Origin of the sequence: Microvirga pudoricolor (genome assembly GCF_016892705.1) — a bacterium.
In the GTDB taxonomy this organism is placed as follows: domain Bacteria; phylum Pseudomonadota; class Alphaproteobacteria; order Rhizobiales; family Beijerinckiaceae; genus Microvirga; species Microvirga pudoricolor.
Genome location: NZ_JAFEMB010000001.1, coordinates 1856301 through 1909229, shown reverse-complemented (window position 1 = coordinate 1909229; position 52929 = coordinate 1856301). Strand labels below are relative to the sequence as shown.

The 52929-nt window shown below is 66.1% G+C and carries 54 protein-coding genes and 1 pseudogene (1 of these 55 cut by a window edge); 25 read left to right on the top strand and 30 right to left on the bottom strand.

Going from position 1 to position 52929, the window contains the following annotated elements; all coding sequences use genetic code 11:
- Together ILT42_RS08975 and trxA are read left to right on the top strand one after the other, a co-directional pair.
- Positions 1-1003: PD-(D/E)XK nuclease family protein (locus tag ILT42_RS08975; RefSeq protein WP_204215092.1), on the top strand; the 1003-nt coding region annotated here is incomplete at its 5' end.
- Positions 1004-1137: 134 nt separating this feature from the next.
- A complete protein-coding gene (gene trxA / locus ILT42_RS08970) occupies positions 1138-1458 on the top strand; it encodes a thioredoxin (RefSeq protein ID WP_204215091.1) in 321 nt (106 codons plus the stop codon).
- Between the two features lie 69 nt (positions 1459-1527).
- Here the strand turns inward: trxA and ILT42_RS08965 are convergent, their stop codons facing one another.
- From ILT42_RS08965 to trpA, 3 genes are all read right to left on the bottom strand, one after another.
- Complete coding sequence (locus ILT42_RS08965) at positions 1528-2853, bottom strand: bifunctional folylpolyglutamate synthase/dihydrofolate synthase (RefSeq protein ID WP_204215090.1); 1326 nt, start codon at positions 2851-2853, stop codon at positions 1528-1530.
- 34 nt (positions 2854-2887) lie between these two features.
- A complete protein-coding gene (accD, locus tag ILT42_RS08960) occupies positions 2888-3757 on the bottom strand; it encodes an acetyl-CoA carboxylase, carboxyltransferase subunit beta (RefSeq protein WP_204215089.1) in 870 nt (289 codons plus the stop codon).
- A gap of 204 nt (positions 3758-3961) precedes the next feature.
- Positions 3962-4816, bottom strand: coding sequence for a tryptophan synthase subunit alpha (trpA, locus tag ILT42_RS08955; protein ID WP_204215088.1), 855 nt, complete (start codon positions 4814-4816; stop codon positions 3962-3964).
- 122 nt (positions 4817-4938) lie between these two features.
- Between trpA and ILT42_RS08950 the strand changes: the two genes are divergently transcribed.
- On the top strand, positions 4939-5709 hold the full coding sequence (locus tag ILT42_RS08950) for an AAA family ATPase (RefSeq protein WP_229428368.1): 771 nt from the start codon (positions 4939-4941) through the stop codon (positions 5707-5709).
- 19 nt (positions 5710-5728) lie between these two features.
- Here the strand turns inward: ILT42_RS08950 and trpB are convergent, their stop codons facing one another.
- The 10 genes from trpB to ILT42_RS08900 all read right to left on the bottom strand — a co-directional run bounded on the left by trpB (position 5729) and on the right by ILT42_RS08900 (position 16343).
- The gene (gene trpB / locus ILT42_RS08945; RefSeq protein ID WP_324617705.1) at positions 5729-6946 is read right to left on the bottom strand and encodes a tryptophan synthase subunit beta; all 1218 of its coding nucleotides are present in this window, start codon (positions 6944-6946) and stop codon (positions 5729-5731) included.
- On the bottom strand, positions 6943-7656 hold the full coding sequence (locus tag ILT42_RS08940) for a phosphoribosylanthranilate isomerase (RefSeq protein ID WP_204215086.1): 714 nt from the start codon (positions 7654-7656) through the stop codon (positions 6943-6945). Before ILT42_RS08940 ends, trpB begins: the two co-directional genes overlap by 4 nt.
- Before the next feature lie 18 nt (positions 7657-7674).
- Positions 7675-8613, bottom strand: coding sequence for a bifunctional Delta(1)-pyrroline-2-carboxylate/Delta(1)-piperideine-2-carboxylate reductase (lhpI, locus tag ILT42_RS08935; RefSeq protein ID WP_204215085.1), 939 nt, complete (start codon positions 8611-8613; stop codon positions 7675-7677).
- Between the two features lie 24 nt (positions 8614-8637).
- Positions 8638-9024: a lipopolysaccharide assembly protein LapA domain-containing protein gene (locus tag ILT42_RS08930; protein WP_204215084.1), complete on the bottom strand. Its 387-nt coding sequence runs from the start codon at positions 9022-9024 to the stop codon at positions 8638-8640.
- 149 nt (positions 9025-9173) lie between these two features.
- A complete protein-coding gene (gene ihfB, locus ILT42_RS08925) occupies positions 9174-9473 on the bottom strand; it encodes an integration host factor subunit beta (RefSeq protein ID WP_204215083.1) in 300 nt (99 codons plus the stop codon).
- Positions 9474-9499: 26 nt separating this feature from the next.
- Positions 9500-10468: a signal peptide peptidase SppA gene (gene sppA, locus ILT42_RS08920; RefSeq protein WP_407664524.1), complete on the bottom strand. Its 969-nt coding sequence runs from the start codon at positions 10466-10468 to the stop codon at positions 9500-9502.
- Positions 10469-10643: 175 nt separating this feature from the next.
- Positions 10644-11150, bottom strand: a complete 507-nt coding sequence (locus tag ILT42_RS08915; protein ID WP_204215081.1) for a GNAT family N-acetyltransferase — start codon at positions 11148-11150, stop codon at positions 10644-10646.
- Between the two features lie 123 nt (positions 11151-11273).
- A complete protein-coding gene (gene rpsA, locus ILT42_RS08910) occupies positions 11274-12974 on the bottom strand; it encodes a 30S ribosomal protein S1 (RefSeq protein WP_204215080.1) in 1701 nt (566 codons plus the stop codon).
- 719 nt (positions 12975-13693) lie between these two features.
- Complete coding sequence (locus ILT42_RS08905; RefSeq protein ID WP_204215079.1) at positions 13694-15604, bottom strand: acyltransferase family protein; 1911 nt, start codon at positions 15602-15604, stop codon at positions 13694-13696.
- Positions 15605-15716: 112 nt separating this feature from the next.
- Positions 15717-16343, bottom strand: a complete 627-nt coding sequence (locus tag ILT42_RS08900; protein WP_204215078.1) for a 2-hydroxychromene-2-carboxylate isomerase — start codon at positions 16341-16343, stop codon at positions 15717-15719.
- 210 nt (positions 16344-16553) lie between these two features.
- Here ILT42_RS08900 and ILT42_RS08895 point away from each other — a divergent pair, with 210 nt between their 5' ends.
- The 4 genes and pseudogenes from ILT42_RS08895 to ILT42_RS08880 all read left to right on the top strand — a co-directional run bounded on the left by ILT42_RS08895 (position 16554) and on the right by ILT42_RS08880 (position 19051).
- The gene (locus tag ILT42_RS08895) at positions 16554-17786 is read left to right on the top strand and encodes an argininosuccinate synthase (RefSeq protein WP_204215077.1); all 1233 of its coding nucleotides are present in this window, start codon (positions 16554-16556) and stop codon (positions 17784-17786) included.
- Positions 17787-17890: 104 nt separating this feature from the next.
- Positions 17891-18394, top strand: a pseudogene (locus ILT42_RS08890) (MOSC domain-containing protein); the annotation flags it as partial.
- A 66-nt stretch (positions 18395-18460) separates the two neighbouring features.
- The gene (locus tag ILT42_RS08885) at positions 18461-18658 is read left to right on the top strand and encodes a type II toxin-antitoxin system VapB family antitoxin (protein ID WP_204215075.1); all 198 of its coding nucleotides are present in this window, start codon (positions 18461-18463) and stop codon (positions 18656-18658) included.
- Positions 18659-18682: 24 nt separating this feature from the next.
- A complete protein-coding gene (locus tag ILT42_RS08880; RefSeq protein WP_204215074.1) occupies positions 18683-19051 on the top strand; it encodes a type II toxin-antitoxin system VapC family toxin in 369 nt (122 codons plus the stop codon).
- A gap of 16 nt (positions 19052-19067) precedes the next feature.
- Here ILT42_RS08880 and ILT42_RS23060 read toward each other — a convergent pair whose 3' ends face one another.
- Complete coding sequence (locus ILT42_RS23060; RefSeq protein WP_267874410.1) at positions 19068-19199, bottom strand: hypothetical protein; 132 nt, start codon at positions 19197-19199, stop codon at positions 19068-19070.
- Positions 19200-19211: 12 nt separating this feature from the next.
- Positions 19212-20588 (bottom strand): DUF4041 domain-containing protein, encoded by a 1377-nt coding sequence (locus ILT42_RS22815; RefSeq protein WP_229428367.1) that lies wholly within the window; start codon positions 20586-20588, stop codon positions 19212-19214.
- 1054 nt (positions 20589-21642) lie between these two features.
- On the opposite strand from ILT42_RS22815, the gene ILT42_RS08870 reads away from it, so the two are divergent.
- Both ILT42_RS08870 and typA read left to right on the top strand, forming a co-directional pair.
- Positions 21643-23358: a catalase gene (locus ILT42_RS08870; protein ID WP_204215073.1), complete on the top strand. Its 1716-nt coding sequence runs from the start codon at positions 21643-21645 to the stop codon at positions 23356-23358.
- Between the two features lie 211 nt (positions 23359-23569).
- Entirely contained in the window at positions 23570-25396 is a 1827-nt protein-coding gene (gene typA, locus ILT42_RS08865) for a translational GTPase TypA (RefSeq protein WP_204215072.1), read from the top strand.
- 71 nt (positions 25397-25467) lie between these two features.
- Here typA and ILT42_RS08860 read toward each other — a convergent pair whose 3' ends face one another.
- From ILT42_RS08860 to ubiE, 13 genes are all read right to left on the bottom strand, one after another.
- Positions 25468-25626, bottom strand: coding sequence for a hypothetical protein (locus tag ILT42_RS08860; protein ID WP_204215071.1), 159 nt, complete (start codon positions 25624-25626; stop codon positions 25468-25470).
- Positions 25627-25638: 12 nt separating this feature from the next.
- Positions 25639-25863, bottom strand: coding sequence for a hypothetical protein (locus ILT42_RS08855; RefSeq protein ID WP_204215070.1), 225 nt, complete (start codon positions 25861-25863; stop codon positions 25639-25641).
- Between the two features lie 25 nt (positions 25864-25888).
- Positions 25889-26203 carry a hypothetical protein gene (locus ILT42_RS08850; protein WP_204215069.1) on the bottom strand — a complete coding sequence of 105 codons (315 nt, stop codon included), beginning with the start codon at positions 26201-26203 and terminating at the stop codon, positions 25889-25891.
- Between the two features lie 4 nt (positions 26204-26207).
- On the bottom strand, positions 26208-26537 hold the full coding sequence (locus tag ILT42_RS08845; protein WP_204215068.1) for a hypothetical protein: 330 nt from the start codon (positions 26535-26537) through the stop codon (positions 26208-26210).
- Positions 26538-26652: 115 nt separating this feature from the next.
- The gene (gene cysK, locus ILT42_RS08840; protein ID WP_204215067.1) at positions 26653-27648 is read right to left on the bottom strand and encodes a cysteine synthase A; all 996 of its coding nucleotides are present in this window, start codon (positions 27646-27648) and stop codon (positions 26653-26655) included.
- 74 nt (positions 27649-27722) lie between these two features.
- A complete protein-coding gene (locus tag ILT42_RS08835) occupies positions 27723-28172 on the bottom strand; it encodes an RrF2 family transcriptional regulator (RefSeq protein WP_204215066.1) in 450 nt (149 codons plus the stop codon).
- Positions 28169-28636 (bottom strand): dUTP diphosphatase, encoded by a 468-nt coding sequence (gene dut, locus ILT42_RS08830; protein WP_204215065.1) that lies wholly within the window; start codon positions 28634-28636, stop codon positions 28169-28171. Before dut ends, ILT42_RS08835 begins: the two co-directional genes overlap by 4 nt.
- The gene (coaBC, locus tag ILT42_RS08825; protein WP_204215064.1) at positions 28633-29850 is read right to left on the bottom strand and encodes a bifunctional phosphopantothenoylcysteine decarboxylase/phosphopantothenate--cysteine ligase CoaBC; all 1218 of its coding nucleotides are present in this window, start codon (positions 29848-29850) and stop codon (positions 28633-28635) included. Before coaBC ends, dut begins: the two co-directional genes overlap by 4 nt.
- A complete protein-coding gene (locus ILT42_RS08820; RefSeq protein ID WP_204215063.1) occupies positions 29847-30293 on the bottom strand; it encodes a type II toxin-antitoxin system VapC family toxin in 447 nt (148 codons plus the stop codon). The genes coaBC and ILT42_RS08820 overlap by 4 nt, the downstream gene beginning before the upstream one ends.
- A 2-nt stretch (positions 30294-30295) precedes the next feature.
- Positions 30296-30589 (bottom strand): type II toxin-antitoxin system Phd/YefM family antitoxin, encoded by a 294-nt coding sequence (locus tag ILT42_RS08815; protein WP_204215062.1) that lies wholly within the window; start codon positions 30587-30589, stop codon positions 30296-30298.
- 43 nt (positions 30590-30632) lie between these two features.
- A complete protein-coding gene (locus tag ILT42_RS08810) occupies positions 30633-30974 on the bottom strand; it encodes a DUF4406 domain-containing protein (protein WP_204215061.1) in 342 nt (113 codons plus the stop codon).
- A 9-nt stretch (positions 30975-30983) separates the two neighbouring features.
- The gene (gene ubiB / locus ILT42_RS08805) at positions 30984-32549 is read right to left on the bottom strand and encodes a 2-polyprenylphenol 6-hydroxylase (RefSeq protein WP_204215060.1); all 1566 of its coding nucleotides are present in this window, start codon (positions 32547-32549) and stop codon (positions 30984-30986) included.
- A gap of 1 nt (position 32550) precedes the next feature.
- The gene (gene ubiE / locus ILT42_RS08800) at positions 32551-33300 is read right to left on the bottom strand and encodes a bifunctional demethylmenaquinone methyltransferase/2-methoxy-6-polyprenyl-1,4-benzoquinol methylase UbiE (protein ID WP_204215059.1); all 750 of its coding nucleotides are present in this window, start codon (positions 33298-33300) and stop codon (positions 32551-32553) included.
- 95 nt (positions 33301-33395) lie between these two features.
- Here ubiE and mutM point away from each other — a divergent pair, with 95 nt between their 5' ends.
- From mutM to gyrB, 10 genes are all read left to right on the top strand, one after another.
- Positions 33396-34277, top strand: coding sequence for a bifunctional DNA-formamidopyrimidine glycosylase/DNA-(apurinic or apyrimidinic site) lyase (mutM, locus tag ILT42_RS08795; RefSeq protein WP_204215058.1), 882 nt, complete (start codon positions 33396-33398; stop codon positions 34275-34277).
- A 324-nt stretch (positions 34278-34601) separates the two neighbouring features.
- Positions 34602-35396, top strand: a complete 795-nt coding sequence (locus ILT42_RS08790; protein WP_204215057.1) for a DUF2189 domain-containing protein — start codon at positions 34602-34604, stop codon at positions 35394-35396.
- 212 nt (positions 35397-35608) lie between these two features.
- The gene (locus tag ILT42_RS08785) at positions 35609-36382 is read left to right on the top strand and encodes an enoyl-CoA hydratase (RefSeq protein WP_204215056.1); all 774 of its coding nucleotides are present in this window, start codon (positions 35609-35611) and stop codon (positions 36380-36382) included.
- Between the two features lie 34 nt (positions 36383-36416).
- Complete coding sequence (locus ILT42_RS08780) at positions 36417-37220, top strand: TSUP family transporter (protein WP_204215055.1); 804 nt, start codon at positions 36417-36419, stop codon at positions 37218-37220.
- A gap of 176 nt (positions 37221-37396) precedes the next feature.
- Complete coding sequence (gene rpsT / locus ILT42_RS08775) at positions 37397-37663, top strand: 30S ribosomal protein S20 (protein WP_204215054.1); 267 nt, start codon at positions 37397-37399, stop codon at positions 37661-37663.
- A gap of 857 nt (positions 37664-38520) precedes the next feature.
- Positions 38521-39960 carry a chromosomal replication initiator protein DnaA gene (gene dnaA, locus ILT42_RS08770; protein WP_229428550.1) on the top strand — a complete coding sequence of 480 codons (1440 nt, stop codon included), beginning with the start codon at positions 38521-38523 and terminating at the stop codon, positions 39958-39960.
- A gap of 157 nt (positions 39961-40117) precedes the next feature.
- Positions 40118-41236: a DNA polymerase III subunit beta gene (gene dnaN / locus ILT42_RS08765; protein WP_204215052.1), complete on the top strand. Its 1119-nt coding sequence runs from the start codon at positions 40118-40120 to the stop codon at positions 41234-41236.
- Between the two features lie 221 nt (positions 41237-41457).
- On the top strand, positions 41458-42651 hold the full coding sequence (gene recF, locus ILT42_RS08760) for a DNA replication/repair protein RecF (RefSeq protein ID WP_204215051.1): 1194 nt from the start codon (positions 41458-41460) through the stop codon (positions 42649-42651).
- A 58-nt stretch (positions 42652-42709) separates the two neighbouring features.
- The gene (locus tag ILT42_RS08755) at positions 42710-43324 is read left to right on the top strand and encodes a LysE family translocator (protein WP_204215050.1); all 615 of its coding nucleotides are present in this window, start codon (positions 42710-42712) and stop codon (positions 43322-43324) included.
- A 172-nt stretch (positions 43325-43496) separates the two neighbouring features.
- Positions 43497-45923 (top strand): DNA topoisomerase (ATP-hydrolyzing) subunit B, encoded by a 2427-nt coding sequence (gene gyrB / locus ILT42_RS08750; RefSeq protein WP_204215049.1) that lies wholly within the window; start codon positions 43497-43499, stop codon positions 45921-45923.
- 38 nt (positions 45924-45961) lie between these two features.
- Here gyrB and ILT42_RS08745 read toward each other — a convergent pair whose 3' ends face one another.
- Entirely contained in the window at positions 45962-46861 is a 900-nt protein-coding gene (locus ILT42_RS08745; RefSeq protein ID WP_267874431.1) for an ATP-grasp fold amidoligase family protein, read from the bottom strand.
- Positions 46862-47238: 377 nt separating this feature from the next.
- Here ILT42_RS08745 and ILT42_RS08740 point away from each other — a divergent pair, with 377 nt between their 5' ends.
- The 6 genes from ILT42_RS08740 to ILT42_RS08715 all read left to right on the top strand — a co-directional run bounded on the left by ILT42_RS08740 (position 47239) and on the right by ILT42_RS08715 (position 51894).
- Positions 47239-47472, top strand: a complete 234-nt coding sequence (locus tag ILT42_RS08740; protein WP_204215047.1) for a hypothetical protein — start codon at positions 47239-47241, stop codon at positions 47470-47472.
- Between the two features lie 116 nt (positions 47473-47588).
- Positions 47589-47999 carry a hypothetical protein gene (locus ILT42_RS08735; protein WP_204215046.1) on the top strand — a complete coding sequence of 137 codons (411 nt, stop codon included), beginning with the start codon at positions 47589-47591 and terminating at the stop codon, positions 47997-47999.
- Between the two features lie 75 nt (positions 48000-48074).
- Positions 48075-48572, top strand: a complete 498-nt coding sequence (locus ILT42_RS08730) for a GFA family protein (protein WP_204215045.1) — start codon at positions 48075-48077, stop codon at positions 48570-48572.
- The gene (locus ILT42_RS08725; protein ID WP_204215044.1) at positions 48569-49093 is read left to right on the top strand and encodes an L-2-amino-thiazoline-4-carboxylic acid hydrolase; all 525 of its coding nucleotides are present in this window, start codon (positions 48569-48571) and stop codon (positions 49091-49093) included. Before ILT42_RS08730 ends, ILT42_RS08725 begins: the two co-directional genes overlap by 4 nt.
- A 121-nt stretch (positions 49094-49214) precedes the next feature.
- Positions 49215-50012 (top strand): SDR family oxidoreductase, encoded by a 798-nt coding sequence (locus tag ILT42_RS08720; RefSeq protein ID WP_204215043.1) that lies wholly within the window; start codon positions 49215-49217, stop codon positions 50010-50012.
- A gap of 40 nt (positions 50013-50052) precedes the next feature.
- A complete protein-coding gene (locus ILT42_RS08715; RefSeq protein ID WP_204215042.1) occupies positions 50053-51894 on the top strand; it encodes a glycoside hydrolase family 15 protein in 1842 nt (613 codons plus the stop codon).
- Here the strand turns inward: ILT42_RS08715 and ILT42_RS08710 are convergent.
- On the bottom strand, positions 51870-52929 hold the 3' portion of the coding sequence (locus ILT42_RS08710; RefSeq protein ID WP_204215041.1) for an adenylate/guanylate cyclase domain-containing protein. It continues 188 nt past the right edge of the window; only the last 1060 of its 1248 coding nucleotides appear in the window; its start codon lies beyond the right edge, outside the window; the stop codon is at positions 51870-51872. The two genes, ILT42_RS08715 and ILT42_RS08710, sit on opposite strands and share 25 nt — an antisense overlap.

Here is a 52929-nt window from a genome sequence, read left to right as displayed (position 1 = left end):
GCTCCTGAACGACGGGCCGGACCGCCTGCCGGTCTGGTCCCCCGGCGCCAAGCACGATTGCGCCGTCACGCACGAGGCCCGCGAGGAGCGGGACGAGAAAGGCCGACAGGAGCACAACCGCCTGCTCTACGTGGCCATGACCCGGGCCAAGGACCGGCTCGTGATCGCGCCCTATTGGATGGGCTCCAAGGAAGCACCGGAGAACGCCTGGTGCGAGATGATCCGGCGCGGCCTGGTGGCGAAGGTGGGCGGCCTCGTGCGCGATGTGGCGCCCTACGGCGAGATCGACGTCTGGCGCGACGGCAAGACCCGCGCCCGGCCGGCCGAACCGCCGGCGGCGCCATCGGAACCCGTCACGGTGCCCGAGTGGCTCACGCGGCCCGTGCCCCAGGAGCCCGAACCGCTTCCGCCCATCCGGCCCTCCGGCGCCCTTGGCGCCGCCGACCGGATCACCCGGCCCGGCGACGGTCCCTACGCGCCCGAGGCGCGCCTGCGCGGAACCCTCGTCCACGCCCTTCTGGAGCGCCTCCCCGCTTGGCCCGAGGCGCAATGGGTGGACCTGTCGCGGGCCTATGTGAAGGCTCGCGCCCCGCGCCTGCCCGCGGGAGTCGCCGAAGCCGTGGTGGCCAACGCCCTCAACGTGCTGGCCCACGAGGCCCTGAATCCACTCTTCGGCCCAGCCTCCCGGGCGGAAGCCCCCATCGCGGGCCAGGTGATGACCGCCTCCGGTCCCCTGATGGTCTCGGGCCAGATCGACCGGCTCGCGGTGCTGGACCGGGAGGTTCTGGTGGCGGATTTCAAGACCACCGCGCGTCCGCCTCGCCCCGGCGAGCCACCTCCGGCCGCCTATGTGGCCCAGCTCGCCCTCTACCGGCTCCTGCTGCAGGACATCTATCCGGACAAGACCGTTCGGACCTTCCTGGTCTGGACCTCCGGACCGGTGATCCAGGAGTTGCGGGCGCCGGACTTGGACCGCGCGCTCACCCGGATCGCAGCCGCGTGAGGACGCCGGCTCCGCGAGATCGATGGGCCTGTGAGAAACCTGGCCTTCCTTGATTCCAGGGGACCCGGTTCTTACGTTATGGCCATGACCGGCGGCTCCGATCGTTGAGTCGCGTCAAACGACAAAGGTGACGTATGGCGACCGTAAAGGTGACCGATTCGAGCTTCGCCCAGGATGTGCTGAACTCCGCCGAGCCCGTGGTGGTCGATTTCTGGGCCGAGTGGTGCGGTCCCTGCCGCATGATCGGCCCGGCCCTCGAGGAAATCTCGGACGAGATGGCCGGCAAGGTGAAGATCGCGAAGCTGAATGTGGATGAGAACCCTCAGATCTCGTCCCAGCTCGGCATTCGGTCGATTCCGGCCCTGATGATGTTCAAGGACGGCAAGGTCGTGGCCCAGAAGGTGGGCGCTGCCCCGAAGGGCGACCTGACCAAGTGGATTCAGGCTTCGGCCTGACCCTCTGCGACTGCATTTCGACGAAGGGGCCGGAAGGCCCCTTTTTCGTTGCGGGCTCTTCGATGCAGATTACTGCGGCAGGGTCCCGTTCGCGGCCAGCACCTCACCGGCGAGGTAGAGCGAGCCGCAGATCAGGACGCGGGGCGGGTGCGGCCAGACGTAGTCGTGCAGGGACGCGAGCGCCGATGCCACGCTGGGCTGCACCCTGGTAGTCAGGCCCACGCTCGCCGCGATGGCGGCCACCTCCTCCGCCGGGCGCGCCGCGATCTGGCCCGCGATGGGCACCGCGATGACCTCGCGGGCCAGGCCCGAGAAGTTCTTGAAGAAGGCTTCCGAATCCTTGGTGCCCAGCATGCCGGCGATGATGACGAGGGGTGCGTCGCTGCGCTCGCCGCGCTCGGCCATGGCGGCCGCGAGCACGCGTCCGCCGTCGGGGTTGTGGCCGCCGTCGAGCCACAGCTCGCAATCCTTGGGGGCGATCTCGGACAGGCGTCCCTTCACGATGCGCTGCAGGCGGCCCGGCCATTCGGCGGTGCGCAGGCCGTTCTCGAAAGCCGCCGCCTCGAATCCCTTGAAGCCCGCGGCCCTGAGCGCCGCCACGGCCGTGCCGGCGTTGATGAACTGGTGCCGGCCGACGAGCCGGGGCAGCGGCAGGTCGAGGAGCCCGTCCTCGTCCTGGTAGACCAGCCGGCCGCCTTCCTCGTGCACGGAGAAATCCTGCGCGCCCACGAGCACCGGAGAGGCGCCCACGCGCTCGGCCTCGGCGCGCAGCACCTCGTCGGCGGCCCGGTAATCCTGCGGCGCGATGACGGCCGGGCAGCCGCGCTTGAAGATGCCGGCCTTCTCGCGGGCGATGCCCTCCAGGGTCGTGCCGAGATACTCCGCGTGGTCGAGCCCGATGGACGCGATGACGGAGGCGGCCGGGTGGTCGATGACGTTGGTGGCGTCGAACCGTCCGCCGAGGCCCACTTCCAGGAGCAGCACGTCGGCAGGCTCCTCGGCGAAGATCAGCAGCGCGGCCGCCGTGGTGATCTCGAACACCGTGATGGGCGCGCCCGCGTTGACGGCCTCGCAGCGCCGGAACGCTTCGACGAGCCTGTCTTCCGTAACGTAATGGCCGCCGCCGATGCGTCCGAGGCGGATGCGCTCGTGAAAGCGCACCAGGTGAGGCGATGTGTAGACGTGTACCGCCAGCCCCGCGCTCTCCAGGATGGCGCGCATGAACGCGATGGTGGAGCCCTTGCCGTTGGTTCCCGCCACGTGCATCACCGGCGGCAGCCGGCGCTCCGGGTGGCCGAGCTGGCCGAGCAGCCGCTGGATGCGGCCCAGGGACAGGTCGATGGTCTTGGGATGCAGGGCGAGAAAGCGCGCGATCAGCGCATCTGAGGAATCCATCGCCCTGCCCCCGACCGTCTCGTTACGCCGCTCGTTACGCTGCTAGCTCTTCGGCCACGGGCGCCTTGGTGAAGAGGCGCGACAGGCGCGCAATCGTGGATTTCAGGTCGTGACGATGCACCACCATGTCCACCATGCCGTGGTCCTTCAGGTATTCCGAGCGCTGGAACCCGTCGGGCAGCTTCTCGCGGATCGTCTGCTCGATGACGCGAGCGCCCGCGAACCCGATGAGGGCGCCGGGCTCGGCCAGATGCACGTCGCCCAACATGGCGTAGGACGCCGTCACGCCACCCGTTGTCGGGTTGGTGAGCACCACGAGATAGGGCAGCTTGGCGTCGCGCAGGCGGCGGATCGCCACGGTGGTGCGGGGCATCTGCATGAGCGACAGGATGCCCTCCTGCATGCGCGCGCCCCCAGAGCCGGCGAACAGCACGTAGGGCGTGCGGTTCTCCAGGGCCGTCTCGGCACCCTTGATGAAGGCCTCGCCCGCCGCCATGCCGAGCGAGCCGCCCATGAAGCCGAAATCCTGCACCGCCACGGTCATCGGCACGCCCTCGACCGCGCCGGATCCCACCTTGAAGGCATCCACCTGGCCGGTCTTGGCGCGGTATTCCTTGAGGCGGTCCACGTAGCGCTTCTGGTCGCGGAACTTCAGGGGGTCGGCCGTGACCTCCGGCAGGGCGATGTCGGTCCACTGGCCGTCATCGAACATGAGCGCGAGGCGCTGGGTGGCCGAGAGGCGCATGTGGTGGTTGGAGCCCGGGATCACCCACTGGTTCGCCTCCACGTCCTTATGGAACACGACCTGTCCGGTATCCGGGCACTTGATCCAGAGATTGTCCGGCGTCTCCCGCTTGAACAGCGTCTTGATCTTGGGCCGAACGACTTCGGAGATCCAGTTCATGGTCTTTTCCTTCCTTTCAGGGTCGGCGCCATGTGGCACTTCCCTGAGCCTCATCCTGAGGGCCCGCGCAGCGGGCGTCTCGAAGGACGAGGCGTTTCCAGTGCTCTCTGGAACCTCCTTCGAGACGGCGCTTTGCGCCTCCTCAGGATGAGGGCAGAGAGGATCGGCTTCCCGGCGATGAAACCTGGTTGCCTGCGATCACACCTAAGCGGCCGCCTTCTTCGAGACCGAGCGCACGCCGGCGGCCAGATCCTTCACCAATGTGGTGACGGCCTCGACCGTGCGCGAGGTGGCGCGGTCGTTCTCATCAAGGGTGCCCTTGAGGGCGTCGATCAGAGCGGACCCCACCACGACCCCGTCCGCGCCTTGCGCGACCGATGCCGCATGAGCGCCGCTCTTGACGCCGAAACCCACCACCACGGGGAGCGGCGTGTGGCGCTTGATGCGCTCCACCGCCGTCGAGACCTTGCCGAAATCGGGCGTCGCCATGCCGGTGATGCCCGTGATCGACACGTAATAGACGAAGCCCGCCGTGTTTTCGAGAACCGCCGGCAGCCGCTTGTCGTCCGTGGTCGGGGTGGCGAGCCGAATGAAGGCGAGCCCGGCCTGCAGCGCCGGCAGGCACAATTCGTCGTCCTCCTCGGGCGGCAGGTCCACCACGATGAGGCCGTCCACGCCCGCCGCCTTGGCGTCCACCAGGAACCGCTCGACGCCGTAGATGAAGATCGGGTTGAAATAGCCCATGAGGATCACGGGCGTGCTCGCGTCCTCGTCCCGGAATCGGCGGATGAGGGCAAGCGTGCCCGCGAGGTCCTGGCCTTGCTTGAGCGCCCGCAGGCCCGCGGCCTGGATCGCCGGGCCGTCGGCCATGGGATCCGTGAAGGGGAGCCCGAATTCCACGATATCGGCCCCGGCCCCAGGCAGGCTCTTCAGGACGTCGAGGGAGGTCTCGGGATCGGGGTCGCCCGCCATGACATAGGTCACGAGGGCGGCGCGCCCTTCCTGGCGGCATTTCTGAAAACGGGCTTCGATGCGGTTCGTGTCGATGCGGTTCGTCATGGGCGCGGTCTTTAGCATAGGCCGTTTGATTGATAAAAGTTTTATCGCCCTACCCCGTGAAACCCCGTGCCGCATCCGGTCCGCACGGGGCAACGGGCCGCCAGCCGAAGGTCCGCCCTCGCATGTCCAAGCGAAATGCCCCGTTGACGAAGTTGACGGCTCCCTACCTGAGACGGGTGTGGCTCGACCCGGACAGGGTGCCCGACGGGGCCGCCTATCCGTTCTGCCTGCCGATCTTCGGGCAGGCCGGGTTTTCGCTCGCGTTCGACCGCGCCGTCACGATCATCGTCGGGGAGAACGGGGTCGGGAAGTCGACCATCCTCGAAGGCATCGCCGCTCTTGCGGGCTTCGACGAGGCGGGAGGCGGCAACGGATACCGGCCGGTCGATCATTCCGGCGCCGTGGAGGCGATGGGCGGGAGCCTGGCCCAGGCCCTGAAGGCCGGATGGCTGCCGAAGGTCACCCGCGGCTGGTTCTTTCGGGCCGAAAGCTTCTTCTCGGTGTCGCGCTATCTCGACACAGCGGCCTTGGACGCGGGCGAGAGGCCGCCGGATTTTCTGTCCCACTCCCATGGGGAGGGTTTCCTGCGCTTCTTCGAGGAGCGCTGCCAGCGCCAGGGCCTCTACATCTTCGACGAGCCGGAATCCGCCCTCTCGCCCTCGCGCCAGATCGAGTTCCTCAAGCTGCTGCGGCGGATGGACCGCTCAGGCGTGTGCCAGATCATCATGGCCACCCATTCGCCGCTCCTGATGGCCCTTCCTGGCGCCCGGCTGCTCGGCCTGACCCCCCACGGCCTCGGGCCCGTGACCCTCGAGGAGACCCGGCACTTCCGGCTCATGCGCGAGTTCTTCCAGGATCCGGGCCTGTTCGTCGAGATGATGATGGAGGACTGAGCGCGCGAAACGCGCCCGATCAGAGCCGCGTTCCCAGGATCTCGGCGATCTGCGGGATGTCCTTGTCGCCGCGCCCGCTGATATTGACCACCATCAGGTGGTCCTTGGGCTTGGCCGGCGCGAGTTCGGCCACCTTGGCGAGCGCATGGGCAGGCTCCAGGGCGGGCAGGATGCCCTCCAGGCGCGAGCAGAGCTGGAAGGCGTCGAGCGCCTCCTGGTCGGTGGCCGAAATGTAGGTCACCCGGCCCATCTCGTGCAGCCAGGAATGCTCGGGGCCGATGCCGGGATAGTCCAGGCCCGCCGAGATCGAATGCGCGTCCTCGATCTGGCCGTCATGGTTCATGAGCAGGTAGGTGCGGTTGCCGTGCAGCACGCCCGGACGCCCGCCCGTGAGGGAGGCCGCATGGAGCTTGTCGAGCCCGTGGCCCGCCGCCTCGACCCCGTAGATCTCCACATTCCGGTCGTCCAGGAAGGGGTGGAACAGTCCCATGGCGTTGGAGCCGCCGCCGATGCAGGCGACGAGCGAATCCGGCAGGCGGCCTTCCGCCTGCATCATCTGCTCACGGGTCTCCTCGCCGATGACGCATTGGAAGTCGCGCACCATGGCCGGATAGGGGTGCGGCCCCGCCACCGTGCCGATGCAGTAGAAGGTGTCGGCCACGTTGGTGACCCAGTCGCGCAGGGCCTCGTTCATGGCGTCCTTGAGGGTGCGGGTGCCCGATTCCACCGCGACGACCTTGGCGCCCAGCATGTTCATGCGGAACACGTTCGGCTTCTGCCGTTCCACGTCCACGGCGCCCATGTAGACGATGCATTCCAGGCCGTAGCGCGCGCAGAGGGTGGCGGTCGCGACCCCGTGCTGCCCCGCGCCGGTCTCGGCGATGATGCGCTTCTTGCCCATGCGGCGGGCGAGCAGGATCTGGCCCAGCACGTTGTTCACCTTGTGGGCGCCCGTGTGGTTCAGCTCCTCGCGCTTGAAGTAGATTTTCGCCCCCCCGAAATGCTCGGTCATCCGCTCGGCGAAATAGAGCGGGCTCGGGCGGCCGATGTAATGGGTCATCATGGACCGCATCTCGGCATGGAAGGCCGGGTCGGCCTTGGCGTCGTTATAGGCCTTCTCCAGCTCGAGGATCAGCGGCATCAGGGTCTCGGCCACGAAGCGTCCGCCGAAGGTGCCGAAATGGCCGCGCTCGTCCGGGCCGGTGCGGAAGGAGTTGGGGTGTGCCTGCGCTGTCACGACGGGATGCCTTGCTGTTGGGCCACGGGAGCCGGGGGAGCCGCCGCGAAGGCTGCCCGCGCGGCCTTCACGAAAGCCTCGATCCTGTCCGGGTCCTTGAGGCCCGGCCCGATTTCGACGCCGGACGAGACGTCGACGGCCTGCGGGCGGGTGAGCGCGATGGCCTCGGCGACGTTGCCGGGATGGAGTCCTCCTGACAGCATGAAGGGGCCGCCAGGGTCAAGTGCGTCTCCGGGCCGGAGTCCGGCCAGCAGGCGCCAGTCGAAGGGCAGCCCGTTGCCGCCCGGCAGGGCATCGGGCGACTTCGGGGGCTTGGCATCGAGGAGAACGTGGTCGGCCACGGCCCGGTAGAGCGTCACGGCCTCCAGGTCGGCGGTCTCGCCCACCCCCACGGCCTTCATGACGGGACGCCCGAACCGTGCCCGGATCGCCGTCACCCGCTCCGGCGTCTCGTGCCCATGGAGCTGGAGCAGGTCGGGATCGAGGGCCTCGAGAGCCTCCGCGATGGCCGCATCGTCCGCGTCCACCAGGAGCAGGACCCGCCGGGCCCGGCCCCTGGCCTGTGCCGACAGGACGCGGCCGGAATCCAGGCTCACGTGGCGCGGACTCCGGGGAAAGCGCACGAAACCGACCCAATCCGCCCCGGCTCCCAGGGCGGCGTCGAGGGTTTCAGGGGTCGAGAGCCCGCAGATCTTGATGATGTGATCCATGGGAGGCTTTTACGCCGATCACCGCTGGCTGCGCCAGACCAGCATCGCCGCAGCCAGGTCCTCCAGGGCTGTTCCCACGGACTTGAACAGCGTAATGGCGCCGGGGCTGCGGCGGACCGGGGCGCGGCAGAGGCTGAACAGGTCGCCCCTGACATGGCTCTCGGCGATGGCGCCGCTCTTCAGGGCCAGGGCGACGTCGCCGCCCTCGTGCCGGGCGGCCGGGGTGTCCACGTAAACCTCCGCCCGCCGCAGGGCCTCGTCGTCGGCCTCGCGCATGGAGAGGTTGAAGGCGCCCACGAGATCGAGATGGGTTCCCTCCTTGAGCCAGTCCCCCCGCACGAGCGGCTCCTTGGACAGGGTCGCGCAGGACACGAGGTCGGCCTCGCGCACGGCCGCTTCCAGATCCGCCACGGCCCGCACCGGCAGGCCCTCCCGGCGCAGCTCCTCGGCCAGGGTCTCGGCCTTGGCGACGTTGCGGTTCCATAGGGCCACGTCCCGGATCGGGCGTTGGCTCGCATGGGCGCGGATCAGGAACGGCGCGAGGGCTCCGGACCCGACCATCACCATCCGGGAGGCGTCCGGCCGCGCCAGGTGGCGGGCGGCCAGGGCCGATGCCGCGGCGGTGCGCCACACGGTGAGGCGGGTGCCGTCGAGCCCCGCGAGGGGCTGGCCGGTCTCGCCGTCCATGAGCAGGTAGGTGCCCAGCACGCTCGGCAGGCCCTTGGTCCCGTTCTCGGGAAAGACCGTCACGATCTTCACGCCCAGGTACCCGGCCCGGGCGCCGGGACCGGTCCAGGCCGGCATCAGCAGGAGCGTGCCGGGCCCTCCCGCCCGTTCGACCTCGTGATGATGCCGGACAGGCGTCTCCATGTCGCCCGCGAAGGCCTCGGCGAGGGCGTCGATCAGGGCCGGGAAGGTGAGAACCCGATCGATCTCGGCGGACGTGATGACGTGCATGGCGGCTTTCTGGAACAGGGGTCGCTAGAAGGACGACTGGGACGAGGACAGGGCGGGAAGATTGCCGGAGCCCCGAGACGCCGTGGCGGGCCCGTCAGCTGGCCCCTTGGCCGGCACCTGCGCGCGCAGGCGCTCGGTCTCGTGGCGTAGATGGTTGGCCTCGCGCCGGAACTGGCGGCGGGCGCGGCGATGCTTGCCCTGGGCGAGCCAGGCGGCCACGCCGCCGATCACGACGCCCAGCATGACGGCCGCGAAGATCACCGCGAAGAGAGGGAGCTGGAAGGCGATTTCGGGAACGTCGCCCGAGAACGGATCGAGCGACAGGGTGACGGGGTCGCGATTCGCCACCGCCAGCAGCACGACCACGATGGCGATGGGCAGCAGAATCAACGCCTTGAGAAAGCGGATCATGCGAGATCCCTCCGGGGGTTTGACATGGAAGCCCAGGGACAAGCCCCGAGGGCCGCTTTGGGTTGCGTCGGCCGGAGCGGGATCCGGCCCGTCCGCGCCCGGCGCAGGGACGTCCTCAGTGCTGGGACGCCGTCAGCGAAGGGATGCCTTTATCGAAGAGACGCCTTGGCGCCCGCGTTCAGCCGCAGGCGCATCTCCTTGCCGGTCTTGAAAACCGGCACGACCTTCTCCTCGACCGACACGGCCTCCCCCGTGCGGGGGTTGCGGCCGGTGCGGGCGTCGCGCTTCTTCACCGCGAAGGCTCCGAAGCCCCGCAATTCGACCCGGTCGCCGCGCGCGAGCGCGTCCGCGATGGTGTCGAGGATCGCGTTCACGATGTTCTCGACGTCGCGTTGGTACAAGTGCGGATTTTGCTCAGCGATCTTGAGCACGAGTTCAGATTTGATCATGAGGCGGCTAGATCTTTGATGAAGCTTTATTTTTCAGTAGGTTGCCAGAGGGCCAGGAGACCGTCAAGCCGAGCTTTGTCGGCGGCCGCGGAAGCCTGACGCAACGTCGCTCCAAGCCCTCCCAGACCGAAGAGATCGGCTCCCGAGGCCGCCATGGCGAAGAGGGAAAAGTCCCGGTCGCCCCGCGGCTCCCAGGTGCGGACGGGCAGGTCCTGGCGCACGCCCTTCTCACGCTCGAGCCAGGCCACGGCGTCGCGTTCGGTGCCCAGCGCGTCGACGAGCTTGAGGGGCACGCCCTGGTGGCCCGTGAAGACTTGGCCGGTGGACACCGTGGCGAGCTCGGCCTCGGTCATGCGCCGGCGCTCCTGCACGAGGCGCTTGAACCACGCATAGGTATCGTTCACCACCTCCTGGAGCGCCGCGCGGGCCTCGGGGCTCGTGGGCCGGAAACCGCTGGGCTCCGCCTTGAGAGGCGCGGATTTGATCGCCTCCACCTTGACGCCCACATGGTCGAGAAGGCCGGTCATGTCGGGGTACTGGAAGAGCACGCCGATGGAGCCGACGAGCGACGTATCCCGGGCCACGATATGGTCGGCCGCGATGGCCGTGATGTAGCCGCCGGAGGCCGCGGTTCCGTCCACGAAGGCCACGACGGGCTTCTTGGCGGCGAGCGCCCGGATGTTGCGGAACAGCTCCTCCGAGCCCGTGGTGGTACCGCCGGGGCTGGAAATGGAGATCACCACCCCGGACACGGCGCGGGATTCACCCACGTCCCGCATCAGGTCGGCCAGCCGCTGATTGCCCGTGATGACGCCGTTGACCAGAATCCGGGCCACGTGGGCCCGCCCGCGCTCGACTCCGGGCCGGCCGGCCGCGAAGAAGCCGGCCACGCCCACGGCGAGGATGAGCGCCAGGATCCCGGCCACCCGCCAGAAGGTCAGCTTGCGGCGCAGGCGGCGGCGGTCGGCGATGGCTTCGGCATCCAGCATGGGCATGTCTCTAGCAAGGGCGGCCGGCGCGGCCGGACATCTGTGGGGGCGCACCGTAGTGCGGAAACTGATTCTGCTGAACCAAATTCCGCAACGTCAGGATCGGATCCGATCCCCTGTGCCGGAAAAAGGCGCGCATCTCAAGGGAGATAGGGCGCCGGGCCGGGAGGCAAGGGAGCGCCTAGCCCCGGCCCGCATGGTCGTCGCAGGTGGCGGCATAGGCCTGCCCACCGGGCGCGGGCCTCAGCCCGATCTTCTCGGCCACGCGGATCGAGGCCGCGTTGCCCGGCGCGATGGCCGCCACGATTCGGGCCAGTCCCAGGGTCCGGAATCCGTGCGCCAGGACCGGACGGGCCGCCTCCGTCGCGTAGCCCCGGCCCCAGGCGCGCCGGCAGAAGCGCCAGCCGATCTCGACCTCCGGCCCGGTCCCGTCCTCGGGGATGAGCATGACCCAGCCCAGAAAGGTGTCCGGCGCGCCCTCCGTCGCCACGGTCCAATAGCCGAGGCCTGGCCCGAAATCCGCCCGGATCCGCTGCCGCAGGAAGCGCTCGTGCCGCTCCGGATCGCCCCAGGGGCCCGCGACGTGGCGCGTCACGTCCGGATCCCGGTCCATGGCGAGGCAATCCGCAAAGTCCCGCATCGTGCGCGGCCGCAGGAGAAGCCGTTTGGTTCGGAAGCGGGGCAGCATGAGCGTCCTTGGACCGGAAGGAGGCGCCGCGCGTCAACAAAAAACCCGCGCGATCGCTCGCGCGGGTTTCCTTGAGGGGTTCCCGGACCGGAATCCGGAGGAGCGGGCCGTGGCCCGCCCTGCTTACTTCTTGTCGGTGCGGGCCTTGAGGGCCGCGCCCAGGATGTCGCCGAGCGAAGCGCCGGAATCGGCCGAGCCGTACTGCGCCATGGCTTCCTTCTCCTCGGCGACCTCGAGGGCCTTGATGGAGAGGGTGACGCGGCGCGCCTTGCGGTCGAACTGCGTGACGCGGGCATCGACCTTCTCGCCGGCGGCGAAACGCTCGGGGCGCTGGTCGGCACGGTCACGGGCCAGTTCGTTGCGCTTGATGAAGGTGGTCAGGTCGGTGTCGACGATCTTCACGTCGATGCCGCCATCCTTCACCTCGATCACCTCGCAGGTGACGATCTGGCCCTTCTTGAACTCGCCGGCCTCCGCGAAGGGGTCGCCGCCGAGCTGCTTGATGCCCAGCGAGATGCGCTCCTTCTCGACGTCCACGTCGAGAACCTGGGCGCGCACCATGTCGCCCTTCTTGAAGTCGTCGATGACCTGCTCGCCCGGACGGTTCCAGTCCAGGTCCGACAGGTGCACCATGCCGTCGACGTCGTTCTCGAGGCCGATGAACAGGCCGAACTCGGTCTTGTTCTTGACCTCGCCCTCGACCTCGGACCCGACCGGATGCTTCTCGGCGAAGGCCTCCCACGGGTTCTGAAGCGTCTGCTTCAGGCCCAGCGAGATGCGGCGCTTCACCTGGTCGACCTCGAGGATCACGACCTCGACCTCTTGGCTGGTCGAGATGATCTTGCCGGGGTGGACGTTCTTCTTGGTCCAGGACATCTCGGAGACGTGGATCAGGCCTTCGATGCCCGGCTCCAGCTCCACGAACGCGCCGTAATCGGTGATGTTCGTCACGCGGCCCTTGAGCTTGGCGTTGACCGGGTAGCGGGCGGCGATGCCCTCCCACGGATCGGCCAGGAGCTGCTTGATGCCCAGCGAGATGCGGTGCGTGTCGTGGTTGATCTTGATGATCTTGACCTGCACCGTCTGGCCGATGTTCACCACCTCGGACGGATGGTTCACGCGGCGCCATGCCATGTCGGTGACGTGGAGCAGGCCGTCGATGCCGCCGAGATCAACGAACGCGCCGTACTCGGTGATGTTCTTGACCACGCCGTCGATGACCTGACCCTCTTCGAGATTGGCCACGAGCTCGGAGCGCTGCTCGGCGCGGCTCTCTTCGAGAACCGTGCGGCGGGACACCACGATGTTGCCGCGGCGGCGGTCCATCTTGAGGATCTGGAACGGCTGGGCGACGCCCATGAGCGGGGTGACGTCGCGCACCGGGCGGATGTCCACCTGGGAGCGCGGCAGGAACGCCACGGCGCCGTCGAGGTCGACCGTGTAGCCGCCCTTGACCTGGTTGAAGATCGTGCCGTTGACGCGCTCGCCGTTTTCGAACGCCTTCTCGAGCTTGACCCAGCTTTCCTCGCGGCGAGCCTTGTCGCGCGAGATGACGGCTTCGCCCAGCGCGTTCTCGATGCGCTCGACATAGACCTCGACCTCATCGCCGACGTTGATCGTCTGGTCGCGATTGGGGCCGGCGAATTCTTTCAGGGCGACGCGACCTTCGGTCTTGGCGCCGATATCGATGACCGCGACGTCTTTCTCGATCGCGACCACGGTACCCTTGACGACCGAGCCTTCGTTGATCTCGGACGTGCGGAAGGACTCTTCGAGCAGGGCCGCGAAATCCTCACGGCTCGGCTGTTGCAAAGCTGCAGACATATGTTCTCCTGAATGGCCCTCTTTTTAAGGGGCATCGCCGGCGGTTGGTGTGACAGGTGCGTTTTCAACCGCCGCTGCCAGGAACGCCCCTTCAGGGCCCTGTTCCGGGCATGCCGCTCGAAAGCGGGCCGGCGTAGCGTCGACGAATGAAAACGCGTGGTCCGCGAGCCTTCAGGCAACGCGTCAGGGGCGCGTAGCACGCACCCTCGACCCTCTGCAACCCGTCAGACTCGTGGATGGGGCCTCTCTTATCCTAAACGAGCGAAAAACTCAAGGCTTCCGAGCTCAAGCTTCTGGATTGGTGAGGTGTATTCTGTCAGATTACAATACGTTATAGCGATATTTTTGTTGCGGCAAACCTTATGTGTGGACGCTTCTACCCTGTTCCAGTGGAGAGGACGCACGGGTCGACGGGCATTTCTGCGCCTCGTTCTCAAGCCTGCCCTGATCCAACCGGTCTAGGCCGCCGGTGCGATCCTGGCGCTTGTGGCCTACGATATCTGGATGATCACCGAGATCTATTTCAGGCGCGGCACTTCCGGCCCGAACGCTTTCGGCGGCCCGCCAGCGGTTTGAGAGAGTCCTCGGGGCTTCGCGACAGCGACGCACGAAACGGCCACACACCGGCAGCCTTCAGCGCCTGTTCGAGGAAGGTGTCATCTGCGCATTCTGAAGGGCCCTCGACGCAGGAAGCCCGTTTGAACATGGGGTCCGGCGCCTTACGGCCTTGCCCCTGTCATCACTGTTGCCGATGACTGTAAAAGACCGGCAGGATCGCCGGCAGAGCGCATCTTGTTGATGAATTCATCGATAACGTAAGCGCTGCCATCAACTGAAAGATGTCCGGAGTCGATTGTTAATAAGCGTCCCTTCGAAATGAAGAGACATTCCTTGACTCGGCATGTTGTTTCGAGCGGATCAAAGAAATAATCTGCTTTAGCGGCCACTCTCCGGAAGGGATTATTGAAACTGGGAGTCATCGGACTTGATGCATAGTAATCAGCCGGGATCTGGTTTTCGATTCCCCTTGCTTTCAGCTCATGAAGGGGACTCAAGAAATTGTATACAGGCCCACGCGCAATAAAGACTACCTTGACGCCAAGCTTGTGCAATTGATCGATCGTGTAAGCGAGCTGTTTGTCGAAAAGCTTCCGATCGCCATACGTTCCCCAGCCGGCAGACATGATGACGGTTTTGATTCCATATTCGGCAATGATGCGCGGGACCGCATCATTGAAGGAATCGCACCTCAATTCCGCCGGCAGGGGAAAATTGAAGACGGGCTGGCACAAGGATTTCGTGTACTGCATGACACTGACGGCAAAAGCGCCTCGATGATGCATGAACCCAGGGACATAATGCGCCGCGTGCGAGTCTCCCCAAAGGAGAGCGCGGGTCGGGTGAACTCCCGTGATCGTACAGGTCTCGGGCTTCCACTCGTCTCCCGGGATGAGAAAGCAGGTGTTCGGGTTCCAATGCTCAGGCCCAGCAATCGTCTGCGGCAAAGCCGGAAATCGCTGCGGAAGCCCCCGCGTCGCGTCAAGAGATCCGCCGAGTCCAATCAAAAAGACACTGCACGCCGCGACGCCCGCGAAGATCTTCTTTTGCGATGCCAACCAGCGGCGCTCACGGAAGGGCCTCTCGATAAAGGCCCAAGAGGCTATGGCGGCCATAAAAGAAAGACCCAATGCTGCGGAGCCCTCCAGAGCCGTGAGATCCCGCGCCAGAGAATATTTGGCGAAAACGATGATCGGCCAGTGCCAGAGATAGAGCGAGTAAGAGATCTTGCCTATGAACACGACCGGAGCCCAACTCAAAACCGTGCCAACGCGGCTCCCTCCGTGGGTTCCTGCATGGATCATGAGAGCTGCGCCCAAGCAGGGCAGCAGGGCGTACAAGCCCGGAAAGGGCGTTTCCTTGGAGTACATGAATACGGCCACGAGGATAAACCCCAAGCCGAGAGTTGCGGCAGCTTCCCGAAAGCCTGGTCTTCGCACTTGAGGCACGATCTGGAGGGCGAGACAGGAGCCTATCAACAGCTCCCAAGCCCGGGACGGCAGCAGGTAGAATCCCGCGGTCGAGGCGTAGCGAACGCTCCAAATGCTGACCCCGAAAGACACAATGGCGAAGCCAAGAATCGCCCATGACACAGGCACGCGCTTGCGGGCGCAGAGGATCAAAAGAAACGGCAGGGCGATGTAAAACTGCTCCTCGACCGCCAGCGACCATGTATGGAGCAGCGGCTTGAGTTCTGCAGCACTGTCGAAATAGTTGGCTTCACTCCAAAAGAGGATGTTCGACGAGAACAATACGACCGCAATCAGGCTCCGCCCGAACGCCACCAAATCTCCGGGCACGAGCAAATAAAGCGCCGCGACGGCCGACGCCACAATCACAACAGTCAGTGCCGGGAGAATACGCCGCGCACGTCGCTCGTAGAAAGACAGTAGAGAAAAGCGCTTTTCTTGTATTTCCGTATAGACGATACTTGTGATCAAGTACCCTGAGATAACGAAGAAAATGTCGACGCCTACGAAACCGCCGCTAAAGACTGCGAATCCTGCATGATACAGAAGGACTGGCAATACAGCCACAGCGCGCAGGCCGTCGATATCGGGGCGGTACATCATGGAGAGGCAGTATCATGGCATCTTCTCCGATTCAACAATGTTATATATTTTACGATGCTGACATCGCCGCTGGCCCGCCCTTGAAGCCTGACTTCGACATTCGGGGCGCGCCTCACACCGGCAGCCCCGACCGTCGGGCCTGGGCCACCACCCAGTCGAGGGCCTGCTCCAGTCGGTCGTTGCCCCAGAACATCTCCCGGTCCTCCGCCACGAAGGCGGGCGCCCCGAAGATGCCGCGCGCCTGGGCCTCCTCCACCATCCGGCGCAGGCGCAGCTTGTTGGGCTCCGCTTGCGCCTGGGCCATCACGGCATCCGCATCGAGGCCCAGATCCTCCAGCACGTCGGCCAGGGTGGCCGGGTCGCCGATGTCCCGCCCCCCGCCGAACTGAGCCGCGAAGGCCCCCCGGGTGAAGGCCGGGGCCCAGCCCGGCTCGACTCCCACGAGGGCGATGCGGGCTGCCCCCACGCTGTTCTGGGGGAAGGTTTGCGGCCGGTAGAAGGGCAGCTTCAGCCGCGCGGCCTCCCGCTCCAGGTCCCGCCACATATACTGGCCCTTGCCCGGAAACTGGTTGAAGGGCGACGTGGTGAGGCCCTGGGCGGCGAAGATCGGCCCAAGCAGGAACGGCCGCCACAGCAGGGTCACGCCGGCCTCCTGGGCGAGCGTCTCCACCCGCATGGCGGACAGGTAGGAATAAGTGGAGGCGAAATCGTACCAGAATTCGAGGGTGGGACGGGGCATGGCCGGGTCTCTGGCTGGAGCGGATGGAAGGCGGGGGCGCCGTGACGCATCCCGGCGCGAATCGCCCTATCCCATCCCCTGAAGTCCTGGCAGGTCAACGGTCTCCGGTCAGGACTGCGGGAGAAGCATAGCGTCCTGCGATTGCCCGTTGCGCCGCCGGGGCTTCCCGTTTAATCCCCGCAGCGTCATTCATTTTCCGGAATCCTTGCCATGGCCGACAAGCGCGTCAACAAGGTCGTGCTCGCCTATTCGGGCGGCCTCGACACCTCGATCATCCTCAAGTGGCTCCAGACCACCTATGGCTGCGAGGTGGTGACCTTCACGGCCGATCTCGGCCAGGGCGAGGAGCTGGAGCCGGCCCGCAAGAAGGCGGAGCTTCTCGGCATCAAGCCCGAGAACATCTTCATCGAGGACCTGCGCGACGAGTTCGTGCGCGACTACGTGTTCCCGATGTTCCGGGCCAACGCCCAGTACGAGGGCCTGTATCTTCTGGGCACCTCCATTGCCCGCCCGCTCATCGCCAAGAAGCAGATCGAGATCGCCGAGAAGGTGGGGGCGGACGCCGTCTCCCACGGCGCCACCGGCAAGGGCAACGACCAGGTGCGCTTCGAGCTCGGCTACTACGCCCTCAAGCCCGACGTGACCGTGATCGCACCCTGGCGCGAGTGGGACCTGCGCTCCCGCGAGCAGCTCATCGCGTTCGCGGAGCAGCACCAGATCCCCATCGCCAAGGACAAGCGCGGCGAGGCGCCGTTCTCCGTCGACGCCAACCTCCTGCACGCCTCCTCGGAGGGCAAGGTGCTGGAGGATCCGGCCATGGAAGTGCCGGACTATGTCTATTCGCGCACGAACGACATGGAATCGGCCCCCGATACCCCGACCGTCATCTCGATCACCTTCGAGAAGGGCGATCCCGTCGCCATCGACGGCCAAAAGCTCGGCCCGGCGGACCTGCTGGCCAAGCTCAACGAACTCGGGCGCCTCAACGGCATCGGCCGCCTCGACCTCGTCGAAAACCGCTTCGTGGGCATGAAGAGCCGGGGCATGTACGAGACGCCCGGCGGCACGATCCTGCATCTGGCTCATCGCGGCATCGAGTCGATCACGCTCGATCGGGGTGCTGCTCACCTCAAGGACGAGCTGATGCCGAAATACGCCGAGCTGATCTATAACGGCTTCTGGTTCTCGCCGGAGCGCGAGATGCTCCAGTCCCTCATCGACAAGAGCCAGGAATTCGTCACCGGCGAGGTGAAGCTCAAGCTCTACAAGGGCGGTGTCCACCTGATTGGCCGTGAGAGCCCGTACTCGCTTTACGACCAGGACCTCGTGACCTTCGAGGAAGGCGCCGTCGCCTACGACCACCGCGACGCCGCAGGCTTCATCAAGCTCAACGCGCTCCGCCTGCGCACGCTCGCGCAGCGCAAGAAGAAGCTCGGGCTGTAAGCGTCCTTCACCGTCATCCCCGGGCTCGACCCGGGGATCCGCGGGCTACGCCGTAAGACAGGGATGGCCGGGTCAAGCCCGGCCATGACGACCGCCATCCAGCCCATTCCTTCAGCAAGCCCAACGCCAGCAGCATCCGCCTGCTCGCGGGGCTCGGCGTCGAGGGCGATGCCCATGCGGGCGAGACCGTGAAGCATCGCTCCCGCGTGGCCGTCGACCCGACGCAGCCGAACCTGCGCCAGGTGCACCTGATCCACGTCGAGCTGTTCGACGAGCTGGCCGCAAAGGGCTATTCCGTCGCGCCGGGCCAAATGGGCGAGAACGTCACCACGCGCGGCATCGACCTGCTCGGCCTGCCGGTCGGCGCGAGACTCCAGCTCGGCGCATCCGCTCTCGTGGAAATCACCGGCCTGCGCAACCCCTGCGCCCAGATCGACGCCTTCCAGCCCGGCCTCCTGAAGGCCGTGCTCGACCGGGACCCGGACGGCACCCTCGTGCGCAAGACGGGCATCATGGGCGTGATGCTAGAGGGCGGCGAAGTGCGGCCCGGAGACGCCATCGCGGTGACGCTCCCACCGGAGCCGCACCGGCGGCTAGAGCGGGTTTAGGGCTCGGGGCATTGTTTCGCGCATCGGTCGATGCCATATTCCATGCCTGAACGGAATTGGATCACGATGCGCACGACGATTGCCTTGGACGATGCCCTGGTGGTCAAGGCGCAGGCCATGACCGGCCTGCGCGAAAAATCCGCCCTCGTGCGGGAAGCGCTCGAAGCCTTGATCCAGCGGGAGAGCGCGCGACGCCTCGCCCGCCTCGGCGGCAGCGAACCGGATCTGAAGCCGGCTCCGCGACGCTCCTCCGATCCCGCCTGATCCTTCCAGAATGATCCGTCCGGCATGATCCTAGTCGACACCTCGGTCTGGATCGACCATTTGAGGTTGGGGGATGACGGACTGGTTCGCCAGCTCGAAGCGGGTCGGGTCGTCCTGCATCCCTTCATCCTGGGCGAGCTGGCCCTTGGCACCCTTCGCAACCGCCATACCGTTCTCGAACTCCTCGGCCTCCTGCCGCGCGCGGTGGTGGCCGCCGACGAGGAAGTCATGGGCCTGATCGAACGGGAAGGGCTTCACGGAATCGGCATCGGCTTCATCGACGCCCACCTTCTTGCGGCGACGCGACTGACGGTGGGCGCGAGGCTTTGGACACGCGACAAGCGGCTGGACCGCGCAGCCCTGCGGCTGAGCCTCTCGGCCGGCTTCGCATGAGGCCACGCCGCGTTCCTCACGCCTCAGCCCGGGTCCCGACCCGCGCGATGGCCTCGACGAGTTCCACCGCCTTGCGACGCAGGCCGGTGTCGCGGATAGCGTCGAAGGCGCGGATGAGACGGGCCCCGTGGGGCGTGTCGAGAAGCACGCCGAGTCTAGCTCAGATGGTCTCGGGTAGACACCTGACTTCGGGGACGATCGCTTGCTGCAACATGATCTGCCGCCGCGCCAACGTCTCTCGATACTCCTGCGCCTCAATGTCCTTGAAAAACGCTGCATCCGGAGCCAACCGTCTCACGGCTTCTTCAACCTTGTCGATTGAGGCTCGGAAAAACTCCTTGCGATTGTTCTGAGCGTTTACGCGCGTCTTCTCGAACTCGTTGTGCAAGGCCCGTTCGAGAGCTGGGGCATCTTCGCTGTAGATGATGGCATGGGTGTCGAACGTAAATGGGACGCTGGCATCCCCCAACTCGCGCACGCGGTCGGCAGGATCGAGCCGCCGCGTCAATCCGATCTTGATCACCTCTTCGCCGAACGATCCCATATTCGATATGATGTAAACATAACCGGAGCGGGTCTTTTCGGCCATGGCTTGTGCGCGTTCGAACTTCGCATGCGCTTCCGCGAGATCGCGCTCCAGAATCTTGATCTGGCTTGTGAATACCTCAAGCTGATGACCCGTCGTCGTTGCGGCCTCGGATCGCGCCTTGGCAAGCAGCTTTTCATAGTGAGCTTCTTCTTCCTCGGCCCTTTCCATGTCACGAAGAAGCTTCTGCTCTTCCTTGGCTAAGCGGGCCGCCTCCGCGCGTTCCTCCCGCTCCGCCTTGAGCTTTTCGCGGTATTCGTGGGTCAGATAAAGCTCTTTCAGCTTAAGGCCCAAGTACTCTTTCGTGATGGAGATGGAGTTCGACGCGTTGAGCTTGTCGACCTGCTCTTGCGCCCGAACAATCCTCTTCTCCATTGCATTCACGTTGTTCCAACGGGTATTGGCAATGGATGCTTCACATTCATTATTGAAGGCCCGGAGCGTGAGCTTGATGGCGCGATTGGTCATGGTCTTGCCTTTCGAGGCACTGCCATCGACCGTCCATTGCGTTTTACAGACGACAGCGGTTCCGAGAGTGACCATGATCTTTTGATTCTCACGGATGGTTTGTATGGCTTCTTTGTAAGCCTCACTGTCGGTGAAATCGAAGTGGGGCTCGTAGACTCCCATCTCGGCGAACGCAATTTTCTCATCGAAGATCGCGACCTCTTTCAGGAGCAGGTCATAGGATGATCGCTTGGTTTTGTAATCCGCCCGCAAAGTCTCAATATCAAACCGCAGGGACTTGGCCTCCCCTTCCAAGCGCTTCACTTCCATCTCGATGTCAGTCACGGGTTTGAAACGGACTTCCAACGCTTGGATCACAGCAGTCAACTGGGCTTCTTTTATTTTCCTCTCACGCCGCACCGCCCACCACTTGTAGATAGCGAAAATCAGCAGAAACGGCATGGCGAGCACGGCAAGCGCCAAAACAACAGTTAAAATTTCCATGATCAACTCAAATGGAAGTGGTTTATAGAACTCTATATCACTCACCCGAGAGTTGAGAAGATGCCTTTTTGTTCTGTGTTTGTTCTTGACATACGGCCATGCTTGATGTAACTGTCTTGCATCGGTTGGTCACAAGGGGCGCGCTCGCGAGGCGTCGCAAGCGGACCGGCCGAGCGGTCCTGGGTGAGGGTGTCGCAAACCCGCATGCCAGGGGGCCCGGTGACGGCACAGGGCTGACCTGAGACCGAGCCGCGGGCCGGCCGTCTTGCTGCTGGGGACACATGCTCCCTGGCAGAGAGACGCAAACCCCCGCCCCGGAAGTCTCGGCCCAGGGTGCCCCACCGTCCGCCTGAAAACTCCGTGCGCGAGGGGCCATCCGGCTCATCAACCACTTCACACCAGCCGAGCCGGACGTCTCTCGCGCGCCCCTCTCCTGGATCACACGCCTGGACGCAGCCTGCGCCCGGGATAGAGGTACTTGCTCTTTGACATCACAGGCACATGGCAAGCATCCCCTCTCCCGGGCGGGAGAGGGGCAGGGGTGAGGGCGCGACCGCTCAGAATGGAATGCGGAAGCGCAACGCGCGCGCCTCACAGATATCGGGCAGGCCAGACTTGCGGTGGTGAGAAGTCGGAAATGCGGGGCGGCGCCACGCTCTGGAGATGGTGGCGCTCACACCCCCCTCTCCATCTCTCCCCCACAAGGAGGGAGAGGGCCTGTCGCGCACCGGCTATGCCCTGCCTCGCGAGACCCCGCATTCCCTCACCCCGGCCCTCTCCCGGCCGGGAGAGGGAGAATGCGCGGCATAGCTTCCGGCGCGGGCGCGAGAGCCTGCGTCCTTTGCAATCATGTTGCTGAAAAATCAGGGCTTTGACGCCTCTCTGTCATTAGAAATGCTCTGATCTGGGTTCTATATAGGCTCCCACGCGGTTGCTCCGATCCGTTGCGGATCGGGCTCTCGCGGGTCTGGCGGCTCTTCCCCTACAGAGGGGCGGCCGGGCCTTGCGGGTTTCGCTCAAAGCCAAAGGGCCTCAAAGCCCAGGGAGATCGACCATGGACGACAACGCGAAGGCCCCCACGGGCACCCCGGACCAGATTCTCACGAACCGGCAGGGCCACCCGATCAGCAACAACCAGTCCCAGCGCACGGTGGGCAGCCGGGGCCCGGCCACGCTGGAGAACTACCAGTTCCTCGAAAAGATCACCCATTTCGACCGGGAGCGCATCCCCGAACGCGTCGTCCATGCGCGGGGCTTCGTGTGCTACGGCGACTTGGAGGTGACGGGCAAGATCGGCGACGAACCCGCCTCCAAGTACACCCGCGCCAAGCTGTTTCAGACGGCGGGCAAGAAGACCCCGCTCGCCATCCGGTTCTCCACGGTGATCGGCGGGCGCGATTCCTCCGAGACGGCGCGCGATCCGCGCGGCTTCGCGGTGAAGTTCTATACCGAGGACGGCAACTGGGACCTCGTGGGCAACAACCTGGCGGTGTTCTTCATCCGCGACGCCATCAAGTTCCCGGACGTGATCCATTCGCTCAAGCCCGATCCGGTCACGTTCCGCCAGGAGCCCAACCGCATCTTCGACTTCATGAGCCAGACGCCCGAATCCATGCACATGCTGACGCACCTGTTCAGCCCGCGCGGCATTCCGGCAAGCTACCGCCACATGGAAGGTTTTGGCGTCAACACCTACAAGATGGTGAACGAGGCGGGCGAGACCGTTCTGGTGAAGTACCATTTTCACCCCCGCTCCGGGCTGGCGAGCCTCACGGCCGACGAGGCCGCGAAGGTGCAGGGCCAGGATCTCGGCTCGGCCTCCAAGGACCTCTACGAGGCCATCGAGCGCGGGGATCATCCCCAATGGGACATGTTCGTGCAGATCATGGAGGACCACGACCATCCCGAGCTCGACTGGGATCCGCTGGACGACACCAAGATCTGGCCGGAAAAGGATTTCCCGCTGCGGCACGTGGGCGTGATGACCCTCAACCGCAACGTGGAGGACCATTTCAACGAGAACGAGCAGATCGCCATGGGCACGGGCGTGCTGGTCGACGGGCTCGACTTCTCCGACGACAAGATGCTGGTCGGCCGCACCTTCTCGTACTCGGACACGCAGCGCTACCGGGTGGGCACCAACTATCTCCAGTTGCCCGTGAACCAGGCCAAGAACGCCCACGTGTCCACCAACCTCAACGGCGGCCAGATGTCCTACCGGCGGGATCTCGCGCCGGGCCAGAACCCGCACGTGAACTTCGAGCCGTCGATCCATAACGGCCTGCATGAATCGCCCCGAACCTATCCCAACCGGTCGCCGGAGATCCGGGGCCAGCTCACCCGGTCCGTGATCGAGCGGCGCAACGACTACGTCCAGGCCCGGGGCCGCTACTGCACCATGATGGACTGGGAGCGCGACGACCTCGTCCTGAACATGGGCACCCTGCTGGGCCAGTGCGAGCGCGACGTGCAGGAGCGCATGGTGTGGCACCTGCTCCTGGTCCACGACGATTACGGCACCCGCGTCGGCGAGATGATCGGGGTCTCGGCGGACGACGTGCGCCACCTCGAGCCGCTTCCGAAGCAGGTGCTCACCGAGGAGGACCGGCGCCGCCTGGGCAACCTCGGCCGCAACGGCGACGCCATCGACCCGAGCGTCTGGGGCCAGTGGACCTCGTCCGTGACGAACCACCAGGCCTCGGCCGAGGAGGTGCTGGGCGGGATGAAGAACGTGCCGACCCGGCCCGCAACCCGGCAGGCGGCCGAGTAGCGTCCGATCCATGGCTGGGCCCTGGGGCGCAACGCCCCAGGGCCTTCCGAACTGGCCCTTTCTTGCCTTTGCGGCCCGCCTGCCCTATTGCCGCCGCACCCATATCACTATATTGCAGCGCATCAGAATTCCCGCCCGGTTCCGAAATCCCAGCTGTGCCGCAAAGGCGCGGCCCGGTTCGACCCGGGCTGTTTTGCTTTGAAAGACGCCCATGAAGCTTCGCAACATCGCCATCATCGCCCACGTCGACCACGGCAAGACGACCCTCGTCGACAAGCTCCTGCAGCAATCGGGCAGCTTCCGTGAGAACCAGCGCGTGGAAGAGCGCGCCATGGATTCGAACGACCTCGAGAAGGAGCGCGGCATCACCATCCTGGCCAAGGCCACATCGGTGGTCTGGAAGGATACCCGCATCAACATCGTCGATACCCCCGGCCACGCCGATTTCGGCGGCGAGGTGGAGCGCATCCTGAGCATGGTGGACGGCGCGATCGTGCTGGTGGACGCCGCCGAGGGCCCGATGCCCCAGACCAAGTTCGTGGTGTCCAAGGCCCTCAAGATCGGCCTGCGCCCCATCGTGGCGATCAACAAGATCGACCGGCCCGACGGCCGTCACCAGGAAGTGATCAACGAGGTGTTCGACCTCTTCGCGGCGCTGGACGCCACGGACGAGCAGCTCGACTTCCCGATCCTCTACGGGTCGGGCCGCAACGGCTGGATGGCCCAGTCCCCTGAAGGCCCGCAGGACCAGGGCCTCGCCCCCCTGTTCGACCTCGTGCTGGAGCACGTCCCCCCGGCCAAGACCGAGGAGGGCCCGTTCCGCATGCTCGGCACCCTGCTCGAGGCCAACCCGTTCCTGGGCCGCATCGTCACGGGCCGCATCGCGTCGGGCTCGGTGAAGCCGAACCAGTCCATTAAGGTGCTGGACCGCGACGGCAACGTGGTCGAAACCGGCCGCGTGTCGAAGATCCTGGCCTTCCGGGGCCTGGAGCGCCAGCCCATCGAGGTCGGTGAGGCAGGCGACATCGTGTCCATCGCAGGGTTGGTGAAAGGCTCCGTGGCCGATACGTTCTCGGCGCCCGAGAACGACATTCCGATCCAGGCCCAGCCCATCGATCCGCCGACCGTCACCATGTCGTTCATCGTGAACGATTCGCCGCTGGCCGGCACCGAGGGCGACAAGGTTACGAGCCGCATGATCCGCGACCGCCTGTTCAAGGAGGCCGAGGGCAACGTCACGCTCAAGATCGAGGAAGCCTCGGACAAGGATTCGTTCTACGTCTCGGGCCGCGGCGAGTTGCAGCTCGCCATCCTGATCGAGACCATGCGCCGCGAGGGCTTCGAGATCGCCGTGTCGCGTCCCCGCGTGGTGTTTGAGAAGGACGAGGCTGGCCAACTGCTCGAGCCCGTCGAGGAAGTGGTCATCGACGTGGACGAGGAGCATTCCGGCGTCGTCGTGCAGAAGATGTCCGAGCGCAAGGCCGAGATGGTCGAGATGAAGCCCTCCGGCGGCAATCGCCAGCGCCTCGTGTTCTACGCCCCCACCCGCGGCCTCATCGGCTACCAGGGCGAGCTGATGACCGACACCCGCGGCACCGCGATCATGAACCGCCTGTTCCACGCCTATCAGCCCTACAAGGGCGAGATCGCCGGGCGTCGCAACGGCGTGCTGATCTCCAACGACCAGGGCGAGGCCGTGGCCTACGCGCTCTGGAACCTGGAGGATCGCGGCCCGATGATGATCGAGCCGGGCTGGAAGGTCTATCAGGGCATGATCATCGGCGAGCATAACCGCGAGAACGATCTCGAGGTGAATGTGCTCAAGGGCAAGAAGCTCACCAACATCCGCACCACGTCGAAGGACGAGGCCGTGCGCCTGACGCCGCCCATGCGCATGACGCTGGAGCGCTCGCTCGCCTGGATTCAGGACGACGAGCTGGTGGAGGTGACGCCGAAGTCCATCCGCATCCGCAAGACGATCCTCGATCCGAACGACCGCAAGCGCGCCGAGCGTTCGAAGGAAGCTTTGAGCGCCTGAGGCAGGAACGCTTCAGGCCAGCACGCACACAGATAAAAAGGCCGCTCCCAGGAGCGGCCTTTTTCGTGAGGTCAGCCCTCGGCTTTGCTGGGCTGCCCGGTCTTGGCGCCGCCCTGAGGAGAAGTCGAATCCTCGCCGTCTCCGTCCGGGTCCGTGCGGCCCTGCGGGGTCAGGCGCGGCGCGCTGATGTCGTCTTCGGTGGCCTCGGTCTTCTTGCGGTCGTCGGTCATGGTGGGCCTCGCTCAGCTGCTGGTGGAATCGGTCCCGTCCTTGTCGCCCGCCTCCGGAAGGGTGCCGGCGCCGGGGGTCGCGTCCTCGTTGACCAGGTGCTCCTTGCCGTGCGGGCCTGCGGCCGGAAGGTCGGGAGCGGCCCGCCCAGCCGTTTTGGGCTCAGACTGCTTGGAATCGGCCGGTTTGGCGGAAGCGGTCGGGTCTTCGCTGTGGTTGCCGTAGCTTGCATGGGCCATGGGGTGATCCTTGTCGGGCTCTGCCTCAGGTCGGGCGGTGCCGGGGTTTGTTCTCGCTGACGCCCTGGCCTTGGGTCTGCTCCGTCTCGTAGAGACCTCCAGCCACCTTTCGTCCCTCCTCGGGCCCGTTGGCCGCGATCTGGTCCGAGTGACCGTTGGAGGAGCCGCCGATGGCCGGATCGTCCCGCCGCGACGGGCCCTCCAGGGTGTGGCGGCGCTCCCGGTCGGTGAGACCCCCGCCCTCTTGCTTGACGATCTCGGCCTGCTGCGGGGTCTGGTGTCCACCGTTCAGGATGGGGCCTTCGCTCTGACCGATGATGTTGTCGTTCTTCTTCGGCATGGCGCTATTCCTTGCCGTTGACTGCGGTCGCGCGCTCGATGGCCTCGCGGGTCGCGTCCGCCTCTCCTGGCTTGATGGTGGCATCGTTGAGGTGGCGGGTCGTCTCGGGCGTTTCGGCGGCTGTCAGGGCATCATGCCCCTCGCCGCGTCCACCCGTATCGCCCATCGCCTGCTGGTAGGCGTAGGCGTCGCCGCCGGGCTCATCCCAGGCTTCGCGGAGGGTTTCGTTGCCTTCGGGCCCGCCGGGCTTTTCGGCATTCGGCTTTGCGCGCTCGTTTAGGACGTCGTCGAGGTTGTGCCGGTGAGGTTGGGTCTTGTCCTCTTTCGCAGCCATGGGTGTCTCCTCTTGATGGGGAGGAAACACCGTCCGGGCGTGGAGGTTGCAGCCTCTGACGCACGAAAAAGGCGGCCAATGGCCGCCTTTCGTCGTCCGGCCGGGCCGCAAGCCCCTAGCCGATGCCTTCGAACAGTGCGCTCGAGATGTAGCGCTCGGCAAAGGACGGCGCCACGGTCACGATGCGTTTGCCCTTGAATTCGGGACGGGCCGCGATCTCCAGGGCCGCCGCCACGTTGGCTCCGGTGGAGATGCCGCCCGGGATGCCCTCGAGCTTGGCGAGCTTGCGCGAGGTCTCAAACGCCGTCTGGTTGCCGACGGTGACGACACCGTCGATCACCGAGCGGTCGAGCACCTCCGGCACGAAGCCCGCGCCGATGCCCTGGATCTTGTGCGGGCCGGGCTGACCGCCCGACAGGACCGGCGAATCCTCCGGCTCGACGGCGAAGATCTTCATGTTCGGCAAGCGCGGCTTCAGCACCTGGCCGACGCCCGTGATCGTGCCGCCCGTGCCCACGCCGGCCACGAAGGCGTCGATATGGCCGTCCGTGTCGTTCCAGAGTTCTTCCGCCGTGGTCAGGCGATGGATCTCCGGGTTGGCGGGATTGCGGAACTGCTGCGGAATGATCGCGTTGGGGATCGCATTGACGAGCTCCTCGGCCTTGGCGAGCGCGCCCTTCATGCCCAGGGGCCCTGGGGTGAGCTCCAGCTCGGCGCCCAGGAAGGCCAGCATCTTGCGACGCTCGAGGGACATGGTCTCGGGCATTACGAGGATGAGGCGATAGCCGCGGGAGGCGGCCACGAAAGCGAGTGCGATGCCCGTGTTGCCGGAGGTCGGCTCGATGAGAGTCGTGCCGGGCTTGATCACCCCGGAGGCTTCGAGCGCGTCGATCATGCTCACGCCGATCCGGTCCTTGACGGAGGAGATCGGGTTGAAGAATTCCAGCTTGAGCAGGATCTCGGCATCGACGCCATGCTCCTTGGGCAGGCGGTTCAGGCGCACCAGGGGCGTATTGCCGATGGTGTCCGTGATGGAGCCATAAATCTGGCCTCGGCCGGGCTTGGATCCGAGATGGGCAGCGGTTTCGAGCTTGCGGGCAGGCTCAGCCATGGGGTTCCTCCAGGTTTCTGGGAGGAGCTTAATGCTATTACCGCCGATTGTCGATATTCGTCTTAATATACAAATTAAATCGTGAAATCAGATGTCTCCCGGTTCTCGACCGCCCCAACCGTGTTGGCCTGATGGCACAGGTCGTCCACCGAGACCGCGTCGAGCTCCTGGAGAAAAGCCTTCGATCCCTTCCGGATCGCCGGATCGATCACCCGGTCGACGAGCCGGGATTGGGGAATGGGAGCGGCTCCGTCATCCTCCTCCATGGTCATGACGACGCGCACGATATCGCCCGCCGTGATGCGCCGGCGCTCCCGGGCCAGTTCGTAACCCCCGCGCGGGCCGCGCAGGCCTTTCAGGATTCCTTGCCGGACGAGAGCCTGGAGGATCGGCTCCAGGTGGCGCGGCGGCAATTCATGCCGGGCCGCGAGGGCCTTAGCGGAGACCGGCATGGTGCGCCCGTAGAGGGCGATGTCGGTTACGGCCGCGATGGCAAGGAGCGAACGCCGCGACAGGAGGTTCATGGGGCGCGCTCCGCCAGCCCCGTGGAGCCGAACCCGCCCGAGGCCCGGGGGGTCGCATCGGCCGCTTCGATCTCCACGACCGCGACGGCGGTGACCGGGGCCACCACCAGCTGCGCGACCCGCATGCCCCGCTCGACCGTGAACGGCTCCTGGCCCAGATTGACGAGCAAAACCTTCACCTCGCCGCGATAATCCGCGTCGATCGTGCCGGGCGCGTTGAGCACGGTCACGCCATGCTTCAGGGCGAGGCCGGAGCGGGGCCTCACCTGGGCCTCGAAACCGGGCTCCAGCTGCAGCACGAGGCCGGTGGGCACGAGGGATCGGCGTCCGGGGGCCAGGACCAGAGGCTCGTCCGCCGGAGGAGCGGCCAGGAGATCGAGCCCCGCCGCTCCCGCCGTCTCGTAGCGGGGCAGCCCGAGGCCGGCCCCGTGGGCGAGGCGTTGGACGCGAAGAACATGTCTCATCGGGGGGCGGCTCCCATCAGCGTGCCGAGATGCGCGATCAATTGTCGGGCGACGTCGGCTTTCGACAAGGTCGGCCAGGTGTCGACGCCGTCCCGCGTCACGAGATGCACCGTGTTGCTGTCGCCCCCCATCACGCCGGTTTCGGCAGAGACGTCATTGGCGACGATCAGGTCGCAGCCTTTCTTCTCGAGCTTGCGGCGCGCGTACTCGACGACGTTCCGGGTCTCGGCCGCGAAGCCCACCACGAGAGGCGGTCGTCCCTCGCGGCTTTGGGCGATCGTGGCGAGGATGTCGGGGTTCTCCACCAGCGCGAGGGGCGGCAGGGCGTTGCCGTCCTTCTTCATCTTGTGGGTTCCGGCCTCGGCCACCCGCCAATCGGCGACGGCCGCCGCGAAGATGCCGATATCGGCAGGCAGCGCGCCTTCCACGGCCTGGAGCATCTCGCGGGCGCTCTCCACATGCAGGGTGGTGACGCCCGGCGGATCGGGCAGCGCGACCGGACCCGAGACCAGCGTGACCCGGGCGCCCGCCGCGGCCGCGGCCGCCGCGATGGCGTGGCCCTGCTTGCCGGAGGACCGATTGGCGATGTAGCGCACGGGATCGATGGGCTCATGGGTCGGGCCCGACGTGACCACCACATGCTTGCCCAGAAGAGGACCGGAGGGTGCGAGGAGGCGCTCGACCGCCGCCGCGATCTCGAGCGGCTCGGCCATGCGGCCCGGCCCGAACTCGGCCTCCGCCATGGCGCCCTCATTGGGCCCGACACTATGCACGCCATCGCGCGTCAAAGCAGCGAGATTGCGGGCGGTGGCGGGGTGCAGCCACATGCGCACGTTCATGGCGGGCGCGATCAGAATCGGCAATGTGGTGGCGAGTAGCACCGTGGATGCGAGATCGTCCGCATGGCCGCCCGCCATCTTGGCCATGAGGTTCGCGGTGGCAGGCGCCACCACGATAAGGTCGGCGTCCCGCGCGAGCCGGATATGCCCGATATCGGCCTCGTCCTCCCGGTCGAACAGGTCCGTATGGCTGCGCTGGCCTGACAGGGCGGACGCGGCCAGCGGCGTGACGAATTCCCCCGCGCCCTTCGTCAGGATGCAGCGCACCGTGGCCCCGCGTTCGCGCAGGCGGCGGATCAGGTCGAGAGATTTGTAGGCCGCGATCCCGCCGCCGATGACGAGGAGGATGCGCTTGGCCTGGAGGGAGGGATTCATCGTGAAGAGCTTTCGGAGAGGGAGCCAGGCTGCACGTAGGCCACGTCGAAAGCCTTGAAGTGTCTGATGTTGAAGGTCGCGACCGTCATGTGGCGCGTATCGGCCGTTGCCGCGATGCAGGTATCCTCGAAGGTGGGATGATGACCACCGGCCTCGGCTCTCGCCAGCAGCTCGCCCGTTCTCCGGGCAGCGGCGAGATCGAAGTCGATGCATCGCTCGGCGAACAACTCAAGTACGCTCTCGAGCCAAGCCTGTAACGCTGCGGCCTTCTTCGTGGCGCCTCTCTCGATCAGGCGGGCGACACCGTACTCCATTTCACCGATCGTCACGACGCTGAGATAGCTGTCCTGGCCGTTGGCATCGAGCCAGTCGGATAAGCCTGGCGATCCGCCGATGGATATGGGTGAGGTTCGCGAAATGACATCCGTGTCGAGGAGATACACGGTTAGACCTCGGAGAACGGATTGTTGCGCCGATCGTGACGTCTCGGGGCGACCTCTTCCCATTCTTCTTGAGACAACGGGAAGGTTCCTAAGAATTCACGGAAATTCATCTTCGGTTTGTCCGGCTTGACGTGACGACGCCACTCCTCCTCCGACACGACCACGACCGCATCCTTGCCCCGGCGGCTGATGCGCTGCGGCTGGCCCCTCAGGGCGCCATCGATCACGTCACCGAAATGGGCGCGGGCATCCTGCACCGTCCAGGTCTTGTCCTGCCGGATCTTGTCATCGGCCATAGGCTTTCTCCTGTACAGAATGTACAGCTTGACCCGGCCTTGTTCAATGCGCGGCGGGTATCGCGTCGACGCTACGGTAACCAGGCAAGCCCCGCGCCTCGAACCGGGCGACTTCCTTGTCCGAGCCGGCCGATGCTCCACCAAGGCGCAGGCAGGCGTCGCAGCGTTCCAGCAACGCGAGCGACAGGGGCAGCCTGATCCCGTGCGAGGCATCGTCCAGGCCCGCGGCCTCGATCATCGGCAAGGCCATGTTGGCGCCGATCAAGGGCGTATGACCCATCGCGAAAACCTGAAGGGCCGCCTCGTTCAGGACGCGCAGGTTCGCGGCCCGCTGCCCGCGATCCGCGCCGTCCCCCGCGTAGGGTCCGCAAATCCAAATCCACACGGCGCGATCCTAGTGAAACGCCAGAACGGCCAAGAGCGCCGCGATCACCCACAGGGCGATGTTGCCCCAGCGGTGGCCGCGCGCCTCGGCCCGGCCGATGGCGTGAACGCTCGAAGGCCGGAGCTCGAATCCCTTGGAGGTCGAGTCTTCCAGCTGCCTGAGGATCCGCTCGGCCCGCAGCGCCAGGTCCGGCAGGTTGGCCAGCACACCGCCCAGCGTCCACAGGCCCCGTCCCGCCTCCTCGACCCGGCCGAGCGGCCCGAGATTGCGCTCGATCCAGGTGCGCACCACCGGCTCGGAGGTTCCCCACATGTCGAGTTTCGGGTCGAGGTTGCGGGCCACGCCCTCCACCACCACCATGGTCTTCTGGAGCATGACGAGCTCGATGCGGGTCGCCATGTCGAAGAGCGCCGTGATCTCGAAGAGAAGCGTCAGCAGCTTCGCCATGGAGATCTCGTCCGCGCGTCGGTCGTGGATCGGCTCGCCGATGGCCCGGATGGCCTGGGCGAAATCCTCCACGGAGTGATGCGGCGGCACGTAGCCGGCCTCGAAATGCACCTGCGCGACGCGCAGGTAATCCCGCCGGATGAAGCCCAGCAGGATTTCGGCGAGGAAGCGGCGCTCCTTCATGCCGAGGCGTCCCATGATGCCGAAATCCACCGCCACGAGGCGGCCGAGATCGTCCACGAACAGATTGCCGGGGTGCATGTCGGCGTGGAAATAGCCGTCGCGGATCGCGTGGCGCAGGAAGGACTGGATCACCGTGCGGGCGAGCGCCACCCGGTCGATGCCCGCCGCCTCGATGGCCGCGATGTCGTTGAGACGGATGCCGTCGATCCAGGTGGTGGTGAGCACGTCCCGGGCGGTCAGGTCCCATTCGGGCTTGGGCACACGGAAATCGGGATCGTCCCGGGTGTTCTCGGCGAGCTCCGAGACGGCGGCGGCTTCCAGGCGCAGGTCCATCTCGACCGCCACCGACCGCGCGAGCGCTTCCACGATCTCCTGCGGCTTCAGGCGCTTGGCATCGGGCACCACCCGCTCGAACAGGCGGGCGGCGGCTCGCATGGCCTGGAGGTCGCGGGCGAAGCCCTCGCGGACGCCGGGCCGCATGACCTTGACGGCCACAATCTCCTCGCCCTCGGGCGTGCGGACGCGGGCCTTGTGGACCTGGGCGATGGAGGCGGCCGCCACCGGTTCGCCGAAATCCAGGAACATCGCATCCAGCGGACGCCCCAGGGCCAGCTCCACCATGCGCACGGCCTCGGCGCGCGGGAACGGTGGCATGCGGTCCTGCAGCCGTTCCAGGTCGCGGGCCGCCGCGACGCCGACGATGTCCGGACGGGTGGCCAGGAACTGGCCGAACTTCACATAGGACGGGCCGAGCCGGGTCAGCGCCGTGGACAGCCGCGCCGCGCCGTCGCCGACGTCCCGCCGCTCGATGAGACGCGCGACCCGCAGGGCCACCCGCGCGGAGGGCGGAAGGGCGCTGGGATCCACCAGCGAGAGCGCGCCCTCCCGCGCAAGGACGAACCCGGCCCGGAGGTTGCGGGCGAGATGGACGGTGCTGCCGATCACGTCAGATCTTCCAGCCCGAATGGATCGCGACCACGCCCGCCGTCAGGGGCTTGTGGGTGACGCGCCGGAAGCCCGCCTCCTCGATCATCGCCGAGAAAGCGGCGGGCGTCGGGAAGCGGCGGATCGACTCGACCAGATACCGGTAGGATTCCGCATCGCCCGTGACCATCCCGCCGAGCTTGGGGATCACGTTGAACGAATACGCGTCGTAGATCTTATCGAGGAGCGGCACGTCCACCTTCGAGAATTCGAGGCACAGGAAGCGACCGCCGGGCTTGAGCACCCGATGGGCCTCCCGCAGGGCCGCATCGATGCGGGGCACGTTCCGGATGCCGAACGCGATGGTGTAGGCGTCGAACCGGTTCGCCTCGAGGGGCAGCTCCTCCGCATTGGCCTCGACGAAATCGATCCGGCCCTCGTAGCGCCCGCCCGCTCGCTCGCGGCCCACATTCAGCATCTCGCCGTTGATGTCGAGCACGGTCACGTGGGTCTGAGGCCCGCCGGCGTCGAGGATCTTGAAAGCCACGTCCCCGGTGCCGCCCGCCACGTCGAGATGGCGAAAGGGGCGGGTCTTCGGAGGGCGCAGGGTCGTGAGGAGCACATCCTTCCAGACCCGGTGCAGGCCCGCCGACATGAGGTCGTTCATGAGGTCGTAGCGCCCGGCCACCGAGTGGAACACCTCGTTGACGCGCTCCTGCTTCTCGTCGAGCCGCACGGACTGGAACCCGAAATGCGTGGTCTCGTCGGTCATGATCTCATGGTCCTCATACGCGTTTTGTCGCGATCCATAGCGGAAGCGGGCCCGGATGGCTATGTGAAGGGCTCTCCCGAACGACGAGATCGTTGATGCCTGAACTGCCCGAAGTCGAAACGGTTCGCCGGGGTCTCGAGCCCGCCCTGGTGGGTGCCCGTTTCCAGCGCGTGACCCAGCGCCGCCCGGACCTGCGGTTTCCCTTCCCGGATGATTTCGCGGCCCGGCTGGAGGGGCAGGAGGTCCGGAGCCTCGGGCGGCGGGCCAAGTATCTCCTGGCCGATCTCTCGTCCGGGGAGGTCCTGGTCATGCACCTGGGCATGTCGGGGCGCTTCCTGGTGAGCCAGGGGGGCGAGACCCGCATGCCGGGGGAGTTCCACCACGAGCACGGGGGCGTCGGCGCCCATGATCACGTGATCTTCGAGCTCTCGAACGGCGCCCGCGTGACCTACAACGACGCCCGCCGCTTCGGTTTCATGGATCTGGTGCCCCGGCCCGGGATCGAGACCTGCCGGCATTTCGCCGGAATGGGCATCGAGCCCCTGGGCAACGAGCTCTCGGGCGACACCATCGCGCGGCTGTTCGCGGGCAAGCGCACGCCCCTGAAGGCCGCTCTGCTGGACCAGCGGCTGATTGCGGGCCTCGGCAACATCTATGTGTGCGAGGCCCTGTTCCGCACGGGTCTCCACCCGGAAGCCGCCGCCGGAACGCTCGCCACAAAGGCGGGCGAGCCCACCGAGCAGGCCCACCGGCTCGCGGGCGTGATCCGCGACGTGCTGAACGAGGCCGTGCTGGCCGGGGGCTCGACCTTGCGCGATCATGCCCAGGTGGACGGGTCGCTGGGCTATTTCCAGCATTCGTTCAAGGTCTACGACCGGGAGGGCGAGCCTTGCGTGACGCCGGGCTGCGGCGGCACGGTCTCGCGCCTCGTGCAGTCGGGCCGCTCGACTTTCTACTGCCCCGTCTGCCAATCCTGAACCCCTTTGGCAGCACAGCGCGGCTCTCCTCCCCCTTGTGGGGAGGAGTTGGAGGTGGGGGTGTGAGCGCCACATCGAACCAGCGTGGCGCCCACACCCCCACCCCGGTCGCTTCGCGACTCGACCCTCCCCACAAGGGGGAGGGAATGTGGCCCTGCCAATCTCTCGCCCATCCCTCCCGAAACCGTGTTCCCGCCGAGGGGGCGACAAAACCGCCCCCTGCCCTATAGTCATGTGACGTGCAGGTTGCGACTCCTAGGACCGCCCACTGCCTCGCCTCAGGTCTCGCGACCCCTTGAACGATGTTCATGGAGTTTAAGACACATGGCCAAGTTTCACATCATCGCGGGCGCTCATGAGACCCCGGACCGGATCGCGGTCCGACGAATCGGCGTGGAGGACCTGAAGGATTCCCTGCGGCGGGGCTTCCAGGATTTCTGGGCCATGCCGTCCCACCTGGCGTTCCTCTGCCTGCTCTATCCGATCATCGGGATCTTTTTCGCGGGCCTCGCCTTCGGCAACAACCTCCTGCCGCTGCTCTTCCCCCTGGCCTCGGGCTTCGCCCTGGTCGGTCCCCTGGCGGCAGTCGGCCTCTATGAACTCAGCCGGCGCCGGGAACGGGGCGAGACCGTGCGCTGGCAGGACATGACGGAGGTGCTGCGCTCGCCCTCTATCGGGTCGATCGCGGCGCTGGGCGTGCTGCTCGCCGTCATCTTCCTGTTCTGGCTCGTGATCGCGCAGGCGCTCTATCAATCCCTCTTCGGCTGGCACGCGCCTCAATCCATGAGCCTGTTCCTGCAGGAGGTGTTGACCACGCGGAACGGCTGGACCCTGATCGTGCTGGGCAACCTCATCGGCGCGGCGTTCAGCGTGGCGGTCTTCGCCATGAGCGTGATCGCCTTCCCGCTTCTCCTCGACCGGGACGTGGGCGCCGTGGTGGCGATCCAGACCTCCGTGAAGGCGGTGCTGGCCAATCCCGGCACCATGGCGCTCTGGGGCCTGATCGTCGCGGGCGCCTTGGTGATCGGCTTCATCCCGCTCTTCATCGGGCTGGCCATCGTGCTCCCGGTTCTGGGCCACGCCACCTGGCATCTCTATCGCAAGGTCGTGCCGTCCTAAGGCCTCCCCAAGGGGTCTGCAGGCCCGCGCGACGTTATCCTCACAGGGGCTCCGATTTTTTCGTCCGGGGCCACCTCTTTCTCGTGCAAGTCACTTCTTTCTCGTGCAGGTCACCTCTTTCTTGTGCAGGTCACCTCTTTCTTGTGCAGGTCACTTGCCGAGCTTGGCCGCCTCCCCTAACCCATACGGGAATCAGAATGGAGGCGGCGCCCATGGCTTTTGAAACGATCCTCGTCGAGACCCGCGGCAAGGTAGGCTTGATCACCCTCAACCGGCCCCAGGCCCTGAATGCCTTGAACTCAGCCCTGCTCGGCGAAGTGATCCAGTCCCTCGACGCCTTCGAGGCCGACGACAATGTGGGCTGCATCGTCGTGACCGGGTCCGAGCGCGCGTTTGCCGCGGGCGCCGACATCAAGGAGATGGCGGACCTGGTCTATCCGCACAATTATTCCACCAACCAGTTCTCGGGCTGGGACCGGGTGGCGGCCCAGCGCAAGCCCATGATCGCCGCGGTGGCGGGCTTTGCCCTCGGGGGCGGCTGCGAGTTCGCCATGATGTGCGACTTCATCATCGCGGCCGACACGGCCAAGTTCGGCCAGCCCGAGATCAAGCTCGGCGTCATGCCCGGCATGGGCGGCTCCCAGCGCCTCACCCGCCTCATCGGCAAGGCCAAGGCCATGGAGATGTGCCTTACGGGCCGCATGATGGGCGCGGAGGAAGCCGAGCGCTCCGGCCTCGTGGCCCGCGTGGTCCCGGCCGCCGACCTCATGACGGAGGTCATGAAGACCGCCGACACCATCGCGTCGATGTCGCTCCCCATCGCCATCATGACGAAGGAAACCATCAACCGGGCCGACGAGGTGAGCCTATCCGAGGGCATCCGCTTCGAGCGGCGCCTGTTCCAGGCCATGTTCGCCACCGCCGACCAGAAGGAAGGCATGAAGGCCTTCGTCGAGAAGCGGGCCCCCGGGTTCAAGAACCAGTAAAAGAGCGGACAGGCCCGGCCGGGAAGAATTCGTCATGCTCGATCTGGGCTTCGACACCCTCATGCTCCTGGGCGGTGCCGCTTTCCTGGCGGGCTTCGTCGATTCCATCGCGGGCGGCGGCGGTCTCATCACCGTGCCGGTCCTCCTGCTCTGCGGGCTCGACCCCGCCCAGGCCATCGCCACCAACAAGGTGCAGGGGGTCTGCTCGGCCGCCTCCGCCACCTACGCGTTCGGGCGCCGGGGCCTGATCGTCTGGCGCCAGGCCGTTCCCTTCGCGCTCGTGGCCTTCGCCAGCGGCATCATCGGGGCCCTGTGCGTGAGCGTCCTGCCCCGCGCCGTCCTGGATCTGGTGATCCCGGTCCTGCTCGTGGCGATCGCGGTCTATTTCGCCCTGTCCCGCCGCCTGAAGGACGAGGATGCCCATGCGCGGATGACGGCCGTCACCTTCGGGGCGACGCTGCCCGTGGCGGTCGGCTTCTATGACGGGATCTTCGGACCCGGCGCGGGCTCCTTCTATATGCTGGGCTTCGTCACGCTCCTGGGCTACGGGGTCGTGCGGGCCACGGCCCACACCAAGCTCGTCAACCTGGGCAGCAATTTCGGCAGCCTCCTGCTGTTTTCCGCCACGGGAGCGGTGATGTGGCCGGCAGGGCTCGTGATGGCCGGAACGGCGCTTCTCGGCGCCCAGATCGGGTCCCGGCTCGCCATAAGGCTGGGTTCCCGCCTGATCCGCCCCCTGCTCGTCGCGATTTCGGCCCTCATGGCGCTCAGGCTTCTTCTCGACCCGGCCAATCCCTGGCGTCAGGGGCTGTCGGGGCTGGCGACGTCGCTTTTTTGACGCGAAGAGCCGGTTGTTGTTGACGTTTCCCGGACCCGAGTCTATAAGCCGCCTCACATGAGCCCGCGCGATCCGCGGGCTCTTCGGTTTCCATTGCAATCCGCCGGTCGCCGCCAAGGCTCACAGACGAGCCGCAAGGCTCGTCGCATCGGTGCTTACCTACGAGGACTTTGGCCATGGCCAACACTGTCTCGGCCAAGAAGATGACCCGCAAGATCGTCAAGCGCACGGCGATCAACCGCTCGCGTCGCAGCCGCGTTCGCACGTTCATCCGCAAGGTCGAGGAGGCGATCGCCTCCGGCAACCAGAACGACGCCGTCGCGGCTCTCCGCGCCGCCGAGCCCGAGTTGATGCGCGCCGCCCAGAAGGGCATCGTGCACAAGAACACCGCCTCGCGGAAGGTCTCGCGCCTCTCGGCCCGCATCAAGACCCTGAGCGCCTGATCGTTCTCGTTCAGGTTGCGTTGACCCAGCATTCGAACCCGGCCCGCAAGGCCGGGTTTTTTCATGCGCCTGCCCTTGATTTTCGGGCCCGGAGACCAAGAGACCTGTGGGATTTTTTATCCACACGAAGCCTTGACTTGGCGGGCCATTCCGGGGGTGCGTGTGATAACGGCACAGCTTGCGAATGCGCATAAAACGCGGAGCGTCTTCAGGGGCTTAGCAGGCAAGCTTCCGCGAGGCATTGGAATCGACCCCGAATCCGGCTCGAATCATCCCCGATTCAACATTGCGAGAAAACCTTTTTTGCGGACGGTGGACAGCCTGTGGTCAGACCCTGAATCAGTTGAAGAGTCAGGGTTTTATAGAGCCGGCTGAAAACCTGTGGACGAATTTGCGGTGCGTCAAACCGGCCTTTGGGCGGCGCAACATCGATTCATTCTGTTGCCACCCCCAGACCCCCTGTGTAAGGTCAATTCACTTCACGGGGGTCGCCGTGAAGTCATTCACTCAAATCTCAAGTTTAGAAGCTCGGATATGGGGACGGAGCGTTGTTTCAACAAATCAAGAAGCAAACAGAAGTTCTCGGCCCAGGCAGGAGTAGACTTGAAACTGCATGAGTGCTGCTCGTGAAGTGTCCATAACGAGGCACTTCATCTTTACCATCAAAAGATAATCTTCAGTACAGTTTGGGGGCGCCAGACCTGAACTCCATGAGGCACGAACGCCTCTGGATTTCAGCATTGGTAGTGGCGTGGGGATCCTGGGCCCAGTCGGCACGGGATCTCGTGGAGGGATATTGAATGTATCGCAGCGAGGATCATCGCACCCATTCCGCCCCGAACGAGAGCGGGGTCGACATGTCGGGAGCGCAGATGGCATCGGAGAACTGGGCGAGGGTCAAACGCCGCCTTCGGGCCGAGCTGGGCGAGGATGTGTTCGCCAGCTGGTTCGCCCGTCTCGAGCTCGACGCCGTCGTCGACGGCTGCGCCTTCCTGACGGTGCCGACCCGTTTCCTGAAGAGCTGGATCGAGTCCCATTATGCCGACCGGGTCCTGACCCTCTACCGGGCCGAGGCCACGGACGTGGAGCGCGTCACCATCGGGGTGCGCTCGTCCGGCAGCTCGCCGAGCCGCGATCCCGCCCTCGCCCGCAGGCCCAGCGAGACGCCCCGCGCTCCGGCCGCCTCCCTGGCGGCCGTACCTCCCGGCGACATCAAGGCGCCCGCCCTCGCGCTGCCGGAAGAGAAGGCGGAGGCCGGCGAGTTCGGCGGCGCCCCTCTCGATGCGCGCCTCACCTTCGAGAGCTTCATCATCGGGCGCTCCAACGCCCTCGCCCACGCGGCCGCCGACCGGGTCGCCCAGAACGGCCAGGCCATCTACAACCCGCTCTACCTCCACGCGGGCGTCGGCCTCGGCAAGACCCATCTCCTCCACGCCATCGGGCATGCGGCCAAAACCCAAGGCCGCCGGGTCATCTACCTGACCGCCGACCGGTTCATGTACGGCTTCGTGGCCTCCCTGAAGGCCCAGACCTCGCTCGCCTTCAAGGAGCGGCTGCGCGCCATCGATCTTCTCATCCTGGACGACGTGCAGTTCATCCAGGGCAAGCAGATCCAGCAGGAATTCGGCCACACCCTGAACGCCCTCATCGATGCGGGCCGCCAGATCGTGGTGGCGTCGGACCGCCCCCCGGCGGATCTCGAAGCCCTGGACGAGCGGGTGCGCTCGCGCCTCGCGGGCGGCCTCGTGGTGGAGGTCGGCGCCCTCGACGAGGCCTTGCGTGCCTCGATCCTGACCACCCGGTTCGAAGCCCTGAAGACCATCCATCCCACCTTCGAGGTGAGCCCCAACGTGGTGTCCTACGTCGCCCGCTCCATCACGGCCAACGGCCGCGACCTGGAAGGCGCCGTGAACCGCCTGCTCGCCCACGCGACCCTCACCAACTCGTCCATCACCATCGAGACCGCCGAGACGGCGATCCGCGACCTCGTGCGCAACCGCGAGCCGAAGCGGGTGAAGATCGAGGACATCCAGAAGCTGGTGGCCTCCCGCTACAACGTCTCGCGCTCGGACATCCTGTCCGAGCGACGCACTGCCGCCGTCGTGCGCCCGCGGCAGATCGCCATGTACCTGTCCAAGGTGCTTACCCTCAGGTCCCTGCCGGAGATCGGCCGCCGCTTCGGCGGACGCGACCACACCACGGTGCTCCACGCGGTGCGCAAGATCGAGAAGCAGATCGGCGAGGACAACGCCCTCAACGACGAGGTCGAGCTCCTCAAGCGCATGCTGCAGGAATAGGCCGGCGCCTCGATCGGAAGGGCTTAAGTGTCTGGTGGGAAAGCAGGGCTCAGCGCCTTGCTTTCTGGCCCAACCTTCGCCAATCTTGCTGCCCCGCTGATCCCCGGCTTGTAGCGCCGGGCGACCCAATAATTCCAACGACAACAGGTGTTGGGCTATGAGAGTAACCGTTGAGCGCGCCGCCCTTTTGAAGGCGCTCGGGCATGTGCACCGCGTCGTCGAGCGCCGCAACACCATTCCGATCCTGTCGAACGTCCTGCTGCGCGCCGATGGCGAGACCCTGCGCCTCAAGGCGACGGATCTCGACATCGAGGTGACGGAAACCATCCCGGCCGACATCGCGCAGGCCGGCTCCACCACGGTTCCGGCCTACGTGATCTACGACATCGTGCGCAAGCTCTCCGACGGCGCCCAGGTCTCCCTGGAGATGGCCGGCGACGGGGGCCAGATGCAGATCCGTTCCGGGCGCTCGCGCTTCATGCTCCAGGCCCTGCCGGAGAGCGACTTCCCGGACCTCGCCGCGGGCGACCTGCCTCACAGCTTCGAACTGCCCGCCGCCGACCTCAAGCGCCTGATCGAGAAGACCCAGTTCGCGATCTCGACGGAGGAGACGCGCTACTACCTCAACGGCATCTTCCTGCACGCCATCGAGGTGTCGGGCCAGCCCATGCTGCGCGCGGTCGCCACCGACGGCCACCGCCTCGCCCGCGTGGAGCTGCCCGCCCCCAAGGGCTCGGAGGGCATGCCGGGGGTCATCATCCCGCGCAAGGCCGTGGCCGAGATCGTCAAGCTCGTGGAGGACGGCAGCGAGACCATCCGCATCGAACTGTCCTCCGCCAAGGTGCGCATGACCTTCGACGGCGTGGTGCTGACCTCCAAGCTCATCGACGGCACCTTCCCGGACTACCAGCGCGTGATCCCGACCGGGAACGACAAGCTTCTGACCGTGGAGCGGGCCGAGTTCGCCAAGGCGGTCGACCGGGTCTCCACCATCTCGTCCGAGCGCGGCCGGGCCGTGAAGCTGGCCCTCGGCGACGGGAGGCTGACCCTGTCCGTGAACAACCCGGATTCCGGCAGCGCCACCGAGGAGATCGAGGTCGATTACGAGGCCGGATCCATCGATATCGGCTTCAACGCCCGCTATCTCCTCGACATCACCGCCCAGCTCGACGGCGACACCGCACTGTTCAAGCTGGCCGATCCCGGCTCGCCCACAGTGATCCAGGACCGCGACGGCGCGAACGCGCTCTACGTCCTGATGCCGATGCGGGTCTGACCCTCCGTCATTCCGGACGGAGCGGAGCGACGATCCGGGACCGTTTTCAGGATGGGGCGCAGAGCCGGATTCCCTTTCCCTCCGCCACACTCCGGCCGGGAATGACAAGGGAAGCTCCCGCGCTCACCCGTCCGGCGATCCCGGTTCGGCTGCGCCGTCCGGGATGACACCCTCCCCTTGCGCGACCCTAACGCGCTTGATCTCCGGCACCCGATCCGGGCATGAAGGCCGCAGGAACCCGCATGCCGCCCGAAACGCCCCCCGCCTCCCGCATCACCCGCCTGATCCTCCAGGATTTTCGCACCTACGAGAGCCTCGACCTCGCCGTCTCGCAGGGTCTCGTGGCCCTGGTGGGCGAGAACGGCGCGGGCAAGACCAACGTGCTGGAGGCGATCTCGCTCTTCATGCCGGGGCGAGGCCTGCGCCGGGCGGACCTGGCCGAGATGGCGCGCCAGGGGGCGCCTGGAGGCGGCCGGGGCTCGTTCGCGGTATCCATCGGCCTCGATGCGCCCTTCGGCGAGCACCGGCTCGGCACCGGCCTGGAGGCCGCCCACCCGGAGGCGCGCGCCGCCCGGATCTGCCGCATCGACGGTTCGTCCGCCTCCTCCCCGTCCGCGTTCTCAGAATACCTGCGCGTCGTCTGGCTGACCCCGGACCTCGATGCCCTGTTCCGCGGCTCGGCGGGCGACAGGCGCCGGTTTCTCGACCGGTTCGTGCTGGCGGTGGACGCGGAGCACGGCGCCCGCGTCAACGCTCTCGAGCGCGCCCTGCGCTCCCGCAACCGGGTGCTGGAGGACAATGCCAGTGACAGTCTCTGGCTCGACGCCCTGGAGCGCGAGGTGGCGGAGCTCGCGGTCGCGGTGGCGTCCGCCCGGCGCGAGACCGTGGAGCGCCTGGCCGCCCTGATCCTGGCCACCCGCGACGACACCTCGCCCTTCCCTTTCGCGACCCTGAGCCTGGAGGGCGAGATCGACGCGCTCATCGCCTCCCTGCCCGCCGTGGACGCGGAGGACCGCTACCGGGCGATCCTCCGCGATTACCGCGCCCGGGATCGGGCGGCCGGGCGCACCCTCGTGGGGCCTCAAGCCACCGACCTGCTGGTGCGCCACGGTCCGAAGGACATTCCCGCCGCCACCGCCTCGACGGGGGAGCAGAAGGCCCTGCTCATCGGCCTCGTGCTGGCCCATGCGAGACTCGTCGCCGCCATGAGCGGACTTGCGCCCTTCATTCTGCTGGACGAGGTCGCGGCTCATCTCGACCCCAAGCGCCGGGCGGGCCTGTTCGCGGAGCTGGAGAAGCTCGGCGGCCAAGTCTGGATGACGGGCGCCGATCCGGCGCTCTTCGCGGAGCTTCAGGGCCGGGCGGACGTGCTGCAGGTGAGGCCTGGCGTGATCGAACCCATCACCAATCGTTGATGGTTCTTTCCGGGGCTTCGGCTATGATGCCCGACATGGTATTTCAAGCAGGGTCGCCATGGATCTCGCAGGCCTTCTCGTCTTCGCCACCGCGCTTTTCATCGCGGCCGCCGCGCCCGGACCCGGCATCGCCGCCATCGTGGCGCGGGTGCTGGGGCGGGGTCCGCGCGGCGCCGTGGCCTTCAGCATCGGCATCGCGCTCGGCGATGTCGTCTGGCTGACCTTCGCCATCGTGGGCCTGGCGGCCCTCGCCCAGACCTTCCACGGGGTCTTCCTGGCGGTGAAATACGCCGGCGTCGCGTATCTGCTCTTCATCGCCTACAAGCTCTGGACCGCTCCGGCCGAGGCCCTCGACACCCGGGGCGATACGGCCGGCGAGAGCCCGGCCAAGCTCCTGCTGGGGGGCGTGGCCCTGACCCTGGGCAATCCGAAGACCATCATGTTCTACATGGCCCTCCTGCCCACGCTGCTGGATCTCGATCGCATTACGGCATTGGGCTATGCGGAACTCGTCGCGGCCACGCTCGTGGTGCTGGGCGTCGTGTTCGCGGGCTACATCGTGCTGGCCGCGCGAGTGCGCCGGATCTTCACCTCGGCCCGCTCGATCCGCAGGCTCAACAAGGGCACGGGAGCCATCATGGTGGGGGCCGCCGCGGCAATTGCGGCCCGTTAGCGGGAATTCCGGTGAAAAGTGAGGAATCGGGTGCGTCTTTTCACGCGCGCGTAGGCGCGTGGGGGTGAAATTTCAAGCAATCGTCCCTAAATAATTGATCTGACGAATCAAACACCCCGGCGCGCAACCCTGATACCTGCCGCGCCACGAGACCCCGATTGAAGGACCCCTTATGGCCGAACCCGCAGCGAACGTGAATGCCGATGCCTATGGCGCCGAATCCATCAAGGTCCTCAAAGGCCTCGATGCCGTCCGCAAGCGGCCCGGCATGTATATCGGCGACACCGATGACGGCTCGGGCCTGCATCACATGGTCTACGAGGTTGTGGACAATGCCATCGACGAGGCGCTCGCCGGTCACGCCACCGAGGTGACCGTGACGCTCAACGCCGACGGCTCCGTGACGGTCACGGATAACGGCCGCGGCATTCCGACCGACATCCACGCCGGCGAGGGCATCTCGGCCGCCGAGGTGATCATGACCCAGCTCCACGCGGGGGGTAAGTTCGACCAGAACTCCTACAAGGTGTCGGGCGGTCTTCACGGCGTCGGCGTCTCCGTGGTGAACGCCCTGTCGAGCTGGCTCAAGCTGCGCATCTACCGCAACGGCAAGGCCCACGAGATCGAGTTCCGGCACGGCGATTCCGTGGCGCCCCTCGCGGTGGTGGGCGACGCGGAGGGCAAGCGCGGCACGGAAGTGACCTTCCTGGCCTCGACCGACACCTTCACCATGGTCGAGTACGATTACGGAACCCTGGAGCACCGCCTGCGCGAGCTCGCCTTCCTGAACTCGGGCGTGCGCATCGTGCTCACCGACAAGCGCCATGCGGAGCATAAGCGCGAGGAGCTCATGTACGAGGGCGGCGTCGAGGCCTTCGTGCGGTATCTCGACCGCGCCAAGAGCCCGCTCATCGGCGCCCCCATCGTGATCCGGTCCGAGAAGGACGGCATCGGCGTCGAGGCGGCCCTGTGGTGGAACGACAGCTACCACGAGAGCGTGCTGTGCTTCACCAACAACATCCCGCAGCGGGACGGCGGCACGCACCTTGCGGGCTTCCGGGCCGCGCTGACCCGTCAGGTCACGGGCTATGCGGACAGCACCGGCATGACCAAGAAGGAGAAGGTCTCGCTCACCGGCGACGATTGCCGCGAGGGCCTGACCGCCATCGTGTCCGTGAAGGTGCCCGATCCGAAATTTTCGTCCCAGACCAAGGACAAGCTCGTCTCGTCCGAGGTGCGTCCCGCCGTTGAGAACGTGCTCAACGAGGCCCTGAACAACTGGCTCGAGGAGCATCCCGCCGAGGCCCGCGCCGTGGTGGGCAAGGTGGTAGAAGCGTCCGCCGCTCGCGAGGCCGCCCGCAAGGCGCGCGAGCTCACCCGCCGGAAAGGCGCGCTCGATATCGCGTCGCTCCCCGGCAAGCTCGCAGACTGCCAGGAGCGCGACCCGTCCAAGTGCGAGATCCTGCTCGTGGAGGGCGATTCCGCCGGCGGCTCCGCTAAGCAGGGCCGCGACCGCGCCTTCCAGGCGGTGCTCCCCTTGCGCGGAAAGATCCTGAACGTGGAGCGCGCCCGCTTCGACAAGATGCTGTCGAGCCAGGAGATCGGCACGCTGATCACGGCGCTCGGCACCGGCATCGGTCGCGAGGAGTTCAACCCCGACAAGCTGCGCTACCACCGCATCATCATCATGACCGACGCGGACGTGGACGGCTCGCACATCCGCACCCTGCTCCTCACCTTCTTCTTCCGGCAGATGCCGGAGCTGATCGAGCGCGGGCACATCTACATCGCGCAGCCGCCGCTCTATAAGGCCACGCGCGGCAAGACCGGTATCTATCTCAAGGACGAGCGCGCGCTGGAGGACTTCCTCATCGACGCGGGCATCGACAACGCGGCTTTGCGCCTGTCCTCCGGCCTCGAATTCGGCGGCGATCAGCTGAAAGGCCTGATCGACGAGGCACGCCTCGTGCGCCAGGTTCTGGCGAGCCTGCATTCGCGCTACGACCGCAAGGCCGTGGAGCAGGCCGCCATCGCGGGCGCCCTGCGCCCCGAGGTGGTGGACGATCCCGAGAAAGGCCCCAAAGCCGCCGCCTATATCGCGACCCGCCTCGATGCCATCTCGGAGGAGCTGGAGCGCGGCTGGAGCGGCGAGGTGCGCGACGGTGGCTATGTCTTCTCGCGCACGGTGCGCGGCGTGAAACAGGTCTCGACCCTGGACGCGGCGCTCATCGCCAGCCAGGAGGCCAAGAAGCTCGACGAGCGCGCCAGCTCGCTGCAGGACGTGTACGGCACCCCGGCCGTGCTCGCCCGCAAGGCCGACGAGACCGCCATCGACGGGCCGTTGACGCTCTTCAACGCCGTGCTGGGCGCGGGCCGCAAGGGCCTGCAGCTGCAGCGCTACAAGGGTCTGGGCGAGATGACCGCCCAGCAGCTCTGGGAAACGACGCTGGACCGGGATGTGCGCTCGCTCCTGCAGGTGCGCGTGAAGGACACCACGGATGCCGACGACCTGTTCGTGAAACTCATGGGCGACGTGGTGGAGCCCCGCCGCGAGTTCATCCAGGAAAACGCCCTGTCGGTCGCCAATCTCGACGTCTGATCCGCCTGGAACCCGCCCAGGCGTCGGCTCGGACGCTCTCACCCGAACGAAAACGCCGTCTGCTCCCGTGCAGGCGGCGCTTTCGCGTCGATGTGCCAATGCCGTCCGAGCTCCGCGTCGAACCCGTCGGGACGATACCGGGCATAGCCCGAAGCCGGGTAGAAGGTCGTCTCGCCGAAATAGACCCGGCCGGCCACCACGTACAGGTCGACGCGCACGAAGTCGAAGGGCGACCCGATGGCCTCCGCCACGCGCTTCATCTCGGCCAGCAATTCAGGCCGGTGGACCTCATGCCGGGTGTCCGGGTAGGTGGACTGCACCGCAAGCCGCCGCCACTCCGCGTCGTAGATCGCCCGCTCCTGCCCGTCCCCGAAGCGCTGGATGTCGACCTGGATGAGCTGGGTCCGGCCGTGGAACACGAAGAACTTGTAGTCGGCCGGGGGCGTTTGCCCGTCTCCGATCATGGACTCGATCATGACCGCCGGTTCGATGTGCCCGTAGAGCCATTCCCGGGTCCTGGATCCGTAGAGGCTGTCCATCCAGGCGTGGCAGCGGGCGCGGACTTCGTTCCAATCCATCACGTCGGTCTCGCGCACGAAAATGGCCTGACCGCAGGAGTGGGTCGGCTTGATCACGAACGGGCGCGCCAGCGCGTCGAAATCGACCGTCTCGACATCGCGCCCCGTCCAGAGGGTCGGAATGACGTAGCGCGAGCCGACCATGGCGGAGATCAAGTCCTTGACCTTCGCCTTATCGGCGAAGAGCGGCATCCGGGCGTCGCGGTCATAGAGCTTCCGAAACTGGACCTTCTCCGTGAACGTGGCCGGCCGCCGGAGATCCGGGAACCGGCCATGGGCTCTGCGATATTGGATCCCAACGGCCCATGCGTCCGGCAGCGTGGCCCATATGGCTTGTTTAACGGATGATAATCCGAGCATAGACATGGAGCCTCAAATGTTATTCGCGTCTCTGTCGGGGTCGACGATCAGTAAAACGCTCTCGATCCGGCCTCATGAGCTAGCGCGGCGGCCTTGCTAAACAATCCCTTTCTCGAACTGAACCAGCTTTATTCAATCCTCAATCGAATACTCAAGCGATCCATGGGTCGTCTTTTTTGAAGAGGCAACGATTATACTGTAAGTCCCACAGATTCCGGCACTCTGCCTCATGACCTCTTTTTTGGCTCGCGGGCTGTGGAAACCGGTGGAAATCCCGGGTCCGTTGTTGCCTTAGCGTCAACTTGAACTAGAACAAAATAAGAACATCGAGGTGTGATTCCATGCGGCATGATCACTCGAGACGGTCCAGGCGTCTCATGAACCGGCAGGTCGCCGACAGGCTCCTGGAAGCCTTGCGGCCGGCTCGCCACCTGCTGGCGCGGAGCCTGGCCGACCTGCCGACCGGCGGACCCGAATATCACCAGATCGACCGGACCGTGCGCGAAATCGACGACCTCGCCGAAATCCTCATCGGCGATGTCGCATGCTATTATCGCGACAGCCATCGCACCTTCATGCCCCCCATGAAGCGCTGGGAGGAAATCGGATAGGGCTCCTACTTCGAAAGAGCGATTGTGCTCCGGCGCACCGCGGCAAATAGTTTGCGCCTCGACAATCGACAGATGGGCCGTCCCTGAGCCCCGATCAAAGCCGCGGAGGCCCCGTCATGAAGGCATCGACCCTCAGCTTTCGGCTCGCAATCCTTTTCATCATCACCGGCATCGGCATGGGGATCGGCATGGCGGCGTCCCAGGACCATTCGCTGATGCCGGTTCACGCGCATGTCAACCTGCTGGGCTGGGTCTCGATGTTCCTGTTCGGGCTCTACTACGAGCGACGCCCCGCCCTGGACGTGAAACGCCTCGCCCTGGTTCAGGTCGGCGTCTGGGCGTTCGGAACGGTCACGTTGAACGCGGCCGTCGCGGCGCTTCATCTCGGACATGCGGGCGCCGAACCCATCGCGGGCCTGTCGTCTCTGGTCGTGATGGCAGGCGCCTTGCTGTTCGCCTATTTCGTGTTCCGTCCCGAGCGGGTCTCAGCACCCGAGCAGACCTTGCGCATGACCCCCGCCGAATAAGCATCCCCGACGATCAGGTGTTCACCGCCCGGACTCGCCCTATCTCCCGGACGGAGGCTATGGGAGGGCTCGGCGATGGCCGATTGGAAGCTGCCCCGTGACGGAGGATGCCGGTGCGGCCAGGTTCGGATCCGCGTGGACGCGCCGCCGCTTCTGACCATGGCGTGTCACTGCGACGGGTGCCGCCGCATGAGCTCCAGCGCCTTCTCGCTGAGCGCCGCGATCCCGAGCGAGGGTTTTCACGTCACCCAGGGCGAGCTCGTCATCGGCGGATTGCACGGCGCGACCCGGCATTACTTCTGCGGCCGCTGCCTGACCTGGATGTTCACGCGGCCCGAGGGCATGGACATGTTCGTCAACCTGCGCCCAACCATGCTGGACGATGCGGAGGGCTTCGCCGCGCCGTTCATCGAGACCTACACGAGCACGAAACTGCCCTGGGCCTCCACGGCGGCGATCCATTCCTTCGAGACCTTTCCGCCCTTCGAGGCCTATGAGGGATTGGTTCGGGACTTCGCGACGCGGACGGCATTATCATCCGGCGGGAATCATCAACCGGGGAGCCAGACTTGACCCATACACCCGAGGCGCGGGCGGAAACGCTCGCACGCGAATTGGAATCTGCCTTCCGCAACCGGGCCGACCTCTACCGCCTGTTCTATGACGAACTCGTTGGGCGCTTCGGCGAGGAGGCCGCCGAGGACGTGATGATTCAGGCCGTGGAGAAACGCGGCCAGGAGGTGGCGGCGCTGGCGTTTAAAGGCTTCGGCCCCACGGACGCGCGTGCCATCGGGGAGGCCTTCCTGGCCGTGAGCCCGGACGGCGGCCGCATGTACCCCACGCATGTGAGCCGCAGGGCGGATGGGATCAGCTTCGAGGTGCAGCGCTGTCCGCTCAAGGACGCGTGGGTGGAAGCGGGCGTGAGCGAGGATCGCCTCGCCACCCTGTGCCGCATCGCCGGCGCCTTCGATCGCGGGCTCTTCGAGGCCACGGGCATCCGGTTCGAGAACAGGACGTGGACCCCGGGACATGGCAGCGGCTGCTGCCACATCCACCTGTCGGACGACCCGGCGAAAACGGCTCCCACCGTTTGATCATCCGGTCTCCGGCCCTACCTCTCGTGTCGGCGGACCGCATCGAGACGCCGGCAGCCCGTGGAACGGAACGCGTGACCCGTCGCTTCACGGCCGATCCAACGAACCGCAGGGAGGCTCCATGACGTTGAAGGGACAGACCGCACTCGTGACCGGCGGATCGTCGGGAATCGGAGCCGGGATCGCGCAAGCCCTGGGCGCGGCCGGGGTCCGGGTGGCGATCAATTACCGCTCCGGAGGCGATGCGGCGAAGACGCTGGCCGACGAGATCACGCAGGCGGGCGGCGAGGCGTTCGCGGTGGGTGCGGACGTGTCCGACGAGGCCGCCGTGGACGCCATGGTAGCCCAGACCGTCGAGCGGTTCGGCCGTCTCGACATCCTGGTGGCGAATTCGGGCCTGCAGAAGGATGCGGCCTTCAAGGACATGTCCCTGGACGACTGGCGCAAGGTGATCGACGTCAATCTGACGGGCCAGTTCCTGAGCTGCCGGGCCGCCGTGCGGCAATTCCTGCGTCAACCCGAGACCCCGAACGTGTCGCGGGCGCGCGGCAAGATCATCTGCATGAGTTCCGTCCACGAGGTCATTCCCTGGGCGGGCCACGTGAATTACGCAGCCTCCAAGGGCGGCGTCATGCTGATGATGAAAAGCCTCGCCCAGGAAGTGGCGCATGAGCACATTCGCGTGAACGCCATCGCGCCGGGCGCCATTCGGACCCCGATCAACAAGGAGGCCTGGGGAACGGAGGAGGCGCTCCGGCGTCTTCTCAAACTGATCCCCTACGGCCGCATCGGCGAACCGGAAGACGTCGCCAAGGCGGCCCTTTGGCTGGCCTCGGACGACAGCGATTATGTCACCGGCACGACGCTGTTCGTGGACGGCGGCATGACGCTCTATCCCGGCTTCGAGGATAACGGCTGACCGCGCCGCATGGCGTCACATACCCCGACAGGAGATGGGCATGACCGAATCCGACCGCGATCTGCCCATCGAGCATTACGGCGTGATCGGCGACATGCGATCCCTGGCGCTGGTGGGCACGAACGGCTCCATCGACTTCCTCTGCTGGCCGCACTTCGACAGCCCGACGGTCTTCGGCGCCCTGCTCGACCGCAAGAAAGGTGGGCGCTTCAAGATCAGTCCCGCCCTCGACGACGCCCATCCGCGCCAGCTCTATCTGTCGGACACCAACATTCTCCTGACCCGCTTTCTCGAAGAGGACGGCGTGGCGGAGATCTCGGACTTCATGTGGGTCCGCTCGGACGGTTCGCCCGGCAAGAAACTGGTCCGGCGCGCCAAATCCGTCCAGGGCGAACTCGGCTTTCGCATGACCTTCGATCCGCGCTTCGGCTATGCCCGTGTGGGCCACAAGGTCGAGGAGACCTCGGAAGGCCTGGTGTTCGTGCCGGACACCGATGCGCAGCCCATCCTTCGTCTCCGGTCGCCCGACGCGAAGATGCAGGTGCAGGATGGCGCGGCCGTCGCCGAATTCAAACTGCGAGGCGGGGCTTCGGCCGCCTTCGTTCTGGAAGAGGTGGAGCCCGGCCAGGACTCGCCGGCCGCCGCGCCGGATTTTGTGACGAGCGCCTTCAAGGAAACCGCCAATTACTGGACGAACTGGATCGGCCGCTCGACCTATCAGGGACGTTGGCGCGAGATGGTGCACCGGTCCGCCCTCGTGCTGAAACTCCTGACGAGCCACAAGTACGGCTCCATGGTGGCGGCGCCGACTTTCGGGCTGCCGGAAACGCTGGGCGGCACGCGCAACTGGGATTATCGCTACACCTGGATCCGCGACGCATCTTTCACGGTCTACGCCTTCATCCGGCTCGGTTTCATGGACGAGGCGCGCGCCTACATGGCCTGGATCCACGAACGCGCCTGCGAGCCCTGCGGCCAGGGCCCGCTCCAGCTGATGTACGCCATCGACGGCCATCATGAACTTCCCGAGGAAGAGTTGGAGCACCTGTCCGGCTATGCGGATTCGCAGCCCGTGCGGATCGGCAACGCGGCTTACTCTCAGCTCCAGATCGACATCTACGGCGAGCTGATGGACTCGGTCTATCTCAGCAACAAATACGGCATCCCGATTTCCTATGAAGGCTGGCGCAACGTCCAGCACATGGTCGATTGGCTTGGCGACAACTGGCGCCGGCCCGACGAGGGGATCTGGGAATTCCGGGGCGGCCGTAAGGAGTTCCTGCATTCCCGCGTCATGAGCTGGGTCGCGGTCGACCGCGCCCTGCGTCTGGCGGACAAACGGTCACTCCCGGCCCCGATGACCGATTGGGCCACCTTGCGGGACGACATTTTCCGGAGCGTGCACGAGGAGTTCTGGGACGAGAAGGAACGTTCCTTCGTGCAGTATAAAGGCGGCACCTCCGTCGACGCCTCAGCTCTGATGATGCCCCTCGTGCGCTTCATCTCGCCCACCGATCCGCGCTGGCTCTCGACGCTCGATGCGATCACCCGACGCCTGGCCCGCGACAGCCTCGTGCACCGCTACGATGCCAGCGAGAGCACCTTCGATGCGCTTGAAGGCACGGAGGGCTCGTTCACCATGTGCTCGTTCTGGTACGTGGAGGCCCTGGCCCGCTCGGGTGACCTGCGCCAGGCGCGGTTCCTGTTCGAGAAGATGCTGGGCTACGCCAACCATGTCGGCCTCTATGCGGAGGAGCTTGGGCCGAAAGGCGAGCATCTGGGCAACTACCCGCAGGCCTTCACGCATCTGTCGCTGATCAGCGCGGCCTATTACATCGACCGGGAATTGTCGAACGGTCACCCGCGCGCCTGGACGATCTGAAGGCTTGCTTCGTCTTCGGGCTCGAGGGTAAACAATTCGCGCGGACGCTTGATGCCCTTCAGGGCGAAACGGCCCACGGAGACGATGCGCTGCCGCTCCGCCTCGGCGGCGGCGGCCGCGAAAGCCGAGGAGATCAGCACGTCCTTTTCGACAGAGCGGCACAGCGCCGCGATGCGCGTGGCCTCGTTGACGGCGGGCCCCACCACGGTGAAGTCGAGCCGCTCGTGGCTGCCGATATTGCCGTAGAACACCTCGCCGATGTGAAGCCCGAGATAGGCTTCCGTCACGGGCAGGCCTTCGGCGGTTCGCTCGGCGTTCAGGTCCGCGACGCGGGCCCGCATGAGTTTTTCCGCATGCAGGGCGCAGCGGCAGGCGTCCTGGGAGCGGTCGGCGTTGAAGATCGCCAGCGTGCCGTCGCCGATGAGCTTCAGGACGTCGCCGCCGGCCTCGTGGACCGACGAGATGATCGCCTCCGCGTAGTCGTTGAGGAACGGGATGATCTGCTCAGGCTCGGCCGTCTCGGTGATATGCGTGAAGCTTCGCAGATCGCTGAACCATAGGACCGCCTCAATGCGGTCCGTGACGCCCCGCTCGATGCGGCCGCTGAGCACCCGGCGCCCGGCGTCGCGGCCGAGATAGGTTTCGACCAGGGTCTCGGCGATCCGCGCCAGGGAGGTGCATTTGGCGGCCAAGGCCAGGGACGGCACCAGGCGGCACAGGGCGTCCACCTGGGCGTCCGAGAAGCCGTCGGGATGGTCCGTCGCCCAGGAGGAATAGACGCAATCCATCTCGCCGATCACGCCGTCGGCCGCGAAGCGGTGGATCATGGCCACGAAATCGGTCTGGCCCTCCGCCTTCAGGTCGTCGAGGATCGGGAAGTCGAACGCGCCGTCTCCCTTCAGGCTGCGGCGGATCAGGTTCTCGCCGGATTGCACCAGCGCGTAGAACGGGCTGCGCTGCCAGCTCTGCGCCACCTGTCCGCCCTGCGTGGAGCGGCCGTACTCCACCATGGGGGCCTGATCGCTCTCGTCGCAG

Coding starts and splice junctions, on each gene's coding strand:
- ILT42_RS08735 (WP_204215046.1), top strand. CDS start 47,589: ATGAAGGCATCGACCCTCAGCTTTCGGCTCGCAATCCTTTTCATCATC.
- ILT42_RS08930 (WP_204215084.1), bottom strand. CDS start 9,024: ATGATCCGCTTTCTCAAGGCGTTGATTCTGCTGCCCATCGCCATCGTG.
- ILT42_RS08905 (WP_204215079.1), bottom strand. CDS start 15,604: ATGATGTACCGCCCCGATATCGACGGCCTGCGCGCTGTGGCTGTATTG.
- ILT42_RS08780 (WP_204215055.1), top strand. CDS start 36,417: ATGCTCGATCTGGGCTTCGACACCCTCATGCTCCTGGGCGGTGCCGCT.
- ILT42_RS08900 (WP_204215078.1), bottom strand. CDS start 16,343: ATGCCCCGTCCCACCCTCGAATTCTGGTACGATTTCGCCTCCACTTAT.
- typA (WP_204215072.1), top strand. CDS start 23,570: ATGAAGCTTCGCAACATCGCCATCATCGCCCACGTCGACCACGGCAAG.
- sppA (WP_407664524.1), bottom strand. CDS start 10,468: ATGCCCATGCTGGATGCCGAAGCCATCGCCGACCGCCGCCGCCTGCGC.
- dnaN (WP_204215052.1), top strand. CDS start 40,118: ATGAGAGTAACCGTTGAGCGCGCCGCCCTTTTGAAGGCGCTCGGGCAT.
- lhpI (WP_204215085.1), bottom strand. CDS start 8,613: ATGCACGTCATCACGTCCGCCGAGATCGATCGGGTTCTCACCTTCCCG.
- ILT42_RS08915 (WP_204215081.1), bottom strand. CDS start 11,150: ATGCTGCCCCGCTTCCGAACCAAACGGCTTCTCCTGCGGCCGCGCACG.
- ILT42_RS08845 (WP_204215068.1), bottom strand. CDS start 26,537: ATGGCTGCGAAAGAGGACAAGACCCAACCTCACCGGCACAACCTCGAC.
- cysK (WP_204215067.1), bottom strand. CDS start 27,648: ATGGCTGAGCCTGCCCGCAAGCTCGAAACCGCTGCCCATCTCGGATCC.
- ILT42_RS08785 (WP_204215056.1), top strand. CDS start 35,609: ATGGCTTTTGAAACGATCCTCGTCGAGACCCGCGGCAAGGTAGGCTTG.
- trpA (WP_204215088.1), bottom strand. CDS start 4,816: ATGACGAACCGCATCGACACGAACCGCATCGAAGCCCGTTTTCAGAAA.
- ILT42_RS08965 (WP_204215090.1), bottom strand. CDS start 2,853: ATGGATTCCTCAGATGCGCTGATCGCGCGCTTTCTCGCCCTGCATCCC.
- ILT42_RS08730 (WP_204215045.1), top strand. CDS start 48,075: ATGGCCGATTGGAAGCTGCCCCGTGACGGAGGATGCCGGTGCGGCCAG.
- ILT42_RS08950 (WP_229428368.1), top strand. CDS start 4,939: ATGTCCAAGCGAAATGCCCCGTTGACGAAGTTGACGGCTCCCTACCTG.
- ILT42_RS08835 (WP_204215066.1), bottom strand. CDS start 28,172: ATGAACCTCCTGTCGCGGCGTTCGCTCCTTGCCATCGCGGCCGTAACC.
- ILT42_RS08855 (WP_204215070.1), bottom strand. CDS start 25,863: ATGGCCCATGCAAGCTACGGCAACCACAGCGAAGACCCGACCGCTTCC.
- ILT42_RS08870 (WP_204215073.1), top strand. CDS start 21,643: ATGGACGACAACGCGAAGGCCCCCACGGGCACCCCGGACCAGATTCTC.
- rpsT (WP_204215054.1), top strand. CDS start 37,397: ATGGCCAACACTGTCTCGGCCAAGAAGATGACCCGCAAGATCGTCAAG.
- accD (WP_204215089.1), bottom strand. CDS start 3,757: ATGAACTGGATCTCCGAAGTCGTTCGGCCCAAGATCAAGACGCTGTTC.
- recF (WP_204215051.1), top strand. CDS start 41,458: ATGAAGGCCGCAGGAACCCGCATGCCGCCCGAAACGCCCCCCGCCTCC.
- ILT42_RS08940 (WP_204215086.1), bottom strand. CDS start 7,656: ATGGATCACATCATCAAGATCTGCGGGCTCTCGACCCCTGAAACCCTC.
- ILT42_RS08740 (WP_204215047.1), top strand. CDS start 47,239: ATGAACCGGCAGGTCGCCGACAGGCTCCTGGAAGCCTTGCGGCCGGCT.
- ILT42_RS08880 (WP_204215074.1), top strand. CDS start 18,683: ATGATCCTAGTCGACACCTCGGTCTGGATCGACCATTTGAGGTTGGGG.
- ILT42_RS22815 (WP_229428367.1), bottom strand. CDS start 20,588: ATGGAAATTTTAACTGTTGTTTTGGCGCTTGCCGTGCTCGCCATGCCG.
- ILT42_RS08895 (WP_204215077.1), top strand. CDS start 16,554: ATGGCCGACAAGCGCGTCAACAAGGTCGTGCTCGCCTATTCGGGCGGC.
- ILT42_RS08860 (WP_204215071.1), bottom strand. CDS start 25,626: ATGACCGACGACCGCAAGAAGACCGAGGCCACCGAAGACGACATCAGC.
- ILT42_RS08755 (WP_204215050.1), top strand. CDS start 42,710: ATGGATCTCGCAGGCCTTCTCGTCTTCGCCACCGCGCTTTTCATCGCG.
- ILT42_RS08715 (WP_204215042.1), top strand. CDS start 50,053: ATGACCGAATCCGACCGCGATCTGCCCATCGAGCATTACGGCGTGATC.
- ILT42_RS08815 (WP_204215062.1), bottom strand. CDS start 30,589: ATGGCCGATGACAAGATCCGGCAGGACAAGACCTGGACGGTGCAGGAT.
- ubiE (WP_204215059.1), bottom strand. CDS start 33,300: ATGACCGACGAGACCACGCATTTCGGGTTCCAGTCCGTGCGGCTCGAC.
- ILT42_RS08745 (WP_267874431.1), bottom strand. CDS start 46,861: ATGCTCGGATTATCATCCGTTAAACAAGCCATATGGGCCACGCTGCCG.
- mutM (WP_204215058.1), top strand. CDS start 33,396: ATGCCTGAACTGCCCGAAGTCGAAACGGTTCGCCGGGGTCTCGAGCCC.
- ILT42_RS08720 (WP_204215043.1), top strand. CDS start 49,215: ATGACGTTGAAGGGACAGACCGCACTCGTGACCGGCGGATCGTCGGGA.
- ihfB (WP_204215083.1), bottom strand. CDS start 9,473: ATGATCAAATCTGAACTCGTGCTCAAGATCGCTGAGCAAAATCCGCAC.
- rpsA (WP_204215080.1), bottom strand. CDS start 12,974: ATGTCTGCAGCTTTGCAACAGCCGAGCCGTGAGGATTTCGCGGCCCTG.
- trxA (WP_204215091.1), top strand. CDS start 1,138: ATGGCGACCGTAAAGGTGACCGATTCGAGCTTCGCCCAGGATGTGCTG.
- coaBC (WP_204215064.1), bottom strand. CDS start 29,850: ATGAATCCCTCCCTCCAGGCCAAGCGCATCCTCCTCGTCATCGGCGGC.
- ILT42_RS08850 (WP_204215069.1), bottom strand. CDS start 26,203: ATGCCGAAGAAGAACGACAACATCATCGGTCAGAGCGAAGGCCCCATC.
- dut (WP_204215065.1), bottom strand. CDS start 28,636: ATGAGACATGTTCTTCGCGTCCAACGCCTCGCCCACGGGGCCGGCCTC.
- ILT42_RS08790 (WP_204215057.1), top strand. CDS start 34,602: ATGGCCAAGTTTCACATCATCGCGGGCGCTCATGAGACCCCGGACCGG.
- gyrB (WP_204215049.1), top strand. CDS start 43,497: ATGGCCGAACCCGCAGCGAACGTGAATGCCGATGCCTATGGCGCCGAA.
- ILT42_RS08885 (WP_204215075.1), top strand. CDS start 18,461: ATGCGCACGACGATTGCCTTGGACGATGCCCTGGTGGTCAAGGCGCAG.
- dnaA (WP_229428550.1), top strand. CDS start 38,521: ATGTCGGGAGCGCAGATGGCATCGGAGAACTGGGCGAGGGTCAAACGC.